This is a genomic window from Klebsiella oxytoca NBRC 105695 (genome assembly GCF_001598695.1).
GTDB lineage: Bacteria > Pseudomonadota > Gammaproteobacteria > Enterobacterales > Enterobacteriaceae > Klebsiella > Klebsiella oxytoca.
In genome coordinates this window covers 115344-172529 of sequence record NZ_BCZK01000006.1, presented here as the reverse complement: position 1 = coordinate 172529, position 57186 = coordinate 115344, and the positions used below count along the sequence as shown (strand labels likewise).

At 56.9% G+C, this 57186-nt stretch carries 53 protein-coding genes (1 of these 53 cut by a window edge); 28 read left to right on the top strand and 25 right to left on the bottom strand.

All coding sequences use genetic code 11. From position 1 onward, the window contains the following. Nucleotides 1-130: 130 nt before the first annotated feature. Entirely contained in the window at nt 131-913 is a 783-nt protein-coding gene (locus KO1_RS12460; protein ID WP_004100507.1) for a tyrosine-protein phosphatase, read from the bottom strand. A 178-nt stretch (nt 914-1091) separates the two neighbouring features. Here KO1_RS12460 and KO1_RS12455 point away from each other — a divergent pair, with 178 nt between their 5' ends. Beyond that, nucleotides 1092-2684 carry an ABC-F family ATPase gene (locus KO1_RS12455; protein WP_016808105.1) on the top strand — a complete coding sequence of 531 codons (1593 nt, stop codon included), beginning with the start codon at nt 1092-1094 and terminating at the stop codon, nt 2682-2684. A gap of 327 nt (nt 2685-3011) precedes the next feature. Here the strand turns inward: KO1_RS12455 and KO1_RS12450 are convergent, their stop codons facing one another. Together KO1_RS12450 and KO1_RS12445 are read right to left on the bottom strand one after the other, a co-directional pair. Beyond that, a complete protein-coding gene (locus tag KO1_RS12450) occupies nt 3012-5375 on the bottom strand; it encodes a glycoside hydrolase family 31 protein (protein ID WP_047720113.1) in 2364 nt (787 codons plus the stop codon). Nucleotides 5376-5390: 15 nt separating this feature from the next. After that, nucleotides 5391-6692, bottom strand: a complete 1302-nt coding sequence (locus tag KO1_RS12445; RefSeq protein ID WP_004100512.1) for an MFS transporter — start codon at nt 6690-6692, stop codon at nt 5391-5393. Between the two features lie 298 nt (nt 6693-6990). Here KO1_RS12445 and KO1_RS12440 point away from each other — a divergent pair, with 298 nt between their 5' ends. Continuing rightward, nucleotides 6991-8064 (top strand): LacI family DNA-binding transcriptional regulator, encoded by a 1074-nt coding sequence (locus KO1_RS12440; RefSeq protein WP_047720111.1) that lies wholly within the window; start codon nt 6991-6993, stop codon nt 8062-8064. Here KO1_RS12440 and KO1_RS12435 read toward each other — a convergent pair. The 6 genes from KO1_RS12435 to moeA form a co-directional block, all read right to left on the bottom strand. Next, nucleotides 8061-9326 carry a DUF1479 domain-containing protein gene (locus tag KO1_RS12435; RefSeq protein ID WP_004100516.1) on the bottom strand — a complete coding sequence of 422 codons (1266 nt, stop codon included), beginning with the start codon at nt 9324-9326 and terminating at the stop codon, nt 8061-8063. The genes KO1_RS12440 and KO1_RS12435 overlap by 4 nt on opposite strands. A 136-nt stretch (nt 9327-9462) precedes the next feature. Then, nucleotides 9463-10278: a Cof-type HAD-IIB family hydrolase gene (locus tag KO1_RS12430; RefSeq protein WP_004100518.1), complete on the bottom strand. Its 816-nt coding sequence runs from the start codon at nt 10276-10278 to the stop codon at nt 9463-9465. Nucleotides 10279-10487: 209 nt separating this feature from the next. After that, a complete protein-coding gene (locus KO1_RS12425) occupies nt 10488-12920 on the bottom strand; it encodes a formate C-acetyltransferase/glycerol dehydratase family glycyl radical enzyme (RefSeq protein ID WP_064406938.1) in 2433 nt (810 codons plus the stop codon). A gap of 4 nt (nt 12921-12924) precedes the next feature. Further along, nucleotides 12925-13824, bottom strand: a complete 900-nt coding sequence (locus KO1_RS12420) for a glycyl-radical enzyme activating protein (protein ID WP_004100522.1) — start codon at nt 13822-13824, stop codon at nt 12925-12927. 153 nt (nt 13825-13977) lie between these two features. Further along, nucleotides 13978-14733, bottom strand: coding sequence for a molybdopterin-synthase adenylyltransferase MoeB (gene moeB / locus KO1_RS12415; RefSeq protein WP_064406937.1), 756 nt, complete (start codon nt 14731-14733; stop codon nt 13978-13980). Then, the gene (moeA, locus tag KO1_RS12410) at nt 14733-15968 is read right to left on the bottom strand and encodes a molybdopterin molybdotransferase MoeA (RefSeq protein ID WP_032727978.1); all 1236 of its coding nucleotides are present in this window, start codon (nt 15966-15968) and stop codon (nt 14733-14735) included. Before moeA ends, moeB begins: the two co-directional genes overlap by 1 nt. A gap of 448 nt (nt 15969-16416) precedes the next feature. Here moeA and iaaA point away from each other — a divergent pair, with 448 nt between their 5' ends. Genes iaaA through gsiD form a run of 5 tightly spaced genes read left to right on the top strand, consistent with a single transcriptional unit; the run spans nt 16417 to nt 22686 of the window. Beyond that, nucleotides 16417-17358, top strand: a complete 942-nt coding sequence (iaaA, locus tag KO1_RS12405) for a beta-aspartyl-peptidase (protein ID WP_047720104.1) — start codon at nt 16417-16419, stop codon at nt 17356-17358. 12 nt (nt 17359-17370) lie between these two features. Then, nucleotides 17371-19224, top strand: a complete 1854-nt coding sequence (gene gsiA, locus KO1_RS12400; protein WP_032727980.1) for a glutathione ABC transporter ATP-binding protein GsiA — start codon at nt 17371-17373, stop codon at nt 19222-19224. A 37-nt stretch (nt 19225-19261) separates the two neighbouring features. Beyond that, on the top strand, nt 19262-20800 hold the full coding sequence (gene gsiB, locus KO1_RS12395) for a glutathione ABC transporter substrate-binding protein GsiB (RefSeq protein WP_004100531.1): 1539 nt from the start codon (nt 19262-19264) through the stop codon (nt 20798-20800). Between the two features lie 52 nt (nt 20801-20852). Next, on the top strand, nt 20853-21773 hold the full coding sequence (gene gsiC / locus KO1_RS12390; RefSeq protein WP_004100533.1) for a glutathione ABC transporter permease GsiC: 921 nt from the start codon (nt 20853-20855) through the stop codon (nt 21771-21773). Nucleotide 21774: 1 nt separating this feature from the next. Next, nucleotides 21775-22686: a glutathione ABC transporter permease GsiD gene (gene gsiD, locus KO1_RS12385; protein ID WP_017146287.1), complete on the top strand. Its 912-nt coding sequence runs from the start codon at nt 21775-21777 to the stop codon at nt 22684-22686. Nucleotides 22687-22813: 127 nt separating this feature from the next. Here gsiD and rimO read toward each other — a convergent pair whose 3' ends face one another. Next, the gene (rimO, locus tag KO1_RS12380) at nt 22814-24139 is read right to left on the bottom strand and encodes a 30S ribosomal protein S12 methylthiotransferase RimO (RefSeq protein ID WP_004100537.1); all 1326 of its coding nucleotides are present in this window, start codon (nt 24137-24139) and stop codon (nt 22814-22816) included. Between the two features lie 260 nt (nt 24140-24399). On the opposite strand from rimO, the gene KO1_RS12375 reads away from it, so the two are divergent. After that, nucleotides 24400-24918, top strand: a complete 519-nt coding sequence (locus KO1_RS12375; RefSeq protein WP_004100539.1) for a hypothetical protein — start codon at nt 24400-24402, stop codon at nt 24916-24918. A 34-nt stretch (nt 24919-24952) separates the two neighbouring features. Here the strand turns inward: KO1_RS12375 and KO1_RS12370 are convergent, their stop codons facing one another. Beyond that, complete coding sequence (locus tag KO1_RS12370) at nt 24953-26194, bottom strand: oligosaccharide MFS transporter (RefSeq protein ID WP_162098348.1); 1242 nt, start codon at nt 26192-26194, stop codon at nt 24953-24955. Between the two features lie 380 nt (nt 26195-26574). Between KO1_RS12370 and bssR the strand changes: the two genes are divergently transcribed. Next, a complete protein-coding gene (gene bssR / locus KO1_RS12365) occupies nt 26575-26958 on the top strand; it encodes a biofilm formation regulator BssR (RefSeq protein ID WP_004100544.1) in 384 nt (127 codons plus the stop codon). Nucleotides 26959-27061: 103 nt separating this feature from the next. After that, nucleotides 27062-28174, top strand: a complete 1113-nt coding sequence (locus KO1_RS12360; protein WP_004100546.1) for a PQQ-dependent sugar dehydrogenase — start codon at nt 27062-27064, stop codon at nt 28172-28174. A gap of 2 nt (nt 28175-28176) precedes the next feature. Here KO1_RS12360 and KO1_RS12355 read toward each other — a convergent pair whose 3' ends face one another. After that, complete coding sequence (locus KO1_RS12355) at nt 28177-28803, bottom strand: glutathione S-transferase family protein (protein WP_004100548.1); 627 nt, start codon at nt 28801-28803, stop codon at nt 28177-28179. A gap of 257 nt (nt 28804-29060) precedes the next feature. Between KO1_RS12355 and dacC the strand changes: the two genes are divergently transcribed. After that, on the top strand, nt 29061-30263 hold the full coding sequence (gene dacC, locus KO1_RS12350) for a serine-type D-Ala-D-Ala carboxypeptidase (protein ID WP_016808089.1): 1203 nt from the start codon (nt 29061-29063) through the stop codon (nt 30261-30263). A 30-nt stretch (nt 30264-30293) separates the two neighbouring features. Here dacC and deoR read toward each other — a convergent pair whose 3' ends face one another. Both deoR and ybjG read right to left on the bottom strand, forming a co-directional pair. Continuing rightward, the gene (deoR, locus tag KO1_RS12345; protein WP_032727982.1) at nt 30294-31052 is read right to left on the bottom strand and encodes a DNA-binding transcriptional repressor DeoR; all 759 of its coding nucleotides are present in this window, start codon (nt 31050-31052) and stop codon (nt 30294-30296) included. A gap of 124 nt (nt 31053-31176) precedes the next feature. Continuing rightward, the gene (gene ybjG, locus KO1_RS12340) at nt 31177-31770 is read right to left on the bottom strand and encodes an undecaprenyl-diphosphate phosphatase (protein WP_024273959.1); all 594 of its coding nucleotides are present in this window, start codon (nt 31768-31770) and stop codon (nt 31177-31179) included. A 319-nt stretch (nt 31771-32089) separates the two neighbouring features. Here ybjG and KO1_RS12335 point away from each other — a divergent pair, with 319 nt between their 5' ends. Further along, complete coding sequence (locus KO1_RS12335; RefSeq protein WP_064406936.1) at nt 32090-33325, top strand: MFS transporter; 1236 nt, start codon at nt 32090-32092, stop codon at nt 33323-33325. A gap of 47 nt (nt 33326-33372) precedes the next feature. On the opposite strand, the gene KO1_RS12330 is transcribed toward KO1_RS12335, so the two are convergent. After that, the gene (locus tag KO1_RS12330; RefSeq protein ID WP_016808087.1) at nt 33373-34188 is read right to left on the bottom strand and encodes a Cof-type HAD-IIB family hydrolase; all 816 of its coding nucleotides are present in this window, start codon (nt 34186-34188) and stop codon (nt 33373-33375) included. After that, nucleotides 34188-35390, bottom strand: a complete 1203-nt coding sequence (locus tag KO1_RS12325) for an MFS transporter (protein ID WP_017146224.1) — start codon at nt 35388-35390, stop codon at nt 34188-34190. Before KO1_RS12325 ends, KO1_RS12330 begins: the two co-directional genes overlap by 1 nt. Before the next feature lie 181 nt (nt 35391-35571). Between KO1_RS12325 and KO1_RS12320 the strand changes: the two genes are divergently transcribed. Then, nucleotides 35572-36114 (top strand): TetR/AcrR family transcriptional regulator, encoded by a 543-nt coding sequence (locus tag KO1_RS12320; protein ID WP_023320629.1) that lies wholly within the window; start codon nt 35572-35574, stop codon nt 36112-36114. 158 nt (nt 36115-36272) lie between these two features. On the opposite strand, the gene KO1_RS12315 is transcribed toward KO1_RS12320, so the two are convergent. Next, on the bottom strand, nt 36273-37958 hold the full coding sequence (locus tag KO1_RS12315; RefSeq protein ID WP_004100564.1) for an aspartate:alanine antiporter: 1686 nt from the start codon (nt 37956-37958) through the stop codon (nt 36273-36275). 267 nt (nt 37959-38225) lie between these two features. Between KO1_RS12315 and ybjM the strand changes: the two genes are divergently transcribed. Further along, on the top strand, nt 38226-38609 hold the full coding sequence (gene ybjM, locus KO1_RS12310) for an inner membrane protein YbjM (protein ID WP_032727985.1): 384 nt from the start codon (nt 38226-38228) through the stop codon (nt 38607-38609). 6 nt (nt 38610-38615) lie between these two features. On the opposite strand, the gene KO1_RS12305 is transcribed toward ybjM, so the two are convergent. Next, nucleotides 38616-38879 carry a GrxA family glutaredoxin gene (locus KO1_RS12305; protein WP_064406935.1) on the bottom strand — a complete coding sequence of 88 codons (264 nt, stop codon included), beginning with the start codon at nt 38877-38879 and terminating at the stop codon, nt 38616-38618. Between the two features lie 203 nt (nt 38880-39082). On the opposite strand from KO1_RS12305, the gene KO1_RS12300 reads away from it, so the two are divergent. The 12 genes from KO1_RS12300 (at nt 39083) to KO1_RS12245 (ending at nt 50153) form a co-directional block, all read left to right on the top strand. Further along, entirely contained in the window at nt 39083-39373 is a 291-nt protein-coding gene (locus KO1_RS12300; protein WP_004100569.1) for a YbjC family protein, read from the top strand. Further along, nucleotides 39357-40079 (top strand): nitroreductase NfsA, encoded by a 723-nt coding sequence (gene nfsA, locus KO1_RS12295; protein WP_016808084.1) that lies wholly within the window; start codon nt 39357-39359, stop codon nt 40077-40079. Before KO1_RS12300 ends, nfsA begins: the two co-directional genes overlap by 17 nt. Before the next feature lie 116 nt (nt 40080-40195). Next, the gene (rimK, locus tag KO1_RS12290; RefSeq protein ID WP_004100575.1) at nt 40196-41098 is read left to right on the top strand and encodes a 30S ribosomal protein S6--L-glutamate ligase; all 903 of its coding nucleotides are present in this window, start codon (nt 40196-40198) and stop codon (nt 41096-41098) included. A gap of 89 nt (nt 41099-41187) precedes the next feature. Then, nucleotides 41188-41667 (top strand): type III secretion system chaperone family protein, encoded by a 480-nt coding sequence (locus tag KO1_RS12285; protein WP_004100577.1) that lies wholly within the window; start codon nt 41188-41190, stop codon nt 41665-41667. A 348-nt stretch (nt 41668-42015) separates the two neighbouring features. Next, nucleotides 42016-43128: a spermidine/putrescine ABC transporter substrate-binding protein PotF gene (potF, locus tag KO1_RS12280; protein WP_016808083.1), complete on the top strand. Its 1113-nt coding sequence runs from the start codon at nt 42016-42018 to the stop codon at nt 43126-43128. 102 nt (nt 43129-43230) lie between these two features. Further along, on the top strand, nt 43231-44364 hold the full coding sequence (gene potG / locus KO1_RS12275) for a putrescine ABC transporter ATP-binding subunit PotG (protein WP_004134592.1): 1134 nt from the start codon (nt 43231-43233) through the stop codon (nt 44362-44364). Between the two features lie 10 nt (nt 44365-44374). Then, nucleotides 44375-45328: a putrescine ABC transporter permease PotH gene (potH, locus tag KO1_RS12270; protein ID WP_004100583.1), complete on the top strand. Its 954-nt coding sequence runs from the start codon at nt 44375-44377 to the stop codon at nt 45326-45328. Further along, nucleotides 45325-46170: a putrescine ABC transporter permease PotI gene (gene potI, locus KO1_RS12265; protein WP_004100585.1), complete on the top strand. Its 846-nt coding sequence runs from the start codon at nt 45325-45327 to the stop codon at nt 46168-46170. Before potH ends, potI begins: the two co-directional genes overlap by 4 nt. A 57-nt stretch (nt 46171-46227) precedes the next feature. Beyond that, nucleotides 46228-46716, top strand: a complete 489-nt coding sequence (locus KO1_RS12260; RefSeq protein WP_004100588.1) for a YbjO family protein — start codon at nt 46228-46230, stop codon at nt 46714-46716. Between the two features lie 42 nt (nt 46717-46758). Next, the gene (gene rlmC, locus KO1_RS12255) at nt 46759-47889 is read left to right on the top strand and encodes a 23S rRNA (uracil(747)-C(5))-methyltransferase RlmC (protein ID WP_064406934.1); all 1131 of its coding nucleotides are present in this window, start codon (nt 46759-46761) and stop codon (nt 47887-47889) included. A gap of 78 nt (nt 47890-47967) precedes the next feature. Beyond that, nucleotides 47968-48684 (top strand): response regulator transcription factor, encoded by a 717-nt coding sequence (locus KO1_RS12250; RefSeq protein WP_064406940.1) that lies wholly within the window; start codon nt 47968-47970, stop codon nt 48682-48684. Further along, nucleotides 48681-50153 carry a sensor histidine kinase gene (locus tag KO1_RS12245; protein WP_004100593.1) on the top strand — a complete coding sequence of 491 codons (1473 nt, stop codon included), beginning with the start codon at nt 48681-48683 and terminating at the stop codon, nt 50151-50153. Before KO1_RS12250 ends, KO1_RS12245 begins: the two co-directional genes overlap by 4 nt. A 216-nt stretch (nt 50154-50369) precedes the next feature. Here the strand turns inward: KO1_RS12245 and artJ are convergent, their stop codons facing one another. The 6 genes from artJ to KO1_RS12215 all read right to left on the bottom strand — a co-directional run bounded on the left by artJ (nt 50370) and on the right by KO1_RS12215 (nt 54984). Further along, complete coding sequence (artJ, locus tag KO1_RS12240; RefSeq protein ID WP_017146217.1) at nt 50370-51101, bottom strand: arginine ABC transporter substrate-binding protein ArtJ; 732 nt, start codon at nt 51099-51101, stop codon at nt 50370-50372. A gap of 172 nt (nt 51102-51273) precedes the next feature. Further along, nucleotides 51274-51942: an arginine ABC transporter permease ArtM gene (artM, locus tag KO1_RS12235; RefSeq protein ID WP_004100597.1), complete on the bottom strand. Its 669-nt coding sequence runs from the start codon at nt 51940-51942 to the stop codon at nt 51274-51276. Then, nucleotides 51942-52658 (bottom strand): arginine ABC transporter permease ArtQ, encoded by a 717-nt coding sequence (gene artQ, locus KO1_RS12230; RefSeq protein WP_004100599.1) that lies wholly within the window; start codon nt 52656-52658, stop codon nt 51942-51944. Before artQ ends, artM begins: the two co-directional genes overlap by 1 nt. A gap of 6 nt (nt 52659-52664) precedes the next feature. Next, nucleotides 52665-53396, bottom strand: coding sequence for an arginine ABC transporter substrate-binding protein ArtI (artI, locus tag KO1_RS12225; RefSeq protein WP_004111833.1), 732 nt, complete (start codon nt 53394-53396; stop codon nt 52665-52667). 19 nt (nt 53397-53415) lie between these two features. Continuing rightward, nucleotides 53416-54144: an arginine ABC transporter ATP-binding protein ArtP gene (artP, locus tag KO1_RS12220; protein ID WP_004100602.1), complete on the bottom strand. Its 729-nt coding sequence runs from the start codon at nt 54142-54144 to the stop codon at nt 53416-53418. Between the two features lie 324 nt (nt 54145-54468). Beyond that, nucleotides 54469-54984, bottom strand: a complete 516-nt coding sequence (locus tag KO1_RS12215; RefSeq protein ID WP_004100604.1) for a lipoprotein — start codon at nt 54982-54984, stop codon at nt 54469-54471. A 117-nt stretch (nt 54985-55101) separates the two neighbouring features. On the opposite strand from KO1_RS12215, the gene KO1_RS12210 reads away from it, so the two are divergent. Then, a complete protein-coding gene (locus KO1_RS12210; RefSeq protein WP_004100606.1) occupies nt 55102-55425 on the top strand; it encodes a heavy metal-binding domain-containing protein in 324 nt (107 codons plus the stop codon). Next, on the top strand, nt 55422-56252 hold the full coding sequence (locus tag KO1_RS12205; protein ID WP_024273963.1) for an N-acetylmuramoyl-L-alanine amidase: 831 nt from the start codon (nt 55422-55424) through the stop codon (nt 56250-56252). The genes KO1_RS12210 and KO1_RS12205 overlap by 4 nt, the downstream gene beginning before the upstream one ends. Here the strand turns inward: KO1_RS12205 and KO1_RS12200 are convergent. Continuing rightward, nucleotides 56249-57186, bottom strand: partial view of a 3-beta-hydroxysteroid dehydrogenase gene (locus KO1_RS12200; protein WP_004100611.1) — the 3' portion only. It continues 76 nt past the right edge of the window; only the last 938 of its 1014 coding nucleotides appear in the window; the start codon falls outside the window, past its right edge; it ends in the stop codon at nt 56249-56251. The genes KO1_RS12205 and KO1_RS12200 overlap by 4 nt on opposite strands.

Genomic DNA, 57186 nt, shown 5'->3' with positions numbered 1-57186 from the left:
TCGATGGGAGCGCATTATATGTGCTTTCCGCCAAACAGGTAAATGAGATGTGTACGAAATCACATTTTTTTCCTGTGACCGAGAGTGTAGCCCGTCAACGCTGGCCCTGCCGCCTGAAAACGGGAGGGGATTACCCCTCCAGAAGCCGCGACTGGAGCGCTTCACGCGCCTGCGGCGTAAGCTGATACTCTTTCTCCAGCCAGGCATCGACGCTGGCGTAGCGGTCGTCGATTTGAGAAAGCGCGGCAGCAAGATAAGACTCATGAACCGTCATGATTTCCGCCAGGTTCTGCCGGCCGCGAGCGGTCAGTTCATCGCCGAGGGAATCGAGCATGAAATTCTCGACCTCAGTCAGCATGCCCTGGGTCAGCAGGTACTCTTCCATCACCGTATGGCGATCGCAGCCGAGGGCGAACAGCGTCAATGCGCAGCCAACGCCGGTGCGGTCTTTGCCCACCGCGCAGTGCTGCAGCAGCGCGCCGTCGAAGGGTTCCATCAGCCAACCGGCCAGCTGGCGATAAGCGGCGTTGTTGAACGGCAACTGGCGATAGAGCTCCAGCATAAACTGCTCGCCGTTAAGGGCGTTGAGCGTGGCGGCGCTGAGCTCGGTGACTTTAGCGTTGACGTCGCGAACGTGCGGATTCGCCGGGGCGTTGAGATAGTGGGCCGTTTCGTTCAGCTTATCGGGGCTGCGATGCACTTCTCCCGGATCGCGATAATCTATCACCCGGCTGAGCGGGATAGCGTCCAGGTGGGTTAAGTCAGCGGTCGTCATCATATGCAGCGAGCCGGAGCGGAAAAGCTTCCCCGACCGCACGCGGCGGCCGTCGGCGGTACGCTGGCCGCCCAGGTCACGAAAGTTGATACCGCCCTGCAGCGATAAGAAGGCCGGATGGCGGGAGATTGTGGTCATAGGTTCCTTCCAGATTAGGGTAAAAAATTACGCACTGAGTAGTATAACCGCGCAAGGTGACAACGACCCTAACACAGGCGGCAGTGATGATTTTATAACGGCCCGTGAAAAGTGAAGCATTTGCTGGCATAATGTCTGGTTCATCACACTTCTCATTCTCTATTTTCAGGATAACCCCGTGCTAGTATCCAGCAACGTCACCATGCAGTTCGGCAGTAAGCCGCTGTTCGAAAACATTTCCGTCAAATTTGGCGGCGGCAACCGTTACGGCCTGATTGGCGCCAACGGTAGCGGCAAATCGACCTTTATGAAGATCCTCGGCGGCGATCTTGAGCCGACGCTGGGCAACGTCTCCCTCGATCCGAACGAGCGTATCGGTAAGCTGCGCCAGGATCAGTTTGCGTTTGAAGAGTTCAGCGTGCTGGATACGGTGATTATGGGCCACGGCGAGCTGTGGGAAGTGAAGCAGGAGCGCGATCGCATCTACTCCTTGGCGGAGATGAGCGAAGAGGACGGCTACAAAGTGGCTGACCTTGAAGTGCTGTATGGCGAGATGGACGGCTATTCCGCTGAGGCGCGCGCCGGCGAGCTGCTGCTCGGCGTGGGGATCCCGGTTGAACAGCATTACGGTCCGATGAGCGAAGTCGCTCCCGGCTGGAAGCTGCGCGTGCTGCTGGCGCAGGCGCTGTTCTCTAATCCGGACATTCTGCTGCTCGACGAACCGACGAACAACCTGGACATCGACACCATCCGCTGGCTGGAGCAGACGCTCAACGACCGCGATAGCACCATGATCATCATTTCGCACGACCGTCACTTCCTGAATATGGTCTGTACCCACATGGCGGATCTGGATTACGGCGAACTGCGCGTTTATCCTGGCAACTACGATGAATACATGACCGCGGCGACCCAGGCGCGCGAACGTCTGCTGGCTGACAACGCCAAGAAAAAAGCGCAGATCGCCGACCTGCAATCTTTCGTCAGCCGTTTTAGCGCTAACGCCTCTAAATCTCGCCAGGCGACCTCGCGCGCCCGTCAGATTGACAAAATCAAGCTGGACGAAGTGAAAGCGTCCAGCCGCCAGAACCCGTTCATTCGCTTTGAGCAGGATAAGAAGCTGTTCCGTAACGCCCTGGAAGTGGAAGCGCTGGCTAAAGGTTTTGATAACGGCCCGCTGTTTAAAAACTTCAACCTGCTGCTGGAAGTGGGAGAGAAGGTTGCCATTCTGGGCGCCAACGGCGTGGGTAAATCCACGATGCTGAAAACCCTGGTCGGCGATCTGGCGCCGGACAACGGTACCGTTAAATGGTCTGAGAATGCGCAGATTGGCTACTACGCGCAGGATCATGAATATGAATTTGAAAACGATCTGACGGTATTTGAGTGGATGAGCCAGTGGAAACAGGAAAGCGACGATGAGCAGGCGGTGCGCAGCATCCTTGGTCGACTGCTGTTCAGCCAGGACGATATCAAGAAGCCGGCGAAAGTACTCTCCGGGGGCGAAAAAGGCCGTATGCTTTTCGGTAAGCTGATGATGCAAAAACCGAATATTCTGGTGATGGATGAACCCACCAACCACCTGGATATGGAATCGATCGAATCGCTGAACATGGCGCTGGAGATGTATCAGGGCACGCTGATTTTCGTTTCCCACGACCGTGAGTTTGTAAGCTCGCTGGCGACCCGAGTGATTGAAATTACGCCGGAGCGCGTTGTGGACTTCACCGGTAACTACGAAGATTATCTGCGCAGCAAAGGTATCGAATAATTTTCCTGTTGTTTGTCCCGGATTGCGGCGCTGGCGCGCCTTGTCCGGGTATCTCCCACAGACGGCGATGAACCTGTAGCCCGGGCAAGGCACGTTGAGCGCCGCCCCCGGGAGCAGCGTGCAGAATACCCCTTGTAGAGAACAGAGCAGCTGAATTCCCGGAGGCGATGCTGCGCATCTGTCCGGGCTACCACACTGCAGACGGCGATGAACCTGTAGCCCGGGCAAGGCGCGTTAAGCGCCGCCCCCGGGAGCAGCGTGCAGAATACCCCTTGTAGAGAACAGAGCGGCTGAATTCCCCGGAGGCGATGCAGCGCCTTATCCGCACTACACCCGCCACTCGCTCTTTTCTTCGCCATTCACCAGCAGCCTGCGGGTTTCCCCTGCCGGTAACGACACCTTCAACGCTTTCCACGCCGGTCGATAATCGCCGCGCGCGTTGACCTTCAGATTGATGCTGGCGCTATCGCAAACCATTTCCCACTCTACCCACAGCGCATGGCCATTCTGGTAACCCCAGCTTTCGCCATCATCCTCAAACAGCAGGCCGCGGCGGGTTCCCACGCCTTTCAGCGGGAACAGTTTCAGCTCACGACGATCGTCTTTTTGCGCATCAACGTGACGGATGCGTTCGCTGAGCGGCAGGCCTGCTCCGGCACGAACCAGCAGCGGCAGCTTTTCCAGCGGCGCATCAAGGACTATCCACTGCCCGCCGGCGAACCACTGGTGGCTATCAAAGTCGTACCAGCCGTCCTGATTAGCCGGCAGCCAGACGCGGCGCTGACGCTCACCGGGCTCGACGACGCTGGCGACCAGCAGATCGCGACCCAACAGGAAGTCGTCGCATTCGGCAAACGTCTGCGGATCGTGCTCGTGATCGAGGAAGGTCGGGCGCAGCATCGGTTCATCGTCGGCGTGAGCCTGCCAGAGCAGGGTATAGAGGTACGGCAGCAGACGATAGCGCAGCTCAATGGCCGCACGGATGGCCGGCGTGATTTCCGGATACATCCACGCTTCATTAACCGTCTGGTCGTCATTCCATGAGTGAATGGTAAAGCGCGGATGCATAACGCCGTTTTGCACCCAGCGAACGAACAGTTCCGGGTCCGGTTTATCGCCAGAGAAGCCGCCAACATCGTGGCCGACGTTGAACAGTCCGGAGAGGCTCATTCCCAGCCCCATCCGGGTGTTGTAGCGCAGCGTGTCCCAGTTAGTACGGTTATCACCGCTCCAGGTCTGAACATAGCGCTGCATCCCGGCGCAGCCGGAACGAGAGATAAGATACGGACGTTTGTGCGGCGCAAAGCGCTGCTGAGCCTCCAGCGACGCGCGCATCATCAGCAGCGGCATGACCGGGCGAATATGTTTAATGGCAATCTCCTGGCCAAACCCATAACAGCGGGCTTCGCCGTCCCACACTTCATACTCGTTATTATCGTTCCACGTGGAGTCGATACCCATCTCCAGCAGCTGGGTTGTCACGCCTTCCTGCCACCAGGCGACGGTCTGCGGGTTGGTAAAGTCGAGGTGCGACCCTTCGTCGTCCCAGAAGCTGGAGCGCTCGGGGGCATCGGCCTGTGAATCACGAATAAATAGCCCGCGTTCCGCCACTTCGTTATAGCGCGGATGGTCCTGCAGCAGGCAGGGCTTAATATTGGCGGCGAGCTTCAGCCCGGCATCGTGGAAGGCCTGGCTCATCACCTTCGGCTGCGGCACTTTATCGTAGTTCCAGTTAAAGACGTAGCGTTTGCCATTAATCGAGGTATAGCCGGATGAGAGCTGAAACGAATCGCACGGAATGGCGTGTTCATCGCACAGACGGATAAAGTTCATCAGCTGGTTTTGCGCATCCGGCGCGTCGGTGTAATGCATCGTCGAACCGCTATAGCCGAGGCTCCATTTTGGCCCAAACAGCGTTTTACCGGTCAGGCGAACGAAGGCTTTAGTGATATCCAGTACGCGCTTGCCGGTGAACAGATAGTAATCGATGTCGCCAGCTTCCGCCTGCCAGCGGCGATAGGCGGTATGGTAATTATCGATTTCGTTACCGAGATCCAGCCAGCAGCTGCTCAGGTTGTCGTAAAACAGGCCGTAGCTGACATCGCTACGCTGCGCGATGGTAAATGGAATATGTTTATACAGCGGGTCGGTGCTCACCGCGTTATACCCCATCGCGTCGAGGTTACGCATCTCATAGCGTTTGCCGGTACGCTGCAGATCGCCCGCCTTCTCACCCAGACCGTAGAAGCGCTCATCTTTACGTCGGCTCAGGTAGTGAGCAACGCCGTCGCCGTGCGCATTCGCCAGATAGGCGCTGGTCGGGCGGTCGTTCGCCAGCGGCTGCCACTCGCCGGCTTCATCGCGATAGCTCCATTCCAGCCACAGCGGCTGGTGGACGATAACGCGCAGCTGTTCGGTGGCGATACAGAGGGTGCCTTCCTGTTCCGTGAGCTGCCAGGCGGGGAGGCTAAAGCCGCTTAGCTCTTCGCGCGGACGGCCTTCCCACGGTACATCCTGTCCGGGAGCGATACTCCAGGTGCGATCCACCGCCAGCTGACCGTGCCGTTTCAGCAGCACGCGGAATATATTCTCTTCCAGAACGTACAGACACAGGGTGTGTTGGCCGTCGACGGTCAGCTCAACGTGGTGCTCCAGCCGTTGGCGTAAAGTCCAGTTTTTCAAAGTCTTCATTTTTTACATCCACTCTCAGGCGCGTTTTGCGCGACGTTCAGCAATAAATGCCACCAGGAATACCGCGCCAATCAGGTCAAAGAACCCCATGGCGATAAACAGCGGGTTGAAGCCGATTTTGTCGGCGGTGACCCCAATTAACAGTGAGAACAGAAAGCTGGCGATCCACGCGGCGGATCCGCGCATGCCGTTCACGGTCGCCATCTGTCCTTTATCGAACGACTCCACCACCAGCGCGCTGAGCATGCAGGAGATAATCTGGTGACCGAAGCCGCCTATTGAAATCAGTACGATGGTGATATAGGGATCGCGGGTGATCGCCACGGTGGCGAGCGAAATCATCAGGAAGGCGCCGGTCACGGAGCTGGCGACCACCGAGTTCACCCGTGAACAGCCGAACCAGCGGGTATACAGTTTGGTCAGATAGCCGCTGGCGACGCTGCCGAGGTCGGCCGCCAGAAACGGTAGCCAGGCGAACATAGCGATTTGCTTTAAATCCATTCCGTGCTCTTTTGCCAGATAGAGCGGTACCCAGAAGCTCAGCACCGCCCAGGCGGGTTCCGCCATAAAGGCCGGAATGGCGATACCGTAGAAGCGCTTGTTTTTTGATACGGTTTTCAGCGCGGTAAAGAAGGGCAGTTTGACCGGCGGTGCTTCATTATCCTGCTGGATCAGCGCCAGCTCAGCTTTCCCGAGGTTAGGGTGCTTCTCCGGATTATGATAAAACGCCCACCACAGCACGACCCACAAGAGCGCCAGCGCGCCGGTGAACATGAAGGCGCCCTGCCAGCCGAACGAGGCGTGCGCAAAGTAGATAATCGGCGGCGCCAGCATGGCGCCGACCGAGAAACCGACGCCAGCCCAGCCAGCCGCTATCGGCCGCTCGGATTTTGGAAACCACTCACCCAGCGTTTTGGCGTTGGCTGGCGTCGCCGCAGCCTCAGCGCCGCCCATAAAAAAGCGCAGGATCGCCAGGTGCAGCCAGCTTCCCGCACCGGCATGGGCAATGCAGGCGACGGCCCACAGAGTGGCGCAAATCATAAAGCCGAGCTTGAGGCCGATTACGTCGATGAGCCAGCCGCAGAGCGGCTGGAAAATGGTATAGGCCAGCTGAAATGCGCCGACTATCCATGAATACTGTTCGGTGGTAATCCCCAACGAGGTTTTTAATTCCGGGGCGATAATCCCCAGCGAGTTGCGCGTAATGTAGTTCACGGTCACGCCCAGCAAAAACAGCACCAGTATCCACCAGCGCAGATTTTTTACTATGCGGCCTGATTTACTCACCGCCATATCATTATTGAGACCTTGGCTCATAGAACTCTCCACGAGACATGTAGTAGGGAAAATTGACCAGCCTGATTCCTGAGTGGTCGCTAAAATTTTCTGTTTCGTTGTTCGATAATGCTGCTGTTCCGCCACGATTGGTTGACTTATTTGATTTGTGGTGGACCAATTCAGGCTAAGGGAGAAAAGAGGTGGACCCTAGCGGCAATTCTGCAAATTTTTTCATGAGCCGATCGCGATCGCAGTAAGAAGCGGGCAATTCCCTTAAAAATATTCATATTCTGAATATGAAAATTTTTTCATCAGCAAATTAGAGCGCGATCACAAAATGGATAAAAAGCTAAAAGTGAGCGAAATAGCGGGCCGCACGGGGCTCTCTGTCAGTACGGTATCGCGAGTGCTGGCAGGGAAAGCGAATACCAGCGCCAGGGCCCGCCAGAGGGTTCTGGAGTGCGCTCGCGAGCTTGGCGTCATGGACGGTATCGCCGCCGGGAGAATGCTGCTCAATAATCTGGTGGTCTTTGCCCCTCAGCGGGCGTTCGATGAGCGTACAGATATTTACTACTATCGCGTTATTCAGAGCATCAATTCGGCGTTGGTGCCCCATGAGGTGCATCTGCGCTATTGCGCGCTGGAGGAGAATGACAGCGATGCCAATTTGTTTTTGCAGCGTATGCATGAAACATCGACCCAGGCCGCCATTTTACTGGGAATCGACGATCCGCATATTCACGATCTGGCGGCGGACCTGGCTAAACCCTGCGTGATGATTAACTGCCACGACGCCGGAATGCGCCTCCCTTCCGTCGCGCCGGATCATCGACTGATCGGTCAATTCGCCGCCCGCTATCTGTTTGAGATGGGGCACCAGGCGATCATGAACGTGATGTGTCTGCGCCGCTATACCATGGAACTGCGTTTACTGGGGATTAAGCAGGCGTGGCGTGCGCGGAATCTGCGCTTTGTCGATAGCATGGATTTAATCGACGTCGCCAATTTCAGCGCCCGGGATACTGAGACAAAAGTGGGCGAGTGGCTGGATCAGCGCTGTGATGGCCCGCTGCCAACGGCGTTTCTGGTAGGCGGTGATTTTATGGCGGCAGGGACGATCGCTGCTCTGCAGAAGCGCGGATTACGCGTGCCGCAGGATATTTCTATCATGAGTATCGACGGCTTTAACCTGGCGGCGATTCAGGATGTGCCGTTAACCGCTGTCCACGTCCCGCGCGATGAATTAGGCGTTGAAGCAGTACATTTGTTGCAGCAGAGGCTGATTCGTCCCGATGCGCCGCACGGCTCACTATTATTGCATGGTACGCTGGCGGTACGTGATTCGGTGCGGCGGATACGTGCCGGTAACCGCCGCACCGCCGTTGAGCCTAAGGGGTTATACGACGATTAATCCGCCATCCCCAGCGCCCGCTTGCCGTGGACATTTAAATCCTCCAGCGTGAAGCGGCCTTCCCAGTCGGTTTCATAATCTTCACGCGGGAAATCTCCCGGCGAAGCGCCGCGCGCCAGCGCGGCTTTAACCTTCTGCGCGTAGGCGAGGTTTTTCTCACACATCGGCGCGGCGGGAATATACATGACGTTGCCCCAGCCTTGCTGATTTTCCACCGGCGCGACTGAGTGGATGACGTCGCAGTGCCACCATACCGAATCGCCCGCATTGAGCGCCGGAATAGAACTTAAGGCTTTGATCAGCAGCGGGTGCCATTTTTCCGAAATCGGCAATACCTTGCCCGGCGCGACGCCGCACAGTTCATCCTCCGGCACATCGTCGAGCAGCGGACGCAGCAGTACGTAAGCCATAGCTTCCGGGATCGGCACGACGTGCAGCAGGCCCTGATCGGGGATCATATCGGAGAGCGCGGTCCAGCCCTGGAAGGTACGGAATACCGAGCATTTGGTGGTATTGTCGACCGTGTACTCTTCGACGTCAGTACGGTGCGCCGCGTCCCACGGGTCGTAAGCATCAACATTGCCGTTAAACACGTCGGCAAACACTTTCTGATAGGCCGGTAGCAGCCAACGTTCCAGGGCGCCGGAATCGGTATGCGCGCCCAGACCTTTCGAGGTGGTTCCCGGCGGGCGGCGGCGAATACGGTCCGGGTAAATAACGCTGATATCCGGGTTAAACCACTGCTTGCCGTCGTGGTTAAACGTCCACAAGCGGTTAAGAAATGACTGCGCGGCGGCCATTTCATCGCTCTGGCGCGCCTGCATCTGCGCCTGGGACCAGTAAATCGGATAGATTTCCGGGCGCGACGCTTCCAGTGAACCGAAAAAAGTATCGCCGGGGCCTTTGTAGACCTCATCGAAATGGTTGCGGTCCAGATACGCGAGCATCGAGTTATCCCATCCCAGCGCCTGTTCGCGGGGAAAATGGCCCTTGATCACCACGCAGCCGCGACGCTTGATGAGCTCGCGCTGGGCTTGCGTGACCCGATCCCGGGCAATATCGGCGAACGGGATCGTCGGCCAGACGTCCTGTCCGCTGGTTTTAAGGGCATCAATCTCTTCCACACGCGCAGCGATTCGCGCCGTCAGACGATCGAACACCGCCTGCACGTCGCCAATTTGCGCCCGCAGCTCTTGCTTGATCTGGCGGATGGCCGCTTTTGGGTCGGCAGGTAAAGTTTCACAGGTACAGGTAATAGCCATAATGACCTCTCATCTTTCATTCGAAAGTATTAAATCTTACATACGATAATTTAAGTTAAAATTAAGTTAATGCAAGTTTAAAATTATGCGGAGATGCACAAAATGGAAAATCGGGGCGGTAAGCCCCGGAGAGGCGTTACTTGTCGAACGGGGTGGCGTGGTCGAGGACGGCCTGAATCACCTTCAGCGCGCCGTCGTGGTTGTTGTCATCGGTAGCATAACGCGATACCGCCTTAATGCTTTCGGCGGCATTGGCCATCGCGAAAGAGTATCTCACCAGCTTCAGCATTTCCGTGTCGTTCGCGCTGTCGCCGATGGCTACGCACGCCTGCGGCGAAATGTTCCAGCGCTTAAGCAAGCGGCTGATACCGTTGGCTTTATGCAGGCCGGGGATGATCAAATCGACGAAGCCAAAACCGCTGGTGACCGGCTTCATAATGCCGTCCAGCGAGACGTGCAGTTTGTCGATAAGCTGCGGAATTTCGCTATCCGGCAGGTTAAGGGAAAACTTAAACAGCTTATCGTCGATGTCATGGTAGCTGCCAATACGCTGCAGACGATGGTAGTGCTTTGACATCAGCGCGACAAAGGCGTCGGGCGCGCGATCGCTGACGTAAGCGCTCTCGAGGCCGCAGGCGACAAAGTTGAGCTGCGGGTCTTTGAGCAGTTCGCCAATCACCACCTGGGATTCATGGCGGGTAAGTTCACCGTGGAACAGCTGTTGACCGTGTTCGAAAACCAGCGCGCCGTTCTCGGCAACAAAGGAGATTTGGTCGCGGATTTCCGGGAAAAAAGAGATCAGCTGATAGTACTGGTTGCCGCTGGCGACCACAAACTCAATACCCTGCTGCTGGAGTTGCGCGAACTGCGCAAGAAAACGCGAGCGATCGTACTGCTTGGCGTCATTGAGAAAAGTTCCGTCCATATCGGTGACGATAACTTTAACGGTCATAACACATGCTCCTGGCTTAACTTCGACCAGTAACATTCTAATTACAATGTGATGGGGAGCACAAATTTATTTCGAATGAAAGTTTGTGTTCACCCTTGTGCAACATAAAACCCCGGATTGCGGCGTAAACGCCTTACCCGGACTACCGGCCCGCAAACGGCTTCGAACCTGTAGCCCGGCTAAGCGCAGCGCAAGCCGGGGGATGTGGCTTACAGCGTATGCTCGGTACGGGCGATAATATCGTCCTGAGCATCCGGCGACAGGGCGGTAAAGAACGCCGAGTATCCGGCCACGCGGACCACTAAATCACGATACTGGTCAGGATGTTTCTTCGCTTCCAGCAGCGTTTCGCGCGACACGATGTTGTACTGAATATGCCAGCCTTTGTGCACCTCGAAGAAGGTGCGCAGCAGCACCATCAGTTTCTGCTTATCCGACTCATTCTCCAGCGTAGCCGGGTTCAGCTTCTGGTTAAGCAGTACGCCGCCAAGAATTGAGCCGGTTGGCAGTTTACCTACCGAGCTGATCACCGCGGTCGGCCCCAAGTGGTCGGTACCGGAAGCCGGACTTGCCCCTTCCGCCAGCGGCGAGTGCGCTTTACGGCCATCCGGCGTCGCCATCGTTTGAGCGCCAAACGGCACGTTGGCGGAGATGGACGAGGTGCCGGCGTAGTAGTTACCGCCGATCGGGCCGCGGCCATAGCGCGGGTTATGATACAGCTTCAGCTCATCAATATAGGTCTGGTAGGCGCGAGCCAGCAGAATATCGACGCTATCTTCATCGTTACCGTATTTCGGCGCGCCGTTGATTAAGCGCTGGCGCAGCTGCTCGTGGGTCAGGCCTTCGAAGTCTTCAGCCAGCGCTTTGGCCAGCTCTTGTTGACCAATGACGCCCTGGTCGAACACCAGTTTCTTCACCGCCGCCAGGCTGTTGCCGAGGTTAGCGATACCGACCTGCAGACCGGATACCCAGTCATATTTCGCGCCGCCCTGCTTGATGCTCTTCGCACGCTCAATGCAGTCATCGACCAGCGCCGAGCAGAGGATATCGTGCACGTTCTCTTCCAGCATGGTATCGACCACGTACTCAATCTCGATAGAATTGCGCGTGTAGTAGCGGATCTGCGTATCCCAGTCGGCCAGGACCTGTTCAAAGTTGTCGAAGTTGCCTTTTGACAGCGCATGTTCCTGCGGCAGGAAAACCTGGCCGCTGGTGGCGTCGCGGCCGCCTTCCAGGGTTGCCAGCATGACGCGGGCGAAGTTGATAAAGCTCATCCCGGTGCAGCGATAGCCCCATTTACCGCCGACGGCGGTTTCAATGCAGCCGATAGCGGCATAGTCGTAGGCATCCTGCGGCTCGATCCCCAGCTTGATAAATTCCGGGATGACGATTTCATCGTTGTTGAACGCCGGCATGCCGAAGCCGCAGCGGATCACCTGCACGCAGGCGTCGAGGAAGTCGTTGCTCATGCCCGCGTGATAGCGCACGCTGAGGTTAGGCTGAGTCGAACGCAGCCGACCGCAGGATTCCAGGATGGCGTAGGAGAGCGGGTTTACCGCATCCTGCGCTTTACCGTCCACCAGATTCTGGCCGCCGATGGTGACGTTCTGATACAACGGGCTCCCGGCGGAAGCCTTAGAGTGCGAGCCGGAGCGAATTTTGTTCACCTCCAGCAGTTTAAGCCAGCAGCAGTGCAGTAGCTCAATGGCGTGTTCGCGATCCAGAGAGTGTGCCAGCTCAACGTCGCGGCGGTAGTAAGGGTAGAGATACTGGTCCATACGGCCGAAAGAGACCGAGTGACCGTTGGACTCGATCTGCAGAATCAGCTGGATGAAATAGCACAGCTGCAGCGCCTGCCAGAAAGTTTTCGGCGGCTCATGGGCGATGATGTCGCAGTTTTCGGCAATCGCCAGCAGCTCGTCGCGGCGGGATTCACGGCTCTCCGTCGCGGCCATGCTGCGCGCCAGCCCGGCATAGCGCTTACAGTGTTCGCTCACCGCTTCCAGCACGATATCAATGGCTTTCAGGAACTGCTCGCCGTGCAGATCTTCCAGTACGGTCAGGTTAATGCGCGAACGGCGCTCGGCGACTTTCGCGCGCATGCCGTCGAGGCCTTTTTCCAGCAGCAGCGGATAGTTGACTGCAAGGTGAGCATCGCCGGAGGTCATATTGCCTTCCGCTTTGATAATGCCGGTGGCCAGCAGCGCTTTTTGCTCATCGGTGAACATGCCGTAGCAGCGGTCCTGTACCGTTTGACCGCGCCACCACGGACACACTTCGTGCAGCACGCGTTTGTTTTCTTCGCTAACGGCAAAACCGGCGCCGGGGCGATCGGCGAGGTCGTCGATCTCTTTTTCGATCCAGCTAACGGTGTATTCCGGGAAGATTGGCGCCGCGCGAACTTCGCTGGCCTGGTTGCCGACGATCAGTTCATCGTGCTTGATCCAGATTGTGCGTTCCGCCAGGTGGTGGGCCAGCGCCAGCGCGCGGCGTACCGGGATCGGCTTATCCAGATGCTGCTGATAGGCTTGGGTATAGTGCAGGGCGCGTTCGGTACAGACCGGCGGCTTGACGATATGCACCAGCGCCATTTTATGCGCCTGTATGCGCGGGCTCAGAGTATCCAGTTTCAACGTTGTCATAAGGTTATCCTCGTAGAGTCGCCGTTAAACCTTTGCTCTGAGCATAGTGCTGCGCGAAGGCGAGCAGCTCGGGTGCAGCAAGCGGTTTATCCGGAGCGGTATAGGGCTGACTGAGTAATTGGTATTTATTCATGCCTAACGTGTGGTAAGGCAGAAAGTGGATCTCGCCAACCTTTAAACGGTCAGCGGCAAAATCGGTAATGGCGGCGATATCGCTTTCGTTGGCGTTAAAGCCCTGGATCAGCGGTACGCGAATGATGATTTTCTTTCCGGCCTGCGCGACGCGCTGCAGATTATCCAGTACCCGACGGGCGCTGCCGTCCGTCCACTGCTGGAAAATCGCTTCGTTGACGTGCTTGAGATCGGCGAGAAACAGATCGATAAACGGCAAAGCGGGTTCGACGTATTTCCACGGCACGTGCAGGCAGGTTTCGACCGCGGTGTGGATCCCCGCGCGGTGGCTGGCCTCAAACAGCTGTCGGGCCAGCTCGGGATTCATAAACGGCTCGCCGCCGGAAAGCGTGATGCCGCCGCCGCTGCGGTCGTAAAACGGTTTGTCGCGCAGCACCGTGGCCATAATCTCTTCGACGCTTTTCTCTTCGCCGCACACCGTTAACGCCGTCGTCGGGCAGCAGTCGCGCAATTTGCCGATATGCGCATCGGTGAGCTTTTCGCGATGGATAATCAGACCGTCCAGCTTACGGGTAATCACTTCCGGCGCAGCCTGCTGGCAGAGGTCGCAGCCGTCCAGGCAAAGGCGGGCGTCATACAGCAAATCCGCCGTGCGGGCGCGGCTTTCCGGGTTCTGGCACCAGCGGCAGCCCAGCGAACAGCCTTTGAGGAATACGACAGTGCGGATCCCCGGGCCGTCATGGGTTGAGTAACGCTGAATGTTGAAGATCATGATTCACCCTCTTGTTTGCATATGAAGATTAAATTACTTTCGAATGAAAGTTGTATTGATATAAATCAACAAGCAGAAGGAGGGAGGAAAATGGAGGCTAAAAAGCCACTGCGGGTCACAAATCATCCGGCGACGGCAGTCGCCGGAAAAGGGCTAAGGCGTGCCACACACCTCACACTGAGGGTTACGCATCAATTTCATTTCGCGGAACTGGCAGCGCATGGCGTCGTACATGACGATTTTTCCCGTCGCCGGGCTGCCGTAGCGGGTCAGCAACTTTATCGCTTCCATCGCCTGTAGCGAACCAATGGTGCCGACCAGCGGCGCCATCACCCCGGCTTCTACGCAGGTGAGGGCGTTTTCGCCAAACAGACGGCTCAGGCAGCGGTAGCAGGGTTCATCTTCCTGCCAGGTAAAAACGCTGATTTGCCCTTCCATGCGAATTGCCGCGCCGGAGACCAGCGGTGTTTTATGACGAAAACATCCGGCGTTGAGCTGGTTACGGATCGCGACGTTGTCGGTACAGTCGAGCACCAGATCGTGGGCGGCGATTTGCGCCGCCAGCGCCTCGTCTTCCAGCCGCGCGTTGAGCGCCGTGAGCTGAACGTGGGGATTAATCCGCGCCAGTGCGGTGCGGGCGGAGTCGACCTTCGGCTGGCCGATGGTGGCGTCACTGTGCAGAGTCTGGCGCTGAAGGTTGGAGAGCGAAACGGTGTCGAAATCGAGCAGGGTAAGCAGGCCGACGCCTGCCGCCGCCAGATACTGCGCGGCGGCGCAGCCCAGCCCGCCGAGGCCGACAACCAGCACGCGGGAGGCTTTCAGCTGCTCCTGACCGTCAAAATCGAAATCGCGCAGAATAATCTGCCGGTTATAGCGCAGTATCTCCGCATCGCTCAGCTCCACGCTCATTACAGCCCTCCGAACAGATGATTAAAGGGCTCAACGTCCACCCATTCGCCCGCTTCCACGTTGCCGCGCTCGCGCTCCAGCACGATAAAACAGTTGCCGAGGCTGAATGAGCTGAAGATATGCGATCCCTGGTGACCGGTGCTGTTAACCGTCAGTTCGCCGTCCGGACCGCGCTGCAGCACGCCGCGTTGAAAATCGAGTCGTCCGGGCGATTTTTTCAGATGGGTTGCGGCGCGCACGCGCAGACGCATCGGCTGAACCTGCCCACCGTTGCCGGAGAGCTTCGCCAGCAGCGGCTGGACCAGCTGGTAAAAGGTTAGCGTTGCGGAAACCGGGTTACCCGGCAGACCGCAAAACCAGCTGTGGTTGAGCTTGCCGAAAGCGAAAGGTTTACCCGGTTTAATCGCCAGCTTCCAGAAGCCGATTTCACCCAGTTCTTCGAGAATCGCTTTGGTGTAGTCTGCTTCGCCGACGGAGACGCCGCCGGAGCTAATCACCACGTCTGCCTGTCGATCGGCCTCGATAAAGACTTCCCGCAGCTTAGCTGGATCGTCGGGAATAATGCCGAGGTTAATGACCTCGCAGCCCAGCTCCTGCAGCATCAGGTGTACCGCCAGGCGATTAGTATCGTAAATTTGCCCGTCGGCGAGGGGCTGGCCCGGCAGCTGGAGTTCATCGCCAGTAGAGAAAACCGCCACGCGCACTTTGCGTATCACCTCGACGTCGGCAATCCCCAGCGAGGCCAGAACCGGCAGCTCGGCAACGGTCAGGCGGGTGCCAGCAGGGAAAACGACCGCACCGTGGGCGATATCTTCGCCGAGACGACGGATATTCTGTCCGCTTTTCACCGGCGCGAGGAAGCGGATGCCCCCATCGGTTTGTTCCGTCTGCTCCTGCATCACCACCGCGTCGCAGCCTTCCGGCACCGGTGCGCCGGTCATAATGCGGATACAGGTGCCCGCCGGCCAGTCACCGTTAAAAGGTTGACCGGCGAAGGCCTTGCCGGTGACCGGCAGCGCTGCGCCGTCGGTGAGATCCGCCAGGCGTACCGCATAGCCGTCCATTGCCGAGTTATCAAAACCAGGCACGTTGAGCGGTGAAACGAGATCATGAGCGGTCACGCGCGAAAAGGCCTGCAACAGCGGTACGGTTTCCGTCGCATTCAGCGGCGTAATACGATTGAGCATCTGGGTCAGGGCTGTGTCGAGCGGCATCAGTCCGGCGGTAAAATCCATGGGTTTCTCCTGCGGGCAAACATCGAAAACGCCTATTATACCTTAAATAATTCGCGTTGCAGGCAGGCGGCGACGTAGGGACAAATTCGTCGGGAACGAATTTGAACAGCTGAAGGCTGCCTCTGGTGAGGGACAAGGATGTCCCTCATTACATCCCCGGGAGCTTACTTCAGTAAGTGACTGGGGTGAGCGACAAATCTGTACGGAACAGATTTGAACGCCGTGTAACGGCGGCCCGTCAGGGCGAGGCTCATGGATGAGCCGAGTAACGAAGCCAACGCACATGCAACTTGAAGTATGACGGGTATATGGCAGAAAAGAGAGACGGGCTATAACCCACCTGGGTACAAGCTTTACATCACCCTCCGCTCTTTCTATATTCAAAAATTGTATAGGACAGTCAGCACGATAATGATATTTATACACTTTATCGTTAAGGAATGGCGCGATGGGTAAGGCGGTTATAGCAATTCACGGCGGAGCCGGGGCGATTAGCCGCGCGCAGATGACGCCGGAGCGCGAGCGGGAGTACGTGGCAGCGCTGTCGGCGATTGTCGATAGTGGACAAAAAATGCTGGCGGCCGGGGCCAGCGCGCTGGATACGGTAACCGAAGCAGTTCGGCTGCTGGAAGAGTGCCCGCTATTTAATGCCGGTATTGGCTCCGTGTTTACCCGCGATAGTCGCCATGAACTCGATGCCTGCGTCATGGATGGTTACAGCCTACAGGCGGGAGCCGTGGCCGGCGTTCAGCATTTACGCAATCCGGTGCTGGCGGCGCGGCTGGTGCTGGAGCAAAGTCCGCACGTGCTACTGATTGGCGAAGGGGCGGAAGCGTTTGCCGCTTCCCGCGGTATGGCGCGCGTCGATAACAGCTTGTTTTCTACTCCTGAGCGTTTACTGCAGCTGCGTCAGGCGCAGGAAGGCGACGATATCGTGCTCGATCACCACGCCGCGCCGCTGGATGAGCGGCACAAGATGGGGACCGTCGGCGCGGTAGCCATGGATCTGACGGGCAACCTCGCGGCGGCGACCTCAACCGGCGGGATGACCAATAAGCTATCGGGACGCGTCGGCGACAGCCCGCTGCCGGGAGCGGGCTGCTACGCCAATAACGCCAGCGTCGCCGTGTCCTGTACCGGTACCGGGGAAGTGTTTATGCGGACCCTGGCGGCCTACGATATTTCGGCGCTGATGGAGTATAGCCAGCTCAGCCTGCAGGAGGCCTGCGAAAGGGTAGTGATGGAGAAGCTTCCGGCGCTGGGCGGTAGCGGCGGCCTGATCGCCATCGACAGAGAAGGCAACGTGGCGCTGCCGTTTAACAGCGAAGGCATGTACCGTGCCTGGTGTTATGCGGGCGATACGCCCACGATTGGTATTTATCGCGAATAAGAGGAAAGGGCGTTGCCGCATAGTCAAGAAATCGATGCCGATGATGTTCTGCAGGTGGGCGGCCTGAACGTCGTGTTTAATCAGCAACAGCAGGCTTTTTCCGCCGTCCGCGACCTGTCGTTTACCCTGCGGCGCGGCGAAACGCTGGCGATTGTCGGCGAGTCGGGCTCGGGAAAATCGGTGACTTCGCTGGCCCTGATGCGCCTGCTCGATCGGGCGGTCAGCGAAGTGCGCAGCGATGCGCTACTTCTGCGCCGTCGCAGTCGGCAGGTGATTGAGCTGAGCGAACAGTCTGACGCTGAAATGCGCGGCGTGCGCGGCGCGGATATGGCGATGATCTTCCAGGAGCCGATGACCTCGCTCAATCCGGTCTTCACCATCGGCGAGCAGATTGCCGAATCTATCCGCTTACATCAGGGCCTGAAGCATGATGAGGCCCTGCGCGAAGCGAAAAAAATGCTCGATCAGGTGCGCATTCCGGAAGCGGAAGCGATGCTCTCACGCTATCCGCACCAGCTTTCCGGCGGGATGCGTCAGCGGGTGATGATCGCCATGGCGCTCTCCTGTCGTCCGGCGGTGCTGATTGCCGATGAACCGACGACCGCGCTGGACGTCACTATCCAGGCGCAGATCTTACAGCTGATTGCCGTCCTGCAAAAAGAGATGGCGATGGGCGTTATCTTTATTACCCACGATATGGGGGTGGTCGCCGATATCGCCGACCGCGTGCTGGTGATGTATCGCGGCGAAGCGGTGGAAACCGGCAGCGTGGAAGAGATTTTTCGCGCGCCGAAGCACCCGTATACCCAGGCGCTGCTGGCCGCGGTGCCGCGGCTGGGCGCGATGCGCGGCACTTCGCTGCCGCGTCGCTTCCCGCTGTTAAACCAGAGCCCGTCGTCGGAGGGGCAGAACACCGTTGTGGCCGGAGAACCGATCCTTAAAGTTCGCGATCTGGTGGCGCGCTTCCCGCTGCGTAGCGGAATTCTCAACCGCGTAACCCGTGAGGTGCATGCGGTCGAAAAGGTCAGCTTTGATTTATGGCCCGGCGAAACCCTGAGCCTGGTGGGCGAGTCCGGGTGCGGTAAATCGACGACCGGCCGGGCGCTGCTGCGGCTGGTAGAGACCCAGGGTGGCAGCATTATCTTCAACGGCCAGCGAATTGATATGCTAACGGGCAGTAAGCTTCAGGCGCTGCGCCGCGATATTCAGTTTATTTTTCAGGACCCGTACGCTTCCCTTGACCCACGGCAAACGGTGGGCTATTCGATTATGGAGCCGCTGCGGGTGCATCGGCTGCTGGAGGGCGATGCCGCCCGTGAACGGGTCAGCTGGCTACTGGAACGCGTCGGGCTGGAGCCGGAACATGCGTGGCGCTACCCGCACGAGTTTTCCGGCGGCCAGCGGCAGCGCATCTGTATTGCCCGCGCGCTGGCGCTCAATCCGAAAGTGGTGATTGCCGATGAGTCGGTATCGGCGCTGGACGTGTCGATTCGCGCGCAAATTATCAATCTGATGCTCGATCTACAGCGTGAGATGGGCATCGCATTTCTGTTTATCTCCCATGACATGGCGGTGGTTGAGCGCATCAGCCACCGCGTGGCGGTGATGTATCGCGGGCGCATTGTCGAGATTGGCCCGCGCCGCGCCGTGTTTGAAAACCCGCAGCACCCCTATACCCGTAAACTGATGGCCGCCGTTCCGGTGGCTGACCCTGCGCATCGCCGTCCGCAGCGCGTGCTGCTCTCCGACGAGCTGCCGGGTAACATCTTCAAGCGGGGCGAAGAGGGGATCAGTACACCGTTACAGCAGGTGGGGCCGGGGCACTTTGTCGCCAGAGAGTCCGCCGCCGACGTGCTGGCGCGCTAACAACGACACCAATAATGCAGCATTTCAGGAGAACAACATGACTCAACGCGTATCAGGCAAATGGCTGTTGGCGCTGGGCGTCGCCTCGGCGCTGACAGCCGCTCCGGCTCTGGCCGCAAAAGATGTGGTGGTGGCGGTCGGTTCTAATTTTACGACCCTCGACCCGTATGATGCTAACGACACGCTGTCGCAGGCCGTCGCCAAGTCCTTCTATCAAGGGCTGTTCGGCCTCGATAAAGAGATGAAGCTACAGAACGTGCTGGCGGAAAGCTATACCGTTTCCCCGGACGGCCTGGTGTATACCATTAAGCTACATCCGGGGGTGAAGTTCCAGGACGGTACCGAGTTTAATGCCGAAGCGGTTAAGGCGAACCTCGATCGCGCCAGCAACCCGGAAAACCATCTCAAGCGTTATAACCTGTATAAAAATATCGCCAGCACCGAAGCGGTAGACCCGACCACGGTGAAAATTACCCTCAAACAGCCTTTCTCGGCGTTCATTAATATTCTGGCCCATCCGGCGACGGCGATGATTTCTCCGGCGGCGCTGAAGAAATATGGTAAAGAGATTGGCTTCCATCCGGTTGGCACCGGGCCTTATCAGCTCGATACCTGGAACCAGACCGATTTTGTGAAAGTGAAAAAATTCGCCGGTTACTGGCAGCCAGGGCTGCCGAAGCTGGACTCCATCACCTGGCGCCCGGTCGTGGATAATAATACCCGCGCGGCGATGCTGCAGACCGGCGAAGCGCAGTTTGCATTCCCGATCCCCTACGAGCAAGCGCCGCTGCTGGAGAAAAACAGCAAGCTAGAGCTGGTGGCCAGCCCGTCAATTATGCAGCGCTATATCAGCATGAACGTGACGCAGAAGCCGTTCGATAATCCCAAAGTGCGCGAAGCGATTAACTACGCTATCAACCGTCAGGCGCTGGTAAAAGTCGCTTTTGCCGGCTACGCCACACCGGCGACCGGCGTGGTGCCGCCGTCTATCGCCTATGCTGAAAGCTACAGTGCCTGGCCGTACGATCCGGCTAAAGCTCGTGAGCTGCTGAAAGAGGCGGGTTATCCGAATGGCTTTACCACGACGCTATGGTCATCGCACAACCACAGCACGGCGCAGAAAGTACTGCAGTTTACCCAGCAGCAGCTGGCGCAGGTGGGCATTAAGGCGCAGCTGACGGCGATGGATGCGGGCCAGCGCGCGGCGGAAGTTGAAGGTAAGGGACAGAAAGAGAGCGGCGTACGCATGTTCTACACCGGCTGGACGGCGTCGACCGGGGAAGCCGACTGGGCGCTTTCGCCGCTGTTTGCGTCGCAAAACTGGCCGCCGACCCTGTTTAATACGGCTTTCTACAGCAATCCGCAGGTCGATAAAGATCTCAATGACGCGCTGAAAACCACCGATGCGCAGGAAAAAACGCGGCTGTATAAAGACGCGCAGGATACTATCTGGAAAGAGTCGCCGTGGGTGCCGCTGGTCGTAGAAAAGCTGGTCTCGGCGCACAGTAAAAATCTGACCGGGTTCTACATCCAGCCGGATACCGGATTTAGCTTTGAACAGGCGGATCTTAAGTAGAGAGTTGTGGGTCCCCGGGCGCAGGCTGCGGGGAATTTGCGCAAGGAGAAGCATGCTCAATTATGTGATTAAACGCCTGCTGGGGCTGATCCCCACGCTACTGATTGTAGCGGTGCTGGTGTTTCTGTTCGTGCATATGCTGCCCGGGGATCCGGCTCGGCTGATTGCCGGACCGGAAGCCGATGCCCAGGTGGTGGGAATGGTGCGCCAGCAGCTTGGGCTCGATCGCCCGCTGCACGTGCAGTTCTGGCACTATATCAGCAACATTTTGCAGGGCGACTTTGGCACCTCGATGGCTTCCCGCCGCCCGGTGAGCAGCGAAATCGCCAGCCGTTTTATGCCCACTTTCTGGCTGACGATTGCCAGTATGGGCTGGGCGGTCATCTTCGGGATGGCGGCAGGGATCGTGGCGGCCGTGTGGCGCAATCGCTGGCCGGATCGTATAGGCATGGCGCTGGCGGTCACCGGCATCTCGTTCCCGGCCTTTGCGCTCGGTATGCTTTTGATGCAGATCTTTTCCGTTGAACTGGGCTGGCTGCCAACGGTGGGCGCCGACAGCTGGCGGCACTATATTCTGCCTTCGCTCACCCTGGGCGCGGCGGTGGCGGCGGTGATGGCGCGTTTTACCCGCGCCTCGTTCGTCGATGTTCTGCATGAAGACTATATGCGCACCGCGCGGGCGAAAGGCGTCAGCGAAACGCTGGTGGTGCTCAAGCACGGCCTGCGCAACGCGATGATCCCGGTCGTCACTATGATGGGGCTACAGTTCGGCTTTTTGCTCGGCGGTTCAATCGTGGTGGAAAAGGTCTTTAACTGGCCTGGTCTCGGACGTCTGCTGGTGGACTCGGTGGAGATGCGCGATTACCCGGTGATTCAGGCGGAAGTGCTCCTGTTTTCGCTGGAGTTTATTCTTATTAATTTAGTGGTGGACGTACTGTATGCCGCCATTAATCCGGCTATCAGGTATAAGTAAGGTGCGATTGCTCAACTGGAGAAGACAAGCGGTTATCAACGCGATGCCGGGGGTTAAACCCGGGCAGATACGTACCCCGTGGCACGAGTTCTGGCGGCGGTTTCGCGGCCAGCCGGTGGCGATGGGCGCGGGGATATTTGTGCTGCTGCTGATTGCGGTGGCGATCGTGGCGCCGTGGATCGCGCCGTTCGATGCGGAAAACTATTTTGACTACGATCGGCTCAACGATGGACCGTCGATGATGCACTGGTTCGGCGTTGATTCGCTGGGGCGCGATATTTTTAGCCGGGTGCTGGTCGGCGCGCAGATTTCGCTGGCCGCCGGGGTTCTGGCGGTATTGATCGGCGCGGCTATCGGCACCGTACTTGGGCTACTGGCCGGGTATTACGAAGGCTGGTGGGATCGCATCATTATGCGCATCTGCGATGTGCTGTTTGCTTTCCCTGGCATTCTTCTGGCGATTGCCGTCGTGGCGGTGATGGGTAGCGGAATGTCGAACGTCATCATCGCGGTGGCGATCTTTTCGATCCCGGCATTTGCGCGTCTGGTGCGCGGCAATACGTTGGTGCTTAAGCAGCAGACTTTTATCGAGTCGGCGCGCAGCATTGGCGCCAGCGACGCTAACATTCTGTTTAACCACATTTTGCCCGGAACAGTATCATCGATTGTGGTCTACTTTACGATGCGCATCGGAGTGTCGATTATCTCTGCCGCCAGCCTGTCATTTCTGGGCCTTGGCGCGCAGCCGCCGACGCCGGAGTGGGGGGCCATGCTGAACGAGGCGCGGGCGGATATGGTGATGGCGCCGCACGTGGCGCTGTTCCCGGCAATCGCCATTTTTCTGACGGTGCTGGCGTTTAACCTGCTGGGTGATGGCCTGCGCGATGCGCTGGATCCGAAGATAAAAGGTTAGGCGTTCGAGGATTGTGCTTTCCCGGACAGGTGTCCGGGAAAGCACATCGCACGCTAATCCTGTGCGGATTTGTCGCCCGGATAGGGCGCATGAGCGCCGCTATCCGGGACAGGTTCAGCGGGCGGAATTAAACCCGGCTGCCCCACAGATCGTATTCGTCGGCGTGTTCGACTTTCACCCGCACAACGTCGCCCGGTTTGACTTTACTTTCGCCGTTGAGGTACACCGCGCCGTCGATTTCTGGCGCATCGGCCATGCTGCGGCCAATAGCTCCTTCTTCATCGACTTCGTCGATCAGCACCATAATTTCGCGGCCGACTTTCTCCTGCAGACGCTCGGCGGAGATCTGCTGCTGAAGCTGCATAAAGCGGTTCCAGCGCTCTTCTTTAACGTCTTCCGGTACCTGATCCGCCAGTTCGTTGGCGGTCGCGCCTTCCACCGGGCTGTACTTGAAGCAGCCGACTCGGTCGAGGCGGGCTTCCTTCAGGAAGTCCAGCAGCATCTGGAAATCTTCTTCCGTCTCGCCCGGGAAGCCGACGATAAAGGTCGAGCGCAGGGTGAGTTCCGGGCAGACTTCGCGCCACTGCTTGATACGCGCCAGCTGACGGTCGGCGGAGCCGGGACGCTTCATCATCTTGAGAATGCGCGGGCTGGCGTGCTGCAGCGGGATATCGAGGTAGGGCAGAATTTTGCCTTCCGCCATCAGCGGGATCACATCATCAACGTGCGGATAGGGATAGACGTAGTGCAGGCGCACCCAGATGCCAAGCTTAGCCAGTTCTTCGCACAGGCTAACCATGCTGGTTTTAACCGGCATACCGTTGTGGAAGCCGCTGCGATGTTTAACATCGACGCCGTAGGCGGAGGTGTCCTGAGAAATCACCAGCAGCTCTTTTACCCCCGCGTCGGCCAGGCGTTTGGCTTCCGCCAGCACTTCACCAATCGGACGGCTGACGAGATCGCCGCGCATGGACGGGATGATGCAGAAGGTGCAGCGATGGTTGCAGCCTTCAGAAATTTTTAAGTAAGCGTAATGACGCGGCGTCAGCTTCACGCCCTGTTCCGGCACCAGGCTCAGGAACGGATTATGTTTAGGCTTCGGCGCGTAGTGGTGGACGTGCTCCAGCACCTGTTCATAGCTGTGCGGGCCGGTAATTTCCAGCACCTTCGGATGCACTTCGCGGATCTGATCTTCTTTTGCGCCCAGGCAGCCGGTGACGATCACTTTGCCGTTTTCTTTCAACGCTTCGCCAATCGCTTCCAGCGACTCCTGCACGGCGCTATCGATAAAGCCGCAGGTGTTAACGATAACCATATCAGCGTTATCGTAGGAGGGAACCACATCATACCCTTCGGTACGCAGTTCAGTCAGGATACGTTCTGAGTCCACGAGATTTTTCGGGCAGCCCAGAGAGACAAAGCCGATCTTCGGCTGAGGGGTGACATTGCTCATAGCTTAAAAAGTGTTCAATTATTGGGATGGTCAGGGCAGGGATTCTACAGAGATCGGCGGAAAGTTTATACTCCTTTTCTTGTTAGCCCGCAGACAGCAGCATCTCTTTTTACGGCGTTGATTATCCGTATTGTTGAGAAAAATAACGCCGTTATTCATCTTTTGCCGCCGGAGCCAGCGCAGGGTGGTTTAAATCAGGTTTAAGCCAGAGACAGTAAAATAGTCACTGCTTTGGATTTTCATTTTTTATCAGGTTTCCGATGTTTAAAAAGTTGGGTGGTTCAGCGTGCGCGCTGGTAATGATTGGCACAGCGCCAGTTTATGCCGACGAGCTGGCGTTATATTCAGTGAATACCGGTTCATTTGTCTATCATATGACCGGCAATCACGGCCAATATAACGAAAAATTCAATAATCAATTTTTTTCCGTTGAGCGCAAGCTGTCGGCAGATTCGAAGTACAGCCTGTTAGTCGGGACCATGAAAAATAGTTTTGACGATCGCTGCCTCTCTCTGGGGGCAAGGAGAGACTGGTATGCGGGGACAAATGGCTGGACGTTTAAGGGCGTCTATGCCTACACCGGGGAGTTCTTCTTTAAAGCTTTTAGCGATTGCGGCGATTCAGGTACCTATCGAACGGCGAAGAAACTGACCGGCGTCGGTTTCTCTCCCTATATTTATCATGGCCTGCAGTACAATTTTACCCCTTATTTCGGCGTAGAAACCGGGATTATTATCCCGGCGATATTTGTGGTGAGCGTGCAGTGGAGTTTTCGTTGATTCGCCCGAAAGCCGCTTCCGGGCGAATTGATGATTAATGGCTTTGCGCAACGCCAGCGCCTGGCGCAGACCCCGGCGCGGTCGGTTCTCTATTATCGCGAAGCGTAAATACCGAAATTAACGTAAATACCCCGGCAACACCGCCCAGAATATAATACGTCTGCGCGAAGCCGATAGTGTCATACAAATACCCCGCCAGCGGCGAGTAAACGGCGGTGGCGATGGAGGCGACAAACAGCACCAGCAGGTAAACCGTCGATGACAGCTTGTTGTCGAAGTTGGCGGCAATGAATTTAAATACCGACACCAGGATCAGCGGTTTTTCCAGCGCATGCATCATTTTGACTGCGCCGATCCACACCGGACCCAGCGGGATCGCGGAGCCTACGATACGGACCGACATGATCAGTCCGGCGATGATCAGCGCCCACTTCGCGCCGGTGCGGTTTACAAACCACGGCATCAGGCATAAAAACAGCGTCTCCCCGCACACCTGAATGGAGGCCAGAATGCCGTACCAGCGATTCCCCTCCTCGGGCGTCGGGAACTGCAGGGAAAAGTACTGGGCAAACTGCTGATCGTAGGTATCGTATATTTGCGTGACGAAAAGGGTGAAGACCAGCAGCATCCAGAACTGCCCGTTCTTCGCCAGCTCAAGGGCATGGGAAACTTTCAGCGCGCTGGTTTTCTGCATCTCCGCTTCGCTCAGTTCGATTTTGGTCAGCATAAAACAGATCGCCGCAATCACAATGGCGATGCTGGCCAGCCAGAAAGCAAGGTTCGGATTGCTGTCGATATACTTACCGACGATCCACGCCGCGGCGGCCCAGCCTAACGATCCCCACATCCTTACGCGGCCATATTCGAACTGGTAGCGCCGCGAAATTTTATCGATATACGAATCGATCACCCCGCAGCCGGAGTTAAAAATAATCCCCAGGTATACCCCGCCGAGTAGCGCGCCCAGCCAGAAGCTGTGCACCAGCAGCGGTGCATATAAATAAATAAAGAACGGACCCACCGGTAGCAGCATGGCGACGAGAAACCAGATGAGTCGTTTTTTCAGGCCGAATTTATCGGAAATAAAGCCAAAGAAGGGCTGCATCAGCAGGGCAATAAAGGCGTTAACCGAGTAGAGCAGGCCGGTTTTCGTGGCGCTAATCCCGAGATGCTGGGTCGTCCAGATAACAAAGAATGCCATGGTCGAGGACCAGGCGAAGAGGTAGAGGAAGTCGAAAAGACTCAACAAGATATAGTTTCTTCTGCCGGGATTAATCATTTCTGTTCCTTCAAGCGGTAGCGTCAAAGGTTACAAGCAAGATAGAGCAACCTGCTGCGACCTGTTTTGTTATACGTATTACATATTTGTGAGGTGATATGACACCCGGCGACATTTTCAGGCAATGTGAATGGCGCTAATTTGTGATCATTGCGGCAAAAAAATAATTTTTCATCACATGAAAAAGAATTGATCTTGATTGAGAGCGTATAACATTTTTGCTTGAAGGGCGCTGGTTGAGCAGGCGAGGATTATAATCTTAGTTGTAACATTGTAAATAATGTTAATGACCTGAGAATTATTGATCTCACACAGCGTTTTGTACAAAAAATAACCATATTATAATTATGGTGAAGGACGATAGAGGAGGAACTGAGATGAACGTTGACAGACTGTATCGTAACCTGATGAATAAGCTGATTAATGCCTCCATTGATCTTGATGCTTATTTACAGTTGCGTAAAGCAAAAGGCTATATGTCAGTCAGCGAAAACGACCATCTACGTGATAACTTGTTTGAACTGTGCCATGAAATGCGTGAATACGCGCCGCGCCTACAGCACGCCGTTGCGCCGGAGGAAAAGGAAGCCCTGCGCCTTGCGGGCGAAGCCGTCGCTTCCGCGGCGGTATGCCTGCTAAGCGGACATCATGATTGCCCGTCCTACATTGCGGTCAACGTAGATAAACTGGAAAGCTGCCTGGCGGTATTGCGGCTAAACATTCATAAATTGAATGATTTTGCCCCCATTACCCACGCCTGAGACAGGGGGAGCCTGCTCCCCCTGATTAATGTTATGTAAAAATCCCTTCCCGCTTCCCCACGCTGGCTACCCTTATCAGCATTGCTGACAAAAGGAGTATGCCATGCACCAGACCGTCACCCTGATAGCGCTTACCGCGCTGTTGTTACCCACTGCCGTCCTTGCCGCCCGGGAGCGCGTGGAGGTGTTGCAGAACCAGCTCGAACACCCGTGGGCGCTGGCCTTCCTGCCGGACGATCGCGGTATTTTGATTACCCTGCGCGGCGGCGAACTCAAGCTCTGGCAGCGCGACAAAGGCCTCTCGTCGGCGATCCCGGGCGTACCGCAGGTCTGGGCTAACGGGCAGGGCGGTTTGCTGGACGTGGCGCTGGCACCGGACTTTGCCCAGTCGCGCCGGGTCTGGCTGAGCTATGCCGAGGGCGGGGATGAGGATAAAGCCGGGACCGCGGTGGGCTATGGCCGATTGAGCGAGGATCTCCAGCGTCTGGAAAACTTCCAGGTGGTGTTCCGCCAGCAGCCGAAGCTCTCTACCGGCAATCATTTTGGCGGACGGCTGGCGTTCGACGGTCGCGGTCATCTGTTTATCGGTCTCGGAGAGAATAACCAGCGTTCAACCGCTCAGGATCTCGATAAGCTGCAGGGAAAAGTGGTGCGGCTAACGGCTGATGGCGAGGTCCCGGCCGATAATCCTTTTGTCGGCCAGTCTGGCGTCAGGCCTGAAATCTGGTCTTACGGAATTCGTAATCCTCAGGGATTGGCGATAAACCCGTGGAGCGATACGCTGTGGTTACATGAGCACGGGCCGCGCGGCGGGGATGAGATCAACATCGTGCAAAAAGGTAAAAACTACGGCTGGCCGCTGGCGACGCACGGCATTAACTACAGCGGTCTGCCGATCCCGGAAGCTAAAGGCAAAAAGGCGGAAGGCACCGAAGCGCCGCTATTTGTCTGGGAGAAGTCGCCGGCGGTGAGCGGTATGGCGTTTTACAACGCGCAGGTTTTTCCGCAGTGGCAACACAGGCTGTTTATCGGCGCGCTGAAGGATGAATCGCTCATTGTGCTCAAGGTTGATGGCAATAAAGTCACGGAGCAGGAGCGCATTCTGACCGATCGCGGTAGACGCATTCGCGACGTACGCGTTGGACCCGATGGTTATTTGTATGTGTTAACCGACGAATCCAACGGTGAGCTGCTGAAGGTGAGTCCGGCGGGTTAAAATCAGGTGACCGGGATCATCACCACGTTGCGCCAGGCCTGACGTTCGCCGATCTGCTGGTACCAGCGCTGCAGATGCGGGCGCGGCTGCCAGGTTTTTACCGTTTCCAGCAGGTTGTAGACGAACGGCGCGACGGCGATATCGCCGAGGCCGAAGGCATCGCCCGACAGCCACTGATGGCGCGACAGCTCGTCGTCCAGAATAGCGAACAGCGTCTCGCAGGCGGCAATACCGGCTTCAATGGCGGCAGGATCGCGTTTTTCAACCGGCGTCCTGACCAGGCCCATTAAAACGGGTCGATGGGCAGGCGAGAGCGAACCGTTGGCCCAGTCCATCCATTTTTCTCCCTGGGCGCGCTCGGCTGGCGACTCCACCCACAGGCGATTCTGACCATACTGCGCGGCCAGATAGCGGATAATGGTGTTTGATTCCCAGAGCACGACATCGGTCGTTGCATCTTTCAATAGCGGTACCAGACCGTTGGGGTTCATGGCCAGATAGGCCGGATCGTGATTCAGACCGAACTCCAGGCCTGCCAGAATTTGCTGATACGGGAGGTCGAGTTCTTCCAGCACCCAGCGCACTTTCTTCACATTGGTTGAGTTATTTCTGCCCCACAGCGTAATCATATCCGCTCCTGCTTTTTATTTCGCCGCCATTGCGGCGTAGTGAGCATTCATGTTGGAATAAAGTTAATATTTAGGCAACCGCGATCAAAAAAATTGCGCTGTTTGCAGCGCCGCGCGAGGTTATTGCGTAAACTTTAAAAACTTTACCAACTCGCTGTTTCTTTAAGGTCATTTGTACGCTTTACTCACCGGCTGCTGCGGCGCGGAACGAGTGTGGCGGCATATTTTTGTTTGGAAAGGATACTTGGGTGGCTCTTATGACGCATGATGCTTTTTCCCTTCGCGGCCTCGCGGCAGGCTGCGCGCTTTTATTTCTCGTCGCGCCTGCGGTGCAGGCTGCGGAACAACTCCCCGATGCGCCATCCATTGACGCGCGCGCCTGGATCCTGATGGACTATGCCAGCGGCAAAGTACTCAGCGAAGGCAATGCCGATGAAAAACTCGATCCGGCAAGCCTGACCAAGATCATGACCAGCTACGTTGTCGGCCAGGCGCTAAAGGCGGGTAAGATTAAGTCTACGGATATGGTGACCATCGGGCGCGATGCGTGGGCCACCGGTAACCCGGCGCTGCGCGGCTCCTCGGTGATGTTCCTCAAGCCTGGAATGCAGGTGTCGGTGGAAGATCTTAACAAGGGCGTTATCATTCAGTCCGGCAACGACGCCAGCATCGCGATTGCCGACTACGTGGCGGGCAGCCAGGACGCCTTTGTCAGCCTGATGAACGGCTATGCGCAGAAGATGGGCCTCACCAATACCACCTTTAAGACCGTGCACGGGCTTGATGCGCCGGGTCAGTTCAGTACCGCCCGCGATATGGCGCTGCTGACCAAAGCGATGATCCATGATGTGCCGGAAGAGTATGCGATCCACAAAGAAAAAGAGTTCACTTTCAACAAAATCCGTCAGCCGAACCGTAACCGCCTGCTGTGGAGCACGAACCTTAACGCTGACGGCGTGAAAACCGGAACCACCGCCGGTGCGGGCTACAATCTGGTCTCTTCCGCGACGCAAAACGACATGCGCCTGATTGCCGTCGTGCTCGGCACCAAAACTGACCGTATCCGATTTAACGAATCTGAAAAATTGCTGACCTGGGGCTTCCGCTTTTATGAAACCGTGACGCCGATTAAACCTGATGCCACCTTCATTACCCAGCGCGTCTGGTTTGGCGATAGCAGTGAAGCGAAGCTTGGCGCGGGCGATGCCGGTTCCATCACGCTGCCGAAAGGCCAGCTGAAAAACCTGAAGGCCAGCTACACCCTGAATGATACGCAGCTGACCGCACCGCTGACTAAAGGGCAGGTTGTCGGCACCATCGACTTTAAACTGAATGATAAAACCATTGAACAGCGGCCGCTGATTGTTATGGAAGCGGTCAATGAAGGCGGGTTCTTTAGCCGGATGATCGATTTCGTGCTGATGAAACTGCACGGCTGGTTCGGCGGCTGGTTCTCGTAAAATGCAGGCCGCGCCCTGCGGGGCGCGGTTTTAGTAAAGGAGTGAAATTTGTTCTTCTTTCGCCAGCGTAAGCAGCTCGTCATCCGGACACACGTCGCTGGCAATCACGTCAAACTGCGATAAATCGCCCATCCGCGCCGGCCGAACTTTGCCAAATTTACTGTGATCGACGACCAGCACGTGGTAGCGCGCGCTTTTCATCGCCCAGTGTTTAACCGGCAGCTCCTCGAGGTTAAAGCAGGTCGCTCCCTGCTCGCAATCGACGCCCGCGGCGGAATAAAACGCGATATCAGGGCAAAGATGGCTTAGCGTATCCTGCAGGCTCAGCGGTTTAAAAATGGCGTTGCTGGCGTGGAACTCACCGCCGCACAAAATCGCGCGGCACTGTGGCTTTTCCTGCAAGGAAAGGAAGGTGTTGAGCGAATAGCAGACCCCGGTAAACGGCAGGGCGTTGTCGATGGCATCGATAATCCACGGCGTGGTGGTCCCGCAGTCGAAAAAGGCCATCTGATGGGCCTCAAGCAGCTTTGCCGCATGGCGGGCGGCGCGGCGTTTTTCATCAACAAGGCGCGTTTTCTGGTCGCTTAGCAGATAGTGCGTCGCGCTGCGCGGCTCCAGAACGATATAGCCGCCCAGCAAAACGACCGGGCCGCTGTGGCCGTTGAGGTCGCGACGAATAGTCATCTCTGACACCCCAAGCAGGGTGGCCGCTTCTTTTAGATGCAGTTTATCACTGCGCTTGAGTGCCTGAATAAGCTGGCTGATGCGTTCGTCACGACGAGTTTCCATATTCCCTCTAGGCTAAAGCGCCCTGCATCGACAGGGCGTCAGCGGCGATTTTACCTGCCGAAAGAGGGTTAGTCACGCGCAGGCGTTGGGCTCTGCCGCAATTTACCGGCGGCTGAGAAACCGGTTATTCGCGCACCCAGCCTTTGCGAATCGGTAGCGAAAAGAACAGGCGGTACAGCCGCTGCAGATGCTGATAAAGGGTCTTTCCGCCGCTTTGCCACAAAAGCTGGGCGCTTAGACAGGCGCTCATCGCGGTGAGAAGTCCGCCCAGCATATCCATCGGCCAGTGAACGCCGAGATAGACCCTGGACCAGGCAATTGCGCAGGCAACGGCGAAAAGCAGTACTCCCGACCACAGGCGGTGCCAGAACATAAAGGCCAGCGCATAGGTAAAGCAGATGGTGCCGTGATTGCTCGGGAAGGAGTTGTTGGGCGAGTGGTGCAGGAAGTTATAACCCATACCGGCGGCGAACGGCCGTTCGTGCGGAAAAAGCGCGCCGAATATCCATGACAGCGTAAGACTAATGGCTAATGCCATCATCACCTTAAATACTAGCTGACGCTGGTTTGGACCCCAAAGCCATAAGGCTAATACTAATAATGGCACAATAATAATCAGGTCTTTGGCGATAAACGTCGCGATCTCTATCGCCCACCACGGGGACGAGGGAGTGGCATTGAGTAATGCAAACAGCGAGTAGTTAATATTTTCCAGCATACGTCCGGGCTCTTTAATCCGTTATCAACAAGCCGCCCACCCTAAGAAACGGTGGCGCTAAGGTAAAGCAGTATTTTCTTAATTATCAGTTTGTTATGAGTGAAATCTTGCATGTATCTTCGTTAACAGACTGAATAAAGGAGTATATAGTGTGTAATCTAATTGAAACATAAACGAAATACATACAGCGGGATTTTTTATTCGCTGGTGGCGAAGAGGTTGCAGAATGGCGATATTTTTCGTCATCGCTCACAATTCGCTATCTCCCCGGCACGACTTTCATTAAACTTTGCGCGGTTTTATTTAAATAAGAGATTTCATGCACAATTCTTCACTTTCAGGCAAACGCCTCGGACGTCAGGCGCTGCTCTTTCCGCTGTGCCTGGTGTTATACGAATTCGCCACCTATATCGGCAATGATATGATCCAGCCGGGCATGCTCTCGGTCGTGGAAGAGTTTGGCGTTGGCAATGAATGGGTTCCGACCTCCATGACCGCCTATCTCGCCGGCGGTATGTTTTTACAGTGGCTGCTGGGCCCGCTTTCGGACCGCATCGGCCGCCGTCCGGTCATGCTGACCGGGGTGGTGTGGTTTATCGTGACCTGCCTGGCGACGCTGCTGGCGCAAACTATTGAGCAGTTCACGCTGCTGCGCTTTTTGCAGGGTATCAGCCTGTGCTTTATTGGCGCGGTTGGCTATGCGGCGATACAGGAGTCTTTTGAAGAGGCGGTATGCATCAAGATCACCGCCTTAATGGCCAACGTCGCGCTGATTGCGCCGCTGCTTGGGCCGCTGGTGGGCGCGGCCTGGGTACATATCCTGCCGTGGGAGATGATGTTTGTCCTGTTTGCCGTACTGGCCGCTATCGCCTTCTTCGGGCTACAGCGGGCGATGCCGGAAACCGCCACCCGCATGGGCGAGAAACTATCGGTCAAAGAGCTGGGGCGTGATTATCGTGAAGTGCTGAAAAACCTGCGCTTTGTCGCCGGCGCGCTGGCCACCGGTTTTGTCAGCCTGCCGCTGCTGGCGTGGATAGCCCAGTCGCCGGTGATTATCATTAGCGGCGAGCAGGCGACCAGCTACGAATATGGCTTGCTGCAGGTGCCAATCTTTGGCGCGTTGATCGCCGGTAACCTGGTGCTGGCGCGCCAGACTTCCCGCAAAACGGTGCGTTCGTTGATTATCCTCGGCGGCTGGCCAATTATGCTTGGCCTGCTGATCTCCGCCGTCGCTACGGTCGCCTCGACGCACGCTTATTTGTGGATGACCGCCGGGCTGAGCGTTTACGCCTTCGGCATTGGGCTTGCTAACGCCGGGCTGGTGCGCCTGACGCTGTTTGCCAGCGAAATGAGCAAGGGGACGGTATCGGCGGCGATGGGGATGCTGCAAATGCTGATCTTTACCGTGGGTATTGAAGTGAGCAAGCACGCCTATGAGTCTGGCGGCAGCGGACTCTTCAGTTTGCTGAATTTGCTTAGCGGGGTGTTCTGGCTGGCGATGACGGTCTACTTCCTGAAGGACAAACGCGTAGGCAGCTCCCTCGAACCGCAGTAACTCTCCAATGACCTGCTGCGACGTTACGCGCCGCAGCAGGCGCTGTCTCAGACGAACGGCGCTTCGCGATTAAGCACTTTATCAATGATATGCAGTACGCCCTCTTCGTTATTGTGCGGCGCACGATAGCCAGCAACGGCCTTCACCGGCGCGGCGGCGTTGGCCATCGCGTAACCGAATCCGGCATGCTGCAGCATTTCAATATCGTTGCCGCTATCGCCAAAGGCGACCACTTCATGATTCTCGATCCCCCAGCGCTCCTGCAGGATGCGCAGGCCGTTAGCCTTGTGTACCCCAGGAATAATCAGGTCAATGCTGCCGTAGCCGGTAGCGACTGCGGTTACCATATCGCCAAGCGCGGCGTGCAGCTTCGGCTGTATCTCAGGGATCAGCTGGTCCGGGACGTTGAGGCCAAATTTCAGAATCGCATCATCAGCAATATGATTAAAGTCGTCGACCAGTTCGAGGCGATGATAGTACTTCGCCGCGACCGCTTTCAGCTCATCATTATACTGGTTGAGGGTATAAGCGCTGCGCTTACCGCAGGCGATGATTTCAATGTTGGTCAGCGTCTGGAGATGATCGATGACGGTATTGAAATGTTCCTGCGGCATCCGGCAGTTAAATACATCTTCTCCGGCGCTGACCACCCAGCCGCCGTTTTCGGCGACAAAGGCGATCTCGTGCGCTACCTCCGGGAAGAAGGAGATAAGCTGGTAATACTGGTTGCCGCTGGCGACGACGAAGCGGATGCCCTGCTCGCGCATCCGCTGATACTGGGCGAGGAAGCGCTGACGGTTATAGGTTTTGGCATCGCTCAGAAAGGTGCCATCCATGTCTACCGCAATCAATTTGATGCTCATTAACTATTCTCCATCACGGGTTCAGAGTGTGGCTTCGCAACCGCCCGGGCGACGATGGCCGCGACCAGCACCAATGCCAGCACTACCATCATGGCGCTACGCAGGCCGAAGTGCTCGCCGAGGAAGCCCAGCAGCGGCGGCCCGACGAGGAAGGCGAGGTAGCCGGTGATCGCCACCACGCTGACGCGCTTCGGCGCATCCGGGCCAGTGTCGCTGGCGGCGGAAATGGTCAGCGGGAAGCCGAGCGATGCGCCGAGGCCCCATAATAGTACCGAGAGGCCGGCGACCCACGGGTTATCGACAAAAATAATCAGGCCAATGCCCAGCGCGCCCATGACCGCGCTGGCGCGAACCACAGTCACCCGGCTGTAGCGGTCAATAAACCAACCGCCGGTAAAACGGCCGAGGGTCATACCGAGGGTGAAGCCCGCGTAAATCAGCGACCCGGAAGTCGGGCTGAAGCCGTGGCCGTCCACCATCAGCAGCGGCAGCCAGTCGTTGGCGGAACCCTCGGCAAAGGCCATGGCCAGGACGATGACGCCAATCAGCAGCAACTGAGCATCTCGCCAAATCGGCAGGCCTTTGCCTTCATGGCGCGCCGCTTCCGCTGCATTCTTGCCTGTACCTTCCGGAATTGCGCGAATGGCGATAGCGATGGGGGCGACAGCCACCAGCGCCGCCAGCAGAATGTGCGGCGCGGCGGGCAGGCCGAAGCCGGTGACCGCCATGCCTATTCCGGCGCCGACGAGCGTGCCGAAGCTGTAGAAACCATGCATCATCGGCAGCACGGTTTTATTCATTTCGCGTTCAACGGCGGCGCCTTCAACGTTAATCGCCACTTCCGCTGAGCCAAAGCTGGCGCCGAAGATGGCTAAGCCAACAGCAAACAGCACCGCCGAGGTAAACCATAGCGCGGCGCTGAGGACCAGCATGCCGACCACCGCGCAGGACATGGTGGTACGAATCACTTTTCGGGTGCCGAATCGATTGACCAGCCACGCTGAGCAGAGGATACCGCTCATCGAACCTATTGATAGTCCAAATAATACAATCCCCATTTCCGCCGTCGAGAGCGCGAGCAGATCGCGAATCGCCGGCGTGCGGGTCGCCCATGAGGCCATGAGTAATCCAGGGATAAAAAAGAACATGAAGAGCGCCCACAGCCTTAGCTGAAGGGCTCTGCGGGAGGTTTGCGCTGTCATCCGTAAATGCCCGAGAGTGGAGAGATGCAGACAACAGTAGCAAGGTTGTGTACATTTGTACATCCAGGCTGCTTGCTGAAGAATGTTTTTTTATTGACCTCTATGATTCGATTCAGCCTGAGGAATGCGCCCAGCATCCGCTAAGGGATTAAGCGCCTATTTAAATGAGAGAGGAACACTGATGGCCCGTCGACCAAACGACCCGCAGCGTCGGGAGCGGATTTTGCAGGCGACGCTGGACACGATCGCGATACACGGCATCCACGCGGTCACGCATCGGAAAATCGCCACCTGTGCGGGCGTACCTTTGGGCTCGCTGACCTACTATTTCAGCGGTATCGAGGCGCTGGTCGAAGAAGCGTTCAGCCTGTTTACCGGCCAGATGTCGGCGCAGTATCAGCTGTTTTTTGCCGATGTGCATAGCCGCGAAGAGGCCTGTGACGCGATTGCCGAGCTGATATTTAGCGCCCAGGTGACCACCGCGCGCAATATGGAGCTGATGTATCAGCTGTATGCTTTTTGCAGCAGCAAGCCAAATTTAAAAGCAGTCATGCAAAACTGGATGCTGCGCAGCCAGCAGACTCTGGAACAGTGGTTTGAACCAGCAACGGCCCGCGGGCTTGACGCCTTTATCGAGGGTATGACGCTGCACTTCGTGACCGACAGAGCGCCGCTATCCAGAGAAGCAATTCGACTGATGGTGGGAAGGCTGGCGGGAGAGTGAGCGGGGCGCAGAAAACAAAAAACCCATCAACCTTGAACCTAAGTGGCGGGGTTGATGGGCTCCACAAAATGGGGACATCAAAGAAAAGCAGTGGCACTACTTATGACTGATGCCAGCAAAAAAAGTTCTGCGTATGCGCGTTTTTTTTCTTAAAAAATTCACTGTAGTCCCGGCCAGATGATGACAATCAGCGTACCTGCCAGGGTTAACAATACGTTAGCGATGGCGTAGGTCCCCGCGTATCCCAGCGCCGGAATATTGCTGCGGGCAGTATCGCTGATAATTTCCATCGCCGGCGCGCAGGTACGGGCGCCCATCATGGCGCCGAAGAGCATCGCGCGGTTCATGCGCAGGATGTACGCGCCGAACAGGAAGCAGATAACCACCGGTACCAGGCTGACGATCAGGCCCGCCGCCAGCATCTGACCGCCGACGGCGCCGAGGCCGTTGTTAATCCCGGCGCCCGCGCTGAGCCCCACGCCGGCCATAAATACCATCAGGCCGAACTCTTTCACCATATTCAGCGCGCCCTGAGGGATGTAGCCGAACGTCGGATGGTTGGCGCGCAGGAAGCCGAGCATAATGCCGGCAAACAGCAGACCGGCGGCGTTACCGATGCCGAAGCTGAACGAACTGAACTGGAAGGTGATCATGCCGATCATCAGGCCAACGATAAAGAAGGCGCAGAAGGCGAGCAGGTCGGTCACCTGACTGTGAATGGAGATGAAGCCGATACGATCGGCGACGGTTTTAACGCGACGCGCGTCGCCGCTGACCTGCAGCACATCGCCCTTGTTGAGCACCACGTTATCGTCGATAGGCATTTCGATCTGGCTGCGAATGACGCGGTTTAAGAAGCAGCCGTGGTCGGTCAGCTTCAGCTGCGCCAGGCGACGGCCGACGGCATTGTGGTTTTTGACCACGATCTCTTCGGTGACGATGCGCATATCGAGCAGATCGCGGTCGAAGACCTCTTTGCCGTTACGGAAGCTTGGGTCGAGGCGGGCATGGGCATCCGGGTAGCCCACCAGGGCGATATCATCGCCCATCTGCAGCACCGCATCGCCGTCCGGGTTCGCGAGAATGCCGTTGCGGCGGATGCGCTCAATGTAGCAGCCGGTCTGGCGGTAAATACCCAGCTCGCGCAGATTTTTACCATCAGCCCACGCCACCAGCTCCGGACCGACGCGGTAGGCGCGGATCACCGGCAAATAGACCTTACGCCGGGAGTCGGTATCGAGACCGCGCTCGCGGGCGATTTGCTGGGCGCTGGTCTGCAAATCCTGATGCTGCAGCTTCGGCATATAGCGGGCGCCGACGATCAGGCTGACCAGGCCAATCAGATAGGTCAGCGCATAGCCGAGGCTCAGATGATCGAGCGAAAGGGCGAGCTGATCGCTGGGCATGCCGAAGTGGCGAAGCGTATCCCCGGCGCCGACCAGCACGGGAGTGGACGTCATCGCGCCGGCGAGCATCCCGGCCGTCAGGCCGATATCCCAGCCGAAGAGCTTACCCAGTCCCATGGCGATCAGCATTGCGCTGCCGACCATTACCAGCGCGAGCATCAGGTAATTTTTCCCATCGCGAAAAAAAATAGAAAAAAAGTTGGGTCCCGCTTCTACGCCGACGCAAAAAATAAACAGCATAAAGCCGAGATTGAGGGCGTCAGTGTTAATACTGAAATGCTGCTGCCCTAATAATAGGGAAACCACTAAAACGCCAATAGAATTACCAAGTTGTACCGACCCGAGACGCAGTTTCCCGAGGCAGAGTCCCAGTGCAAGTACAACGAACAATAACAGGATGTAATTCCCGTTTAACAAATCTGCGACGTTTATATTCACGAAAGCCAACTTCTCATTTACTAGTAAGTTGTTGAAGGAAATGGTTATTTGGTCTAAGGTTGGTCCAGTGTTCGCGTTGTCCCGAACGCTATTCTGGCATCCCGTTATAACCAGCAAAATATAGTCGATAGTTTAATCTTTCCTGGGGGCTGCGGCTAGCAACAATCGTTATTACCTTGACGGGATCTTTTATTGGCATGGATTGCCAGAATCTTTATCTGACTGGGCGAAGTGGAAGTTGGTTAGAGGCAAAATCAGGAGGATGTCGTGAAATCTGAGCGTGCTTGGGCCGGTATTATCTGTGGGTTCTTTCTATTTATCGTGGTTTGCTTATCGCTGCTGTTACATATGAAAGGCGCCTTTCGGGCTACCGGTAACCCTGAGCTCGGGCTGCTGTTCTTTTTGCTACCCGGTGCGGCGGCAAGCTGCCTCTCCCCGGGTCAGCGGGTGCTGCGTCCGCTTATCGGCGCTATGCTGGCTGCGCCTATTTGTCTGGTCGTCATGCGGTTATTCTTCGTCACTCAACGATCTTTCTGGCAGGAACTGGCGTGGCTATTTAGCGCGGTGTTCTGGTGCGCGCTGGGCGCGCTGTGCTTTTTATTTATTTGCGCCTGGCTTGATACCAGACGCAAGCCCTCGTCAGAGAAGTGAGTCGTCTCAGGCAAACAGACCGAGATTCTCTTTCGCCCAGGCTTCAAAGTCGGTGCAGCCGCCAATGTGCTTCTGATCGACAAAAATCTGCGGTACGGTTTCAACCGGTTTACCCACGGTTTTCTCCAGATCGGCTTTGCTGATGCCTTCAGCGTGGATATCAATGTAGCGATAGTTAAAATCATCGCGCTCGTTGCTCAGTTTTTCCGCCAGTTCTTTGGCGCGAATGCAATATGGGCAACCTGGACGACCAAAAATTACCGTAAACATACTCTCTCTCCTTAAACCTCAGCCGGATGGCGAATGGGGCGTATCATGCCGCGTTATGGCGACGAGGAAAAGAAGGTTCTGCCTTTTGCTTTGATGGCTTAAGGCTATGTTTGTTAAATATTCTGCTGATGAAACCGCTATACTCCCTCTGATACGCGACTTTTTTACCCGGTTGCGTGATTGCTTTGGACCGGAGGAGCGTTATGCGATCGCCCGCAGCATTACCCAAAAGCGTTCTGGTAGTTGAGTTTATCGGCATGGTGCTGTTGACCCTGGCCTGGCTCTCGCTTAATCAGTACGTCAGCCTGCCTGCGCCGTTTTCCAGCCCGACAGCGGCGCTACTGATGATCTTCGCGGGGATCCTGCTGATGCTTCCGGCCGCCGTGGCGTTAATCTGGCGTGTGGCGAAAGTTGTTGCCCCGCAGTTGACGCAAACGAAAAATTCCCCTTCATCATTGCCTGACAGAGAAAAACGAGATGACGCCGACCATTGAGCTGCTGCGTAGCCACCGTTCTATTCGCCATTTTACCGACGCGCCGATCAGCGAAGAACAGCGCGCCGCAATTATCGCCAGCGCGCAGGGAGCCTCCAGCTCCAGTTTTTTACAATGTACCTCAATTATTCGCGTTACCGACCCGGAAATACGTCAACAGCTGGTGCCGCTGAGCGGCGGACAGCAGCACGTGGCGCAGGCTGCGGAATTCTGGGTATTCTGCCCTGATTTTAACCGCAATCTGCAAATCTGCCCGGACGCTCAGCTGGGGCTCGCCGAACAGCTCCTGCTGGGCTGCGTCGACACCGCGATTATGGCGCAGAATGCGCTGGTGGCGGCGGAATCTCTTGGCCTGGGCGGCGTCTATATCGGCGGGCTGCGTAACAATATTGATGCGGTGACCCAGCTGCTGAAGCTCCCACAGCACGTAATGCCGCTGTTTGGCCTGTGCCTTGGCTGGCCTGACGATAATCCGGAAGTGAAACCGCGCATGCCGTCGGCGATGCTGGTTCATGAAAATCACTATCAGCCGCTGGATGAGACGGTCCTTGCTGAATATGACGAGCAGTTGGAGCACTATTATCTCTCTCGCGGCAGCAACACGCGTCGCGATACCTGGAGCGACCATATCCGCCGGACTATCGTCAAAGAAAGCCGGCCATTTATTCTGGAATATCTGCATAAGCAGGGATGGGCTACGCGCTGATTGCGTGTAAACTGCACCCGGTCTGACGCAAGGAAATTCCGCAGGTCAGCGCTAATTTAAAACGTTGTTTGCTACTCAGAGGCCCGCCAGAGCGGGTCTTTTCGCAGAGGTGCAGGGTGAAAATTGCCATATTATCCCGGGATGGAACGCTTTATTCATGTCGACGCCTGCGCGAAGCCGCGCAAAAACGCGGTCATCAGGTGGAAATCCTCGATCCGCTTTCCTGCTATATGAACGTCAGCCCGGTGGCCTCGTCAATTCACTATAAAGGCCGCCAGCTCCCGCATTTTGACGCCGTGATCCCGCGTATCGGCACGGCGATCACCTACTACGGCACCGCGGCGCTGCGTCAGTTTGAGCTGCTCGGCAGCTATCCGCTGAATGAATCGGTAGCCATCACGCGCGCCCGCGACAAGCTGCGTTCGCTCCAGCTGCTGGCGCGCCAGGGCATCGACCTGCCGCTCACCGGTATTGCCCACTCGCCGGACGACACCAGCGATCTGATCGCCATGGTTGGCGGCGCGCCGCTGGTGGTCAAGCTGGTGGAGGGGACGCAGGGGATCGGCGTTGTGCTGGCCGAAACGCGCCAGGCGGCAGAGAGCGTCATTGACGCTTTTCGCGGCCTGAATGCGCATATTCTGGTTCAGGAGTATATCGCCGAGGCGAAAGGCCGGGACGTGCGCTGCCTCGTGGTGGGTAATGAAGTGGTCGCGGCGATTGAGCGGCGGGCCAAGGAGGGCGATTTTCGCTCCAACCTGCATCGCGGCGGCGTAGCCTCGGTGGCGCTTATCAGCGAGCAGGAGCGTGAAATGGCCATTAAGGCGGCGCAAACGCTCGGGCTGGACGTGGCGGGCGTGGATATACTGCGCGCCACGCGCGGACCGCTGGTGATGGAAGTGAACGCTTCTCCGGGGCTGGAGGGGGTTGAAACCACCACCGGCGTCGATATTGCCGGCAAGATGATCGCCTGGATTGAACGACAAGCGACGCCCGGATTTTGTCTGAAAATGGGGGGATAGCTGCCTTTCGCGACACTGTCATGGAATACGGCGCTTTTTTTGCGTAAGCTATGGCGTCGCATTTTTCACAGTAAGAGGTCACAGGTCATATGGATTCACTGGTCGTTCCGGGTCTTGATACGTTACGTCAATGGCTCGACGAATTGGGCATCAGCTTTTTTGAGTGTGATTCCTGCCAGGCACTGCACCTGCCGCATATGCAAAATTTCGAAGGCATTTTTGATGCCAAACTTGACCTGGTTGATAACGTGGTGCTTTTCTCCGCGCTGGCTGAGGTGAAACCCTCCGCGCTCCTGCCGCTTTCCGCCGATCTTTCTGCGATTAACGCCAGCTCGTTGACGGTGAAAGCTTTCCTCGATATTCAGGATGATAATCTGCCGAAACTGGTGGTTTGCCAGGCGTTGACCGTCGGCGTCGGCGTGACGATCGATCAGTTTGCATGGTTTTTCCGCCAGAGCGAAGAACAGATATCGATGGTCATCCTTGAAGCCAGCGCTAACCAGGTGCTGTATAAGTCTGAGGAAGAAGAACCGATAGCTGAGAATATTCAGTACCATTTTCTTCACTGAGGCTGGCGAAAAATAGCGCAGTCACTGCCATAGTGGCTGCGTATTACCCGCGATTATTCTGTTGTTAACCTTTCTGTAAAGAATTTTTCACCGCCATTCCGCCGTTTTCGGCTTATCACATAGACCCTTATTGCATAAAAAATTGATAAAAGCCGTTTTTTCTCCTGGGCTATAGCCTCTTATTCTGGCTACAGTTATTCTGACGCTGCTTCCAGTTGCGGGCAACCATTCCGGGAGAGGTCCTCTCTCCTTTTCTTAGGCATTGAAAAAATATGCATGATTATTGCATGCGAACAAGTGCGTATATTCAGCCCGCTTGTTAACGGGCATCGAGAAGGAATAAGAGATATGACCGCCTTTGGTAAAAAATGGTTAACAGGTCTGGTTACGGGTGCGCTGATGGCCGTCTCTGCCGGTTCGCTCGCAGCCGAACAAAAAACCCTGCATGTATATAACTGGTCTGATTATATTGCCCCGGATACGGTGGCGAATTTTGAAAAAGAGACCGGTATTAAAGTGGTGTATGACGTTTTTGACTCCAATGAAGTGCTGGAGGGTAAGCTTATGGCGGGCAGCACCGGATTTGACCTGGTGGTGCCGTCGGCCAGCTTCCTCGAGCGCCAGCTGGCGGCAGGGGTGTTCCAGCCGCTGGATAAGAGCAAGCTCCCCAACTGGAAAAATCTCGATCCGGAAGTGCTGAAGCTGGTCGCGAAGCACGACCCGGACAATAAATACGCGATTCCCTACCTGTGGGCGACAACCGGCATAGGCTATAACATCGATAAAGTGAAAGCCGTGCTGGGCAAAGATGCGCCGCTGGACAGCTGGGATCTGGTGATGAAGCCGGAAAATCTGGAGAAACTGAAAAGCTGCGGCGTCTCCTTCCTTGATGCCCCGGAAGAGATTTTCGCCACCGTGCTGAACTACCTCGGCAAAGATCCTAATAGCACCAAAGCCGATGACTACACTGGCCCGGCAACCGACCTGCTGCTGAAGCTGCGTCCGAATATTCGCTACTTCCACTCTTCGCAGTACATCAACGACCTGGCGAACGGCGATATCTGCGTCGCGATCGGCTGGGCGGGCGACGTATGGCAGGCGGCTAACCGGGCGAAAGAAGCGAAGAACGGGGTCAACGTTTCCTACTTTATCCCGAAAGAGGGCGCGCTGGCGTTCTTTGACGTCTTCGCTATGCCGGCAGATGCGAAAAACAAAGAAGAGGCTTATCAATTCCTGAACTATCTGATGCGTCCGGACGTTATCGCGCATATTAGCGATCATGTCTATTACGCTAACGGCAACAAAGCATCTACGCCGCTGGTCAGCGAAGCGATCCGCAGCAATCCGGCCATCTACCCGCCGGCTGACGTCTTCGCCAAGCTGTTCACCCTGAAAGTCCAGGATCCGAAAATCGATCGCGTGCGTACTCGCGCATGGACGAAGGTGAAAAGCGGTAAGTAATTCTCCGTGAGTTGTAGGCCGGATAAGCGTCGCGCTGCCGGCAACAGGCGCACCGTTATGGTGCGCCTGCACCATGATTTGATTTCTGCCGGAGAACACCCCGTGAATGATGTAATTCCTCGCCCGCAGGCGAAAACCCCCAAAGCGCTGACCCCGCTGCTCGAAATCCGTAATTTAACGAAGTCCTTCGATGGCCAGCACGCCGTCGATGATGTCAATCTCACCATTTATAAAGGCGAAATTTTTGCCCTGCTGGGCGCATCCGGCTGCGGCAAGTCAACCCTGCTGCGCATGCTGGCGGGATTCGAACAGCCTACCGCCGGGCAGATTGTCCTGGATGGCGTCGATCTGGCGCGGGTGCCGCCGTATCAGCGGCCGATTAACATGATGTTTCAGTCCTATGCGCTCTTTCCCCATATGACGGTGGAGCAGAACATCGCCTTTGGCCTCAAGCAGGACAAATTGCCTAAGGCCGAAATCACCAGTCGGGTGCAGGAGATGCTGGCGCTGGTGCATATGCAGGAGTTCGCAAAGCGTAAACCGCATCAGCTCTCCGGCGGTCAGCGTCAACGCGTGGCGCTGGCCCGCAGCCTGGCGAAAAGACCGAAACTGCTGCTGCTTGACGAGCCGATGGGCGCGCTGGATAAGAAGCTGCGCGACAGGATGCAGCTGGAAGTGGTCGATATTCTTGAGCGCGTCGGCGTCACCTGCGTGATGGTGACCCACGATCAGGAAGAGGCGATGACCATGGCGGGGCGTATCGCCATTATGAACCGCGGCAAGTTCGTACAGATCGGCGAGCCGGAGGAAATTTACGAGCACCCAACTACCCGCTACAGCGCGGAGTTTATCGGCTCGGTTAACGTCTTTGAAGGGCTGGTGAAAGAGCGCCAGGAAGATGGCCTGGTGCTGGATTCCCCGGGCCTGACGCATCCGCTGAAGGTCGATCCCGATGCCTCCGTCGTCGATAACGTCCCGGTGTGGGTGGCTCTGCGCCCGGAAAAAATTATGCTCTGCGAGGACCCACCGGCGGACGGCTATAACTTCGCGGTAGGTGAGGTTATCTATATTGCCTATCTCGGTGACCTGTCTATCTACCATGTGCGCCTGAAAAGCGGGCAGATGCTCAGCGCTCAGCTGCAGAACGAGCACCGTTACCGCAAAGGTGCGCCAACCTGGGGCGATGAAGTCCGTTTATGCTGGGACGCCGATAGCTGCGTCGTGCTGACGGTGTGAGGAGAGGGCAATGAGTACATTAGAACCCCCGTCAGGCGTAAACAAACCGGGCGGTTTCGCGCTGTGGCTGGCGCGGCTGCAGATGGCCCACGGGCGCAAGCTGGTGATTGCGCTGCCTTACATATGGCTGATCCTGCTGTTCCTGCTGCCATTTCTGATCGTCTTTAAAATCAGCCTGGCGGAGATGGCGCGGGCGATCCCGCCCTACACCGATCTGCTGGAGTGGGCCGACGGCCAGCTAACGTTAACGCTGAATCTCGGTAATTTCCTGCAGCTTACCGACGATCCTCTCTATTTTGAGGCGTATCTGCAGTCGCTCCAGGTGGCAGGGATCTCGACGTTCTGCTGTCTGTTGCTGGGTTATCCGCTGGCGTGGGCGGTGGCGCACAGTAAGCCATCGACCCGGAATATCCTGCTGCTGCTGGTCATTCTGCCGTCATGGACGTCGTTCCTGATCCGCGTCTATGCCTGGATGGGGCTGCTGAAAAGCAACGGCGTGCTGAACAACTTCCTGCTGTGGCTGGGGGTTATCGACCAGCCTCTGGAGATCCTGCACACCAACCTGGCGGTCTATATCGGTATTGTTTATGCCTATCTGCCGTTTATGGTGCTACCGATTTATACCGCCCTCACGCGCATCGATTACTCGCTGGTTGAGGCGTCGCTGGATCTGGGCGCCCGGCCGCTGAAGACCTTCTTCCAGGTGATCGTCCCGCTCACCAAAGGCGGCATTATTGCCGGGTCGATGCTGGTGTTTATTCCGGCGGTAGGGGAGTTCGTTATCCCGGAACTGCTGGGCGGCCCGGACAGTATTATGATTGGCCGCGTGCTGTGGCAGGAGTTCTTTAACAACCGCGACTGGCCGGTGGCCTCGGCGGTAGCGATAGTGATGCTGCTGTTGCTGATCGTACCGATCATGTGGTTCCACAAGCATCAGCAAAAACAGGTGGGGGAACACGGATGAATAATTTACCGGTAGTCCGTTCGCCGTGGCGAATCGTCATTTTGCTGCTTGGCTTTACCTTTCTGTATGCGCCGATGCTGATGCTGGTAATTTACTCGTTCAACAGCTCAAAGCTGGTGACGGTATGGGCCGGGTGGTCGACGCGCTGGTATCGCGAGCTGTTTCATGACGATGCGATGATGAGCGCGGTAGGCTTAAGCCTGACCATTGCCGCCTGCGCCGCGACGGCGGCGGCGATCCTCGGTACCATTGCCGCAGTGGTAATGGTGCGTTTTGGCCGCTTCCGCGGTTCAAACGGCTTTGCTTTTATGATCACCGCGCCGCTGGTGATGCCCGATGTGATTACCGGCCTGTCGCTGCTGCTGCTGTTTGTCGCGCTGGGGCATTCAATTGGCTGGCCGTCGGATCGCGGCATGCTGACCATCTGGCTGGCGCACGTGACCTTCTGTACCGCGTACGTGGCGGTGGTCATTTCATCGCGCCTGCGTGAGCTGGACCACTCAATCGAGGAGGCGGCGATGGATCTGGGCGCCGCGCCGCTGAAGGTCTTTTTCGTCATTACGCTGCCGATGATTATGCCGGCGGTGGTCTCCGGCTGGCTGCTGGCCTTTACGTTGTCGCTCGACGACCTGGTTATTGCCAGCTTTGTTTCCGGGCCGGGGGCGACGACGCTGCCGATGCTGGTCTTCTCCAGCGTGCGCATGGGGGTTAACCCGGAGATTAATGCCCTGGCAACGTTAATCCTCGGCGTGGTCGGGATTGTTGGTTTTATCGCCTGGTATTTGATGGCCCGCGCGGAAAAGCAGCGGGTGCGCGATATCCAGCGTGCAAGAAGCGGCTGAACCACCTAAAATCTGCAATAGAGTTAACATCGGCGCCGCATTTGTGGCGCCGTTTTCATGGAAGACTTTACGTTGGGATTGTTTACTAAAACGCGTTCGTCTCATGCTCGTCTTAACGTTCCTGCGCTGGTGCAGGTGGCGGCCTTCGCCATTATTTTAATCCGCGGCCTGGATTTGCTGATGATCCTCAACCAGCTTGGCGTTCAGGGAATCGCGGATTTTGTCCATCGCAGCGTGCAGACGTGGGCGCTCACCCTGGTGTTTCTCTCAAGTCTGGTGCTGGTATTTATTGAAATCTGGTGCGCGTTTTCGCTGGTAAAAGGGCGCAACTGGGCGCGTTGGCTGTTCCTGTTGACGCAGATTATCGTGATTGGCTACCTGTGGGCCGCTTCATTGGGCTACGGTTATCCTGAGCTGTTTAGCATTGCCGGTGAATCGAAGCGCGAGATATTTCGTTCTTTGGTGCTGCAAAAGCTGCCGGATCTACTGGTGCTGGCCATGCTGTTTGTTCCGGCCCCGTGCCGACGCTTTTTCCGTTTACAGTAACGGTGATACAATCCCCGCCCCTGTTTTTTTGAAGGTCTTGTTATGCACTGCGCACTCTATGACGCGGGCCGCTGTCGCTCCTGCCAGTGGCTGGAACTGCCGGTATCGCAACAGCTCGCCGATAAAATGGCCGATTTGCGCACGCTTCTCGCCGATGCCCCCGTCGCTGACTGGTGCGCGCCGGTTTGCGGCCCGGAAAGCGGGTTTCGCAACAAAGCGAAAATGGTGGTCAGCGGTAGCGTAGAGCGCCCGCTGCTCGGAATGCTGCACCGTGATGGCTCCCCGGAAGACCTCACCGATTGCCCGCTCTATCCGCCAGGCTTCGCCCCCGTCTTCGCTGCGCTCAAGCCGTTTATCGCTCGCGCCGGACTCACGCCCTATAACGTTGCCCGCAGGCGCGGGGAGCTGAAGTACATTCTGCTGACCGAAAGCCGGCTCGACGGCGGGATGATGCTGCGCTTTGTTCTGCGTTCGGAGACCAAGCTGGCCCAGCTGCGCGCCGCGCTGCCGGCGCTCCAGGCGCAGCTGCCGCAGCTGAAAGTGATTACCGCCAATATTCAGCCGGTGCATATGGCCATCATGGAAGGAGAGCGGGAAATTTTCCTCACCGACCAGCAGGCGCTGGCGGAAAACTTTAACGGCGTGCCGCTATGGATCCGCCCGCAAAGCTTCTTTCAGACCAACCCGGCGGTGGCCAGCCGGCTGTATGCCACCGCTCGCGACTGGGTGCGCCAGCTACCGGTTAATCATATGTGGGATCTCTTTTGCGGCGTTGGCGGCTTTGGTCTGCACTGCGCCACGCCGGAGATGCGCCTGACCGGGATTGAGATCGCCGCTGAGGCCATCGCCTGCGCCAGACAATCGGCGGCGCAGCTCGGACTGCAGAATCTGCATTTCCAGGCGCTCGATTCCACGCAGTTTGCTACCGGCGAAGGCGAAATTCCCGATCTGGTACTGGTGAACCCGCCGCGTCGGGGTATCGGCGACGGACTGTGCGACTATTTAAACCGTATGGCGCCGGATTTTATTATCTACTCCAGCTGCAACGCCCGCACGATGGCGAAAGATATCGCCCGGTTGAATGGCTACCGCATCGCGCGCGTCCAGCTATTCGATATGTTCCCGCATACCGCCCACTATGAGGTGTTGACCCTGCTGGTTCGCGATGTATAAACAAAATGTGAACTCTTCAGCCGGCAAAGATCGGGTAAGCTTGGCTTATCAGAACGTAAGAATAGCGGAGTGCTGCCGGTGGCAAAAAAAATTCTGTTGGTTGAAGATGATGAAGATATCGCTGCGCTGCTGCGCCTGAATCTGCTCGATGAGGGATATCAGATTGTTCACGTAGCGGACGGGGCGCAGGCCCTGCGGCAGCTGGAAAAGGATCTCTGGGATGCGGTGATCCTCGACCTGATGCTGCCGGGCGTTGACGGTCTGGAAATTTGTCGGCGTATTCGTCAGCAAACCCGCTATTTGCCGGTGATTATTATCAGCGCCCGCGCCAGCGAAACCCAGCGGATTCAGGGCCTTGAAATGGGGGCGGATGATTATCTGGCCAAACCCTTTTCGATTCTCGAACTGACCGCCCGGGTCAAAGCGGTGTTTCGTCGCCAGGAGGCGATGGGGCAAAATTTGTTAATGGATGCCGGGCGTATCAATAGCCACGGCTTGAGCATCGATCCTCTATCCCGCGACGTTAAGCTGCGCGGCGAGATGGTGGATCTCACCCCGCGCGAGTTCGATCTTTTATACTATTTTGCTCGTCACCCCGGGGAGGTCTTTTCCCGTCTTGAGCTGCTCGATCGGGTGTGGGGCTATCAGCACGACGGCTATGAGCATACGGTCAATACCCATATCAACCGTCTGCGCACCAAAATTGAGCGTGACCCGGCGGAGCCGGACATCATTTTGACCGTCTGGGGTAAAGGCTATAAATTTGCCGTGGAGCGCAAAGAGGCGCAGCCATGATCCGCCGTCTCAGCCTCAGCCAGCGCCTGGCGCTGGTGTTTACCTCGTTACTGCTGCTTTGTGCGTTAGCCGTTTGCCTGATCCAGCTCTACAGCAGCGCGCAGTACGGCAACGTGATGGTCCAGCGTCTTTCCGCCGGGCTGGCGCAGCAAATCGCCGCTCGCGAGCCGCTGCTGGACGCTCAGGGGCAGGTTGACCGCCGGATGCTGAAACCGCTTTTCGACCGGCTGATGACCTTCAACCCCAGCGTGGAACTGTATCTGCTTTCGCCCGACGGCGAGCTGCTGGCCGACGCCGCGCCGCCCGGTCATATCAAACGCCAGCGCATCGATCTGGCGCCGGTGCAAACGTTCCTTTCCGGCGGCGCGTGGCCGGTATACGGCGATGATCCGCGCAGCCTTGATAAACAAAAAGTATTTAGCGTGGCGCCGCTGCGCCAGGACGGTCAGCTGCGCGGCTATCTCTATATCATTCTGCAGGGCGAAACCTTTAATGAACTGGCGGCAAGCGCCTGGCTGAAAACACTGTCCAGCCTGCTGCTGTGGACTCTGCTGCTGGTGGCCGCTCTCGGCCTGCTGGCGGGACTGCTCGCCTGGCGGTGGGTCACGCGCCCGGTGCGTCAGCTCACCGCGCTGGTGGCTACGAATGAGCAGGACAGCATCCATGCGATTAAGGCGCTGGCGGCGCAAACCCCGGAGGCGAATCCGGGAAACGAAGTCGCCGTACTGCATAACCGCTTTATTGAACTGGCCCGCCAGATTGCCGGGCAGTGGGATCGTCTGGCCGATAGCGACCGTCAGCGGCGAGAGTTCGTTGCCAATATCTCCCATGATTTACGCACGCCGCTCACCTCCTTGCTGGGATATCTGGAAACGTTAAGCCTGAAGGCCGATCGCCTGACGATGGAAGAGAACAAGCAGTATTTGAATATCGCGCTGCGCCAGGGCAATAAAGTGCGCCATCTTTCTCAGCAGCTGTTTGAGCTGGCCCGCCTGGAGCACGGTGGGATTAAGCCGCAGCCGGAAACGTTCGTGCTGGCCGAGCTGGTGCAGGATGTGGCGCAAAAATTCGATCTGCCCGTCGCGACGCGCAATATCGGTTTGCAGCTGGAGCTGGCTGCCGGATTACCGCCGGTCACCGCCGATCTCTCAATGATTGAACGGGTGTTGACCAATTTGCTCGATAACGCCATTCGTCATACGCCGGAGGGGGGGGTTATTCGCCTGGCGGCTCGGCGGGCAGGGCCAGAGATTATCGTCGAGGTGGCCGATAGCGGGCCGGGCATCGCCGGCGAGCTGCGGGCAACCTTGTTTGAACGACCTTCGGTGCTGGAACCTGGCGCGCAAAGCGCATCGAGAGGAGGGTTGGGATTAATGATTGTCCGGCGGATGCTGCAGCTGCACGGCGGCGATATTCGCCTGCTTGAAGCGCCGGCAGGAGCCTGTTTCCAGTTTACCCTGCCGGTTTAAGGTGGCGGATTGGTTGCTCGGGATACAGGTTTAGCGCTGTCTGCTCAACGGTAGCCCGGGGAAGGCGTTTACGCCGCAACCCGGGGAATGCGCCGGGATGGAGACTTTGGCGTGGCTTCTTCCCGGGCCGCGCTGCGCTAGCCCGGGCTACGGGTCCACGGCTGTCTGCGGGCCGGTAGCCCGGACAGGCGCGTCAAGCGCCGCCTCCGGGAGGGTTTACTCCGGGAACCACTGCTTGCTGATTTTATCGTAGGTACCGTCAGCTTTAATCGCCTTCAGCGCGGCGTTCAGTTTTTCCAGCAGCGCTTTGTTATCCGGGCGTACCGCAATGCCGAGGCCGGTACCGAAGTACTGCGCGTCGGTGACCTTCGGCGTTGCCGCGCCCAGCTGCGGGTTGGTTTTCAGCCACTCGTTGACCACGGCGGTATCGCCAAACACCCCATCAATACGGCCATTTTTCAGGTCGATGAACGCATTCTGGTAGCTATCGTAAGCCACGGTTTTCACTTCCGGATGTTTATCCTGGAGGTATTTCTGGTGCGTGGTGCCGTTTTCCATCCCGATGCGCTTGCCTTTCAGATCGGCGAAAGAGTGGAAAGCATCTTTCTTCGAGATAACCAGCGCGGAGTTAGCGTAGTACGGGTCGGTAAACGCCACCTGCTTGCTGCGCTCCGGGGTAATGTCCATGCCGGAGATGACCGCATCATATTTCTTGAATTTGAGCGCCGGGATCAGGCTGTCGAAGGCATGGTTGGTAAAAGTACACTCGGCCTGCATCTGTTTGCACAGCGCGTTGGCCAGGTCGATGTCGAAACCGGCGATTTGGTTATTGGCGTCCATCGATTCAAACGGTGGGTAAGTTGCAGAAACGCCAAAGCTGATTTTTTCTGCGGCAGCGGCGCCAAAGGCGAAAGAACTAAGCAGTGCGGCCAGAACTAACTTTTTCATCGTGGAACTCCCGTCGGTCAATCTTATGTTGTTGTGCCGTGTCAGCGGCTGGCAGTAACAATGCCACTAAATGAATTTATATTCAATAAATATGGATATTTATTTTGGTTTGAATAAAAAAAGACGGGTAATTCAGTGAACTACCCGTCTTGATTTGGCTGGATATGCGTTTTTAATTGCGTCGCTCAAAGGCCAGCGCTTTATGTTCCACCAGACGCATCAGTAGCGTCAGCAGGCCATTGACCACCAGATAAACGATGCCTGCGGCGCCGAACACCATTACATCATAGGTGCGTCCATAGAGCAGCTGGCTGTGGCCCATTACTTCCATCAGGGTAATGGTGTAGGCCAGGGACGTGCTCTTAAACACCAGCACCACTTCATTGGAGTAGGAGGAGAGGGCGCGTTTAAAAGCGTACGGCAGCAGGATCGCCAGCGTATCCTTCTTACTCATCCCCAGCGCGCCGCAGGATTGCCACTGGCCGTCCGGAATGGCGCGGATTGCGCCATAGAACAGCTGGGTGGTATAAGCGGCGCTGTTAAGAGAAAGGGCAATCAGCGCGCAGAGCCAGGGCTCGGAAATCAGATGCCAGAGCAGCGGATACTCCTGCAGCGACGGAAACTGGCCCGGGCCGTAGTAAATCAGGAAGATCTGCACCAGCAGCGGCGTGCCGGTAAACAGCGTGATATAGCCGCGCACGACCCACACCAGCCCCGGGGTTTTTAACGTCAGGATGATGGTGAAGATTAGCGACAAAATCAGCGCCACGACGATCGAGGCCGCGGTCAGCGTCAGGCTGGTATGCAGCCCTTTTAGCAGTTCGGGTAAGTAATCAAGCATCAGCCTGGTCTCCGTTCGAAGCGCGTCGCTCGCTGATCAATACGTTTCAGAATGTACTGACTCAACAGGGTGATGACCAGATAGATTGCTGCCGCGATGATATACCAGTTAAACGGCTCCTGGGTTCGGGTAGCGATACTTTTGGTTTGCAGCATCAGATCGTTGACGCTAATGAGGCTCACCAGTGCGGTATCCTTCAGAAGCACCAGCCACTGGTTGCCGAGGCCCGGCAGCGCGTGGCGCCACATCTGCGGCATCACCAGGCGGAAGAAAATAGCGGCTTTTGATAATCCCAGCGCCTGACCGGATTCCCATTGCCCCTGCGGAACGGCTTTAAGCGCCCCGCGCAGCGTTTGCGATGCGTAAGCGGCATACAGCAGAGAAAGCGCGATAGCCCCACACAGGAACGGGCTGACGTCAAAATTTTCAATCTGCATCTGTACCGGGATCTGCACAATGCCGAGATTAATAGTAAAGCCGTCAGAAAGGGTCAGCAGCAGCTGAGAGGAACCAAAATAGATAAACAGAACTACCAGGATTTCCGGTAGTCCGCGCAAAAGGGTGACAATGCCGGTTGCGAGCCAGGCGACCGGACGCAGCTTCACCGACTCGAGGACGGCAAACAGCATCGCCAGCACCAGACCGATGATCAGGGCGCAAACGGCAAGGCCGACGGTCATCCCGGCGGCGCTTGCTAATGGAAAAAATTCGTTCATTCAGCGTTACTTCTGGAACCATTTGTTATAGATAGACTGGTAAGTCCCATCGCTCTTCACTTTTTCCAGCGCAGCGTTAAATTTCTGCTGCAGCTCGGTATTGCCCTGGCGCAGCGCAATGCCGAGACCGGTGCCGAAGTAGTCTTTATCGGTAACTTTGTCGCCGACTGCTCCCAGCTTCGGATTGCTCTTCAGCCATTCTGTCACCACTGCGGTATCGCCAAACACGGCGTCAATACGGCCGTTCTGCAGGTCCAGCTTCGCATTCTGGTAGCTGTCGTAAGGAACGGTAGTGATTTCCGGATGTTTGTCGGTGATGAATTTCTGGTGAGTGGTGCCGTTCTGCACGCCGACTTTTTTGCCTTTCAGCTGATCGATGCTGGTGAATTTACCCTGCTGGCCGACAAACAGCGCAGAGTTTTCATAGTACGGGGTCGTGAACAGCACCTGCTTTTCACGCTCAGGGGTGATATCCATCCCGGCCATTACCGCGTCGAAACGGCGGAACTTCAGGCTGGGAATCAGGCTGTCGAAAGCCTGATTGGTAAAGGTGCAGGTCGCATCAATCTCTTTACACAGCGCGTTCGCCAGATCGACGTCAAAGCCGACAATTTTGTTATTAGCGTCGATCGATTCAAACGGAGGGTAAGAGGCCTCGGTGGCGAAACGAATGGTCTGGGCAGCGGTAGCGGAGAGGCTCATGCCCGCAAGAAGAGCGGCAATCAGTACTTTTTTCATCGTCATTTCCCCGAAAACATCAATGTGAAAGATAGTTTTTAAACGCGTCGGTCTGCGGATGCGCGAAGCAGCCGGCATCACCTTGTTCAACGATATGGCCGTTTTCCATATACACCACGCGGCTTGCCGTTTTACGCGCCACTTCCACTTCGTGGGTGACGATGACCTGCGTAATGCCGGTTTCAGCCAGTTCGCGGATAATACTGACGATCTGGGCGGTGATTTCTGGATCGAGCGCCGCCGTAGGTTCATCAAACAGCAGAACCTGCGGTTCCATCATCAGGGCGCGGGCAATGGCGACACGCTGCTGCTGGCCGCCGGAAAGATGCAGCGGGTAGCGATCGCTATAGGGTTTCAGGCGCAGACGTTCGAGCAGCTTTTCTGCGCGCGCTAAAGCCTGATCTTTGCTTAAACCGAGCACGCGGCAAGGCGCTTCAATCAGGTTTTGCTGCACGGTCAGATGCGGCCACAGATTGTACTGTTGGAACACCATACCGACGTTCTGGCGCAGCTCGCGGATAGCTTTGTCAGAAGGCGCTTTGGTAAAGTCGAAATGGTTCCCGGCGATGTTCAGCGTGCCGGAACGCGGCATCTCCAGCAGGTTAAGAACGCGCAGCAGCGAGCTTTTTCCGGCACCGCTTGGGCCGAGCAGCACCAGCGTTTCCCCCTGCGGGCAATCCAGCGTGATGTCGAACAGCGCCTGGTGCGCGCCGTAGAAGCAATTAATGCCGTTTAATTTAATGCTCATCTGGGCAGTCTGATACAAATAGCAATTGAGGCCGCAAATAGTACCTTTGGCAGAATAGTTATGCAATATTTATGCGTTAAAAGTTAAATGTAAACCACGTTTACATTTAAAGTTAGCACAAAATATGGCTTCGTGGAGGCGGGGGGAGTAAATGTCGGCAATACCAGAGTAATTACCGACATTTTACCGGGTTATACCCGTCATACTTCAGGCCGCAGAAGCGTTGGCTTTGTTACCCGGCTCAGCCATGAGCCTCGCCTCTACCGGCCCCCGGTCTGCGCCTTGAAGGAGACCGGGGATTCTTTGCCTGGTGCCAGCGGCCGGTTAGCGTTTTTCCAGACTTTGACGCAGGGTGCCTGCCGGCGCATGGCCGTTATTGCCGAGGTAGCGGACGTCATCTACCGCCCAGCACTGGCCTTCCTGAATCATCAGCACTTCATCCTTCCAGCTTTGGGTGCCCTGTTTTAGCTCCACGCGCAGCGGAATGTTGCGCGCATCGCGGTTGGGGATCGTGGAGGCGCTGGCGACCTCGGCGCTGTCGGCCGGGGTACTGCTGCTGGAGAATAGATTAGACTGCAGCAGGGCGTTGTTCGACGGATCCTGACGCGCGTCGTTCAGCAGTTTTGCCAGACCGTCGCTCAGGTACGGACGCAGCGCGGTTAAATCGCTATTGCGATTCTGCAGCTGGTAGTCATAAAACTTCTGCGCCACGTCATCCGGGCCGCCTTCGATGCAGGGGCCGCTACGGGTGCCGTTATCTTTGTAGGCAGGCGTGACGGTAGTACAGGCGCTGAGCGCCAGCGCGCAGGGGAGGACGAGTGCAAGAACTTTGTAGCGCATGATGATTTCCTTATGAGCTCACTACGTTAGAATATCTTTTCAAGCATAGTGTATCAGATAGGGATTGTGCTTGACCCTTAGAGCTAACGCATTGAACGCTAAAGAAGGAGTTTCATCATGCAATTTTCCACTACTCCGACCCTTGAAGGTCAGCCCATCATTGAATACTGCGGCGTCGTCACCGGGGAAGCGATTCTCGGCGCCAACGTATTCCGCGATTTTTTCGCCAGCATTCGCGATATCGTCGGCGGTCGTTCCGGCGCCTATGAAAAAGAGCTGCGCAAGGCCCGCGAAATTGCGTTTGAAGAGCTGAGCGAGCAGGCGAAGGCGCTGGGCGCCAATGCGGTGGTCGGGATTGATATTGACTACGAAACCGTGGGAAAAGACAGCAGTATGCTGATGGTCAGCGTCAGCGGCACCGCGGTGAAGACCCGCCGATGAAACGATGCCGGGCAGGCGTACTGCTGGCGCTGCTGCTGGCGGGCTGCGCCAGCGAAAAAGGTATTATCGATCGCGATGGCTATCAGCTGGATACGCGCCATCCGGCGCAGGCCGCTTATCCGCGCATCAAAGTGCTGGTGATCCACTATACCGCCGATGATTTCGACGTTTCCTTAGCGACGCTGACGGATAATCAGGTGAGCTCTCACTATCTGATCCCGGAGAAACCGCCGCTGCACGGAGGCAAACCGCGAATCTGGCAGCTGGTGCCGGAAGAGGATCTGGCCTGGCATGCGGGGGTCAGCTTCTGGCGCGGCAGCACGCGCATTAACGATACCTCGATTGGCATTGAGCTGGAGAATCGCGGCTGGCAAAAAACGGCGGGGGTGAAAAGCTTTACGCCGTTTAATCCGGCGCAGATTGACGCCCTGATCCCGTTGGCGAAGGACATCATCGCTCGCTATCAGATCCTGCCGCAGAACGTAGTCGCGCATGCCGACATTGCCCCGCAGCGCAAAGACGATCCGGGGCCGCTGTTCCCGTGGCACAGGCTGGCGGAGCAGGGGATTGGCGCATGGCCGGATGCCCGGCGCGTGGCGTTTTATCTGCAGGGGCGTCCGTCATACGAGCCGGTAGACACTGCCGAGCTGCTGGACGTCCTGGCGCGCTACGGCTATCAGGTGACGCCGGAAATGACCCCAGCGCAGCAAAAGCGGGTGATTATGGCTTTCCAGATGCACTTCCGCCCCGCGCGCTGGGACGGCGTTGCCGATGCGCAAACGCTGGCGATGGCTGAAGCGCTGCTGGAAAAGTACGGGCGCGGTTAATAGTGCAGCTTGCCGTGGTCCTTCAACCACGCGGCGGTGCGGATAATCCCTTCATCCATGTTCACCACCGGCTGATAGCCCAGCTCCTGCTGAGCGCGAGAGATATCAAGGGTAAAATCGAAGTTCAGCTTGGAGACACCGTAGTGGGTAAAGGCGGGCTCTTTAGCTGACTTATTGCCAAAGCGCTCCATGCTGCGGGCGATAATATCCAGCATAGGATAGGGAACCGATCGGATGCGGCACTTAATCCCCAGCTCATCGATGAGTTTCAACACGATGCTGTGCAAGGTTTGCGGTTCGCCGTTAGTGATGTTGTACGCCCGGGCCGAGGGCAGAAGGTCGCACTGTGGCTGGCTGGCGAGCCACATCGCGTGCACCGCGTTTTCATAATAGGTCATGTCCACCAGCGCGCTGCCGCCGCGCGGTAACAGAACGCTGCCATAGTGCTGCATCATCTGCGCCAGACGCGGAATAAACACTTTATCATGCGGGCCAAACAGGCTTTGCGGACGCAGGATCGTGAAGCGGGTATTCGGGTTGGCTTGCGCCAGAAGATGGATCACGTCTTCGCTTGCCGCCTTGCTGCGGGCGAATTCGTTGGCGAAACGCTGCGGACGAAAATCTTCCTGAACATCGCGATGATGGTGGTAATCAAAATAGAGCGACGGTGAGGAGATATGTACGAAGTTGCGTACGCCCCAGGCAACCGCCCATTCGCCGAGGCGACGGGTTGCGCGGACGTTGGCTAAATCGAAAGCCTGCTGAGTGCCCCAGGGTGAAGTAAAGCTGGAACAGTGCCACAGGGTATCGATACCGGCGAGCATCACTTTGGCCTGCGAAGAGACCAGCTCGGTTAAGTCCGCAGGGACGAACTCTGCGCCCATTTTGCTCAGAAGCTTGCCCATCGCTTCGTTGCGCCCGGTCGCTCTGACGC

Excerpts from the sequence above, each read along its gene's own strand:
- KO1_RS12460 (WP_004100507.1), bottom strand. The coding sequence starts at position 913 with ATGACCACAATCTCCCGCCATCCGGCCTTCTTATCGCTGCAGGGCGGT.
- KO1_RS12450 (WP_047720113.1), bottom strand. The coding sequence starts at position 5,375 with ATGAAGACTTTGAAAAACTGGACTTTACGCCAACGGCTGGAGCACCAC.
- KO1_RS12445 (WP_004100512.1), bottom strand. The coding sequence starts at position 6,692 with ATGAGCCAAGGTCTCAATAATGATATGGCGGTGAGTAAATCAGGCCGC.
- KO1_RS12440 (WP_047720111.1), top strand. The coding sequence starts at position 6,991 with ATGGATAAAAAGCTAAAAGTGAGCGAAATAGCGGGCCGCACGGGGCTC.
- KO1_RS12435 (WP_004100516.1), bottom strand. The coding sequence starts at position 9,326 with ATGGCTATTACCTGTACCTGTGAAACTTTACCTGCCGACCCAAAAGCG.
- KO1_RS12430 (WP_004100518.1), bottom strand. The coding sequence starts at position 10,278 with ATGACCGTTAAAGTTATCGTCACCGATATGGACGGAACTTTTCTCAAT.
- KO1_RS12425 (WP_064406938.1), bottom strand. The coding sequence starts at position 12,920 with ATGACAACGTTGAAACTGGATACTCTGAGCCCGCGCATACAGGCGCAT.
- KO1_RS12420 (WP_004100522.1), bottom strand. The coding sequence starts at position 13,824 with ATGATCTTCAACATTCAGCGTTACTCAACCCATGACGGCCCGGGGATC.
- moeB (WP_064406937.1), bottom strand. The coding sequence starts at position 14,733 with ATGAGCGTGGAGCTGAGCGATGCGGAGATACTGCGCTATAACCGGCAG.
- moeA (WP_032727978.1), bottom strand. The coding sequence starts at position 15,968 with ATGGATTTTACCGCCGGACTGATGCCGCTCGACACAGCCCTGACCCAG.
- iaaA (WP_047720104.1), top strand. The coding sequence starts at position 16,417 with ATGGGTAAGGCGGTTATAGCAATTCACGGCGGAGCCGGGGCGATTAGC.
- gsiB (WP_004100531.1), top strand. The coding sequence starts at position 19,262 with ATGACTCAACGCGTATCAGGCAAATGGCTGTTGGCGCTGGGCGTCGCC.
- gsiC (WP_004100533.1), top strand. The coding sequence starts at position 20,853 with ATGCTCAATTATGTGATTAAACGCCTGCTGGGGCTGATCCCCACGCTA.
- rimO (WP_004100537.1), bottom strand. The coding sequence starts at position 24,139 with ATGAGCAATGTCACCCCTCAGCCGAAGATCGGCTTTGTCTCTCTGGGC.
- KO1_RS12375 (WP_004100539.1), top strand. The coding sequence starts at position 24,400 with ATGTTTAAAAAGTTGGGTGGTTCAGCGTGCGCGCTGGTAATGATTGGC.
- bssR (WP_004100544.1), top strand. The coding sequence starts at position 26,575 with ATGAACGTTGACAGACTGTATCGTAACCTGATGAATAAGCTGATTAAT.
- KO1_RS12360 (WP_004100546.1), top strand. The coding sequence starts at position 27,062 with ATGCACCAGACCGTCACCCTGATAGCGCTTACCGCGCTGTTGTTACCC.
- KO1_RS12355 (WP_004100548.1), bottom strand. The coding sequence starts at position 28,803 with ATGATTACGCTGTGGGGCAGAAATAACTCAACCAATGTGAAGAAAGTG.
- dacC (WP_016808089.1), top strand. The coding sequence starts at position 29,061 with ATGACGCATGATGCTTTTTCCCTTCGCGGCCTCGCGGCAGGCTGCGCG.
- deoR (WP_032727982.1), bottom strand. The coding sequence starts at position 31,052 with ATGGAAACTCGTCGTGACGAACGCATCAGCCAGCTTATTCAGGCACTC.
- ybjG (WP_024273959.1), bottom strand. The coding sequence starts at position 31,770 with ATGCTGGAAAATATTAACTACTCGCTGTTTGCATTACTCAATGCCACT.
- KO1_RS12335 (WP_064406936.1), top strand. The coding sequence starts at position 32,090 with ATGCACAATTCTTCACTTTCAGGCAAACGCCTCGGACGTCAGGCGCTG.
- KO1_RS12330 (WP_016808087.1), bottom strand. The coding sequence starts at position 34,188 with ATGAGCATCAAATTGATTGCGGTAGACATGGATGGCACCTTTCTGAGC.
- KO1_RS12325 (WP_017146224.1), bottom strand. The coding sequence starts at position 35,390 with ATGACAGCGCAAACCTCCCGCAGAGCCCTTCAGCTAAGGCTGTGGGCG.
- KO1_RS12320 (WP_023320629.1), top strand. The coding sequence starts at position 35,572 with ATGGCCCGTCGACCAAACGACCCGCAGCGTCGGGAGCGGATTTTGCAG.
- KO1_RS12305 (WP_064406935.1), bottom strand. The coding sequence starts at position 38,879 with ATGTTTACGGTAATTTTTGGTCGTCCAGGTTGCCCATATTGCATTCGC.
- KO1_RS12300 (WP_004100569.1), top strand. The coding sequence starts at position 39,083 with ATGCGATCGCCCGCAGCATTACCCAAAAGCGTTCTGGTAGTTGAGTTT.
- nfsA (WP_016808084.1), top strand. The coding sequence starts at position 39,357 with ATGACGCCGACCATTGAGCTGCTGCGTAGCCACCGTTCTATTCGCCAT.
- KO1_RS12285 (WP_004100577.1), top strand. The coding sequence starts at position 41,188 with ATGGATTCACTGGTCGTTCCGGGTCTTGATACGTTACGTCAATGGCTC.
- potF (WP_016808083.1), top strand. The coding sequence starts at position 42,016 with ATGACCGCCTTTGGTAAAAAATGGTTAACAGGTCTGGTTACGGGTGCG.
- potH (WP_004100583.1), top strand. The coding sequence starts at position 44,375 with ATGAGTACATTAGAACCCCCGTCAGGCGTAAACAAACCGGGCGGTTTC.
- potI (WP_004100585.1), top strand. The coding sequence starts at position 45,325 with ATGAATAATTTACCGGTAGTCCGTTCGCCGTGGCGAATCGTCATTTTG.
- KO1_RS12260 (WP_004100588.1), top strand. The coding sequence starts at position 46,228 with ATGGAAGACTTTACGTTGGGATTGTTTACTAAAACGCGTTCGTCTCAT.
- rlmC (WP_064406934.1), top strand. The coding sequence starts at position 46,759 with ATGCACTGCGCACTCTATGACGCGGGCCGCTGTCGCTCCTGCCAGTGG.
- KO1_RS12245 (WP_004100593.1), top strand. The coding sequence starts at position 48,681 with ATGATCCGCCGTCTCAGCCTCAGCCAGCGCCTGGCGCTGGTGTTTACC.
- artJ (WP_017146217.1), bottom strand. The coding sequence starts at position 51,101 with ATGAAAAAGTTAGTTCTGGCCGCACTGCTTAGTTCTTTCGCCTTTGGC.
- artM (WP_004100597.1), bottom strand. The coding sequence starts at position 51,942 with ATGCTTGATTACTTACCCGAACTGCTAAAAGGGCTGCATACCAGCCTG.
- artQ (WP_004100599.1), bottom strand. The coding sequence starts at position 52,658 with ATGAACGAATTTTTTCCATTAGCAAGCGCCGCCGGGATGACCGTCGGC.
- artI (WP_004111833.1), bottom strand. The coding sequence starts at position 53,396 with ATGAAAAAAGTACTGATTGCCGCTCTTCTTGCGGGCATGAGCCTCTCC.
- artP (WP_004100602.1), bottom strand. The coding sequence starts at position 54,144 with ATGAGCATTAAATTAAACGGCATTAATTGCTTCTACGGCGCGCACCAG.
- KO1_RS12215 (WP_004100604.1), bottom strand. The coding sequence starts at position 54,984 with ATGCGCTACAAAGTTCTTGCACTCGTCCTCCCCTGCGCGCTGGCGCTC.
- KO1_RS12210 (WP_004100606.1), top strand. The coding sequence starts at position 55,102 with ATGCAATTTTCCACTACTCCGACCCTTGAAGGTCAGCCCATCATTGAA.
- KO1_RS12205 (WP_024273963.1), top strand. The coding sequence starts at position 55,422 with ATGAAACGATGCCGGGCAGGCGTACTGCTGGCGCTGCTGCTGGCGGGC.